At 72.2% G+C, this 49,655-nt stretch carries 48 protein-coding genes; 14 read left to right on the top strand and 34 right to left on the bottom strand.

Annotation, left to right across the window (positions count from 1 at the left end; all coding sequences use genetic code 11):
• Positions 1 to 60 precede the first annotated feature (60 nt).
• From IF23_RS0127965 to IF23_RS0127955, 3 genes are all read right to left on the bottom strand, one after another.
• Positions 61 to 774 (bottom strand): glycoside hydrolase family 75 protein, encoded by a 714-nt coding sequence (locus tag IF23_RS0127965; RefSeq protein WP_030288535.1) that lies wholly within the window; start codon positions 772 to 774, stop codon positions 61 to 63.
• Between the two features lie 212 nt (positions 775 to 986).
• On the bottom strand, positions 987 to 1,676 hold the full coding sequence (locus tag IF23_RS0127960; RefSeq protein ID WP_030288533.1) for a response regulator: 690 nt from the start codon (positions 1,674 to 1,676) through the stop codon (positions 987 to 989).
• A gap of 165 nt (positions 1,677 to 1,841) precedes the next feature.
• Complete coding sequence (locus IF23_RS0127955) at positions 1,842 to 3,041, bottom strand: sensor histidine kinase (protein ID WP_030288532.1); 1,200 nt, start codon at positions 3,039 to 3,041, stop codon at positions 1,842 to 1,844.
• A gap of 196 nt (positions 3,042 to 3,237) precedes the next feature.
• Between IF23_RS0127955 and IF23_RS0127950 the strand changes: the two genes are divergently transcribed.
• Entirely contained in the window at positions 3,238 to 4,284 is a 1,047-nt protein-coding gene (locus tag IF23_RS0127950) for an SAM-dependent methyltransferase (RefSeq protein ID WP_030288530.1), read from the top strand.
• 64 nt (positions 4,285 to 4,348) lie between these two features.
• The gene (locus IF23_RS0127945; RefSeq protein ID WP_030288529.1) at positions 4,349 to 5,491 is read left to right on the top strand and encodes an NADH-quinone oxidoreductase subunit D; all 1,143 of its coding nucleotides are present in this window, start codon (positions 4,349 to 4,351) and stop codon (positions 5,489 to 5,491) included.
• A 112-nt stretch (positions 5,492 to 5,603) separates the two neighbouring features.
• On the opposite strand, the gene IF23_RS0127940 is transcribed toward IF23_RS0127945, so the two are convergent.
• From IF23_RS0127940 to IF23_RS0127925, 4 genes are all read right to left on the bottom strand, one after another.
• Entirely contained in the window at positions 5,604 to 7,022 is a 1,419-nt protein-coding gene (locus tag IF23_RS0127940; protein ID WP_030288527.1) for a hypothetical protein, read from the bottom strand.
• Between the two features lie 64 nt (positions 7,023 to 7,086).
• A complete protein-coding gene (locus tag IF23_RS0127935) occupies positions 7,087 to 8,055 on the bottom strand; it encodes an ABC transporter substrate-binding protein (protein WP_030288525.1) in 969 nt (322 codons plus the stop codon).
• Between the two features lie 141 nt (positions 8,056 to 8,196).
• Positions 8,197 to 8,946, bottom strand: coding sequence for an ABC transporter permease (locus IF23_RS0127930; protein ID WP_037679985.1), 750 nt, complete (start codon positions 8,944 to 8,946; stop codon positions 8,197 to 8,199).
• 2 nt (positions 8,947 to 8,948) lie between these two features.
• Positions 8,949 to 9,761, bottom strand: a complete 813-nt coding sequence (locus IF23_RS0127925; protein ID WP_078654309.1) for an ABC transporter permease — start codon at positions 9,759 to 9,761, stop codon at positions 8,949 to 8,951.
• A 154-nt stretch (positions 9,762 to 9,915) separates the two neighbouring features.
• On the opposite strand from IF23_RS0127925, the gene IF23_RS0127920 reads away from it, so the two are divergent.
• Positions 9,916 to 11,082, top strand: a complete 1,167-nt coding sequence (locus tag IF23_RS0127920; protein WP_030288520.1) for an ABC transporter ATP-binding protein — start codon at positions 9,916 to 9,918, stop codon at positions 11,080 to 11,082.
• A gap of 123 nt (positions 11,083 to 11,205) precedes the next feature.
• Here IF23_RS0127920 and IF23_RS0127915 read toward each other — a convergent pair whose 3' ends face one another.
• The 6 genes from IF23_RS0127915 to IF23_RS0127890 form a co-directional block, all read right to left on the bottom strand.
• Positions 11,206 to 11,700 (bottom strand): DUF3180 domain-containing protein, encoded by a 495-nt coding sequence (locus IF23_RS0127915; protein WP_030288519.1) that lies wholly within the window; start codon positions 11,698 to 11,700, stop codon positions 11,206 to 11,208.
• Between the two features lie 170 nt (positions 11,701 to 11,870).
• A complete protein-coding gene (gene folK / locus IF23_RS0127910) occupies positions 11,871 to 12,467 on the bottom strand; it encodes a 2-amino-4-hydroxy-6-hydroxymethyldihydropteridine diphosphokinase (protein WP_030288517.1) in 597 nt (198 codons plus the stop codon).
• Positions 12,464 to 12,823: a dihydroneopterin aldolase gene (gene folB / locus IF23_RS0127905; protein ID WP_030288515.1), complete on the bottom strand. Its 360-nt coding sequence runs from the start codon at positions 12,821 to 12,823 to the stop codon at positions 12,464 to 12,466. The genes folK and folB overlap by 4 nt, the downstream gene beginning before the upstream one ends.
• 375 nt (positions 12,824 to 13,198) lie before the next feature.
• Complete coding sequence (locus IF23_RS0127900; RefSeq protein WP_030288513.1) at positions 13,199 to 13,675, bottom strand: nuclear transport factor 2 family protein; 477 nt, start codon at positions 13,673 to 13,675, stop codon at positions 13,199 to 13,201.
• A 5-nt stretch (positions 13,676 to 13,680) separates the two neighbouring features.
• Positions 13,681 to 14,580, bottom strand: a complete 900-nt coding sequence (folP, locus tag IF23_RS0127895) for a dihydropteroate synthase (RefSeq protein WP_037679977.1) — start codon at positions 14,578 to 14,580, stop codon at positions 13,681 to 13,683.
• Positions 14,581 to 14,678: 98 nt separating this feature from the next.
• Complete coding sequence (locus tag IF23_RS0127890) at positions 14,679 to 16,526, bottom strand: phosphatidylglycerol lysyltransferase domain-containing protein (RefSeq protein WP_030288502.1); 1,848 nt, start codon at positions 16,524 to 16,526, stop codon at positions 14,679 to 14,681.
• A gap of 139 nt (positions 16,527 to 16,665) precedes the next feature.
• On the opposite strand from IF23_RS0127890, the gene IF23_RS0127885 reads away from it, so the two are divergent.
• Positions 16,666 to 17,781, top strand: a complete 1,116-nt coding sequence (locus tag IF23_RS0127885; protein WP_030288500.1) for an alpha/beta hydrolase — start codon at positions 16,666 to 16,668, stop codon at positions 17,779 to 17,781.
• An 85-nt stretch (positions 17,782 to 17,866) separates the two neighbouring features.
• Here the strand turns inward: IF23_RS0127885 and folE are convergent, their stop codons facing one another.
• The 6 genes from folE to dacB form a co-directional block, all read right to left on the bottom strand.
• On the bottom strand, positions 17,867 to 18,472 hold the full coding sequence (folE, locus tag IF23_RS0127880) for a GTP cyclohydrolase I FolE (RefSeq protein WP_030288498.1): 606 nt from the start codon (positions 18,470 to 18,472) through the stop codon (positions 17,867 to 17,869).
• Positions 18,473 to 18,578: 106 nt separating this feature from the next.
• Positions 18,579 to 20,594 carry an ATP-dependent zinc metalloprotease FtsH gene (gene ftsH, locus IF23_RS0127875; RefSeq protein ID WP_030288497.1) on the bottom strand — a complete coding sequence of 672 codons (2,016 nt, stop codon included), beginning with the start codon at positions 20,592 to 20,594 and terminating at the stop codon, positions 18,579 to 18,581.
• 291 nt (positions 20,595 to 20,885) lie between these two features.
• Positions 20,886 to 21,425: a hypoxanthine phosphoribosyltransferase gene (hpt, locus tag IF23_RS0127870; RefSeq protein WP_030288495.1), complete on the bottom strand. Its 540-nt coding sequence runs from the start codon at positions 21,423 to 21,425 to the stop codon at positions 20,886 to 20,888.
• An 87-nt stretch (positions 21,426 to 21,512) separates the two neighbouring features.
• A complete protein-coding gene (tilS, locus tag IF23_RS0127865) occupies positions 21,513 to 22,520 on the bottom strand; it encodes a tRNA lysidine(34) synthetase TilS (RefSeq protein WP_030288494.1) in 1,008 nt (335 codons plus the stop codon).
• Between the two features lie 192 nt (positions 22,521 to 22,712).
• Complete coding sequence (locus IF23_RS0127860; protein WP_037679971.1) at positions 22,713 to 23,882, bottom strand: zinc-dependent metalloprotease; 1,170 nt, start codon at positions 23,880 to 23,882, stop codon at positions 22,713 to 22,715.
• A gap of 85 nt (positions 23,883 to 23,967) precedes the next feature.
• Positions 23,968 to 25,698 (bottom strand): D-alanyl-D-alanine carboxypeptidase/D-alanyl-D-alanine endopeptidase, encoded by a 1,731-nt coding sequence (gene dacB, locus IF23_RS0127855; protein ID WP_030288490.1) that lies wholly within the window; start codon positions 25,696 to 25,698, stop codon positions 23,968 to 23,970.
• 86 nt (positions 25,699 to 25,784) lie between these two features.
• Between dacB and IF23_RS0127850 the strand changes: the two genes are divergently transcribed.
• A complete protein-coding gene (locus IF23_RS0127850) occupies positions 25,785 to 26,279 on the top strand; it encodes an inorganic diphosphatase (protein WP_003968257.1) in 495 nt (164 codons plus the stop codon).
• Between the two features lie 127 nt (positions 26,280 to 26,406).
• Here the strand turns inward: IF23_RS0127850 and IF23_RS0127845 are convergent, their stop codons facing one another.
• A complete protein-coding gene (locus tag IF23_RS0127845) occupies positions 26,407 to 28,161 on the bottom strand; it encodes a threonine/serine exporter family protein (RefSeq protein WP_030288489.1) in 1,755 nt (584 codons plus the stop codon).
• Positions 28,162 to 28,503: 342 nt separating this feature from the next.
• Positions 28,504 to 29,208 (bottom strand): DedA family protein, encoded by a 705-nt coding sequence (locus IF23_RS0127840; protein WP_030288487.1) that lies wholly within the window; start codon positions 29,206 to 29,208, stop codon positions 28,504 to 28,506.
• Between the two features lie 312 nt (positions 29,209 to 29,520).
• On the opposite strand from IF23_RS0127840, the gene IF23_RS0127835 reads away from it, so the two are divergent.
• From IF23_RS0127835 to gad, 3 genes are all read left to right on the top strand, one after another.
• The gene (locus IF23_RS0127835) at positions 29,521 to 29,889 is read left to right on the top strand and encodes a YbjQ family protein (protein WP_030288486.1); all 369 of its coding nucleotides are present in this window, start codon (positions 29,521 to 29,523) and stop codon (positions 29,887 to 29,889) included.
• 233 nt (positions 29,890 to 30,122) lie between these two features.
• Positions 30,123 to 30,842, top strand: a complete 720-nt coding sequence (gene leuE, locus IF23_RS0127830) for a leucine efflux protein LeuE (RefSeq protein WP_030288483.1) — start codon at positions 30,123 to 30,125, stop codon at positions 30,840 to 30,842.
• 147 nt (positions 30,843 to 30,989) lie between these two features.
• A complete protein-coding gene (gene gad / locus IF23_RS0127825; protein ID WP_030288482.1) occupies positions 30,990 to 32,384 on the top strand; it encodes a glutamate decarboxylase in 1,395 nt (464 codons plus the stop codon).
• Between the two features lie 31 nt (positions 32,385 to 32,415).
• On the opposite strand, the gene IF23_RS0127820 is transcribed toward gad, so the two are convergent.
• The 3 genes from IF23_RS0127820 to IF23_RS0127810 all read right to left on the bottom strand — a co-directional run bounded on the left by IF23_RS0127820 (position 32,416) and on the right by IF23_RS0127810 (position 35,567).
• The gene (locus tag IF23_RS0127820) at positions 32,416 to 33,057 is read right to left on the bottom strand and encodes a PadR family transcriptional regulator (protein ID WP_030288480.1); all 642 of its coding nucleotides are present in this window, start codon (positions 33,055 to 33,057) and stop codon (positions 32,416 to 32,418) included.
• A gap of 104 nt (positions 33,058 to 33,161) precedes the next feature.
• A complete protein-coding gene (locus IF23_RS0127815) occupies positions 33,162 to 34,619 on the bottom strand; it encodes an aldehyde dehydrogenase family protein (protein ID WP_030288478.1) in 1,458 nt (485 codons plus the stop codon).
• An 84-nt stretch (positions 34,620 to 34,703) separates the two neighbouring features.
• Complete coding sequence (locus IF23_RS0127810; RefSeq protein WP_030288476.1) at positions 34,704 to 35,567, bottom strand: helix-turn-helix domain-containing protein; 864 nt, start codon at positions 35,565 to 35,567, stop codon at positions 34,704 to 34,706.
• A 313-nt stretch (positions 35,568 to 35,880) separates the two neighbouring features.
• Between IF23_RS0127810 and IF23_RS0127805 the strand changes: the two genes are divergently transcribed.
• Positions 35,881 to 36,363, top strand: coding sequence for an ATP-binding protein (locus tag IF23_RS0127805; RefSeq protein ID WP_030288469.1), 483 nt, complete (start codon positions 35,881 to 35,883; stop codon positions 36,361 to 36,363).
• A 303-nt stretch (positions 36,364 to 36,666) separates the two neighbouring features.
• On the opposite strand, the gene IF23_RS0127800 is transcribed toward IF23_RS0127805, so the two are convergent.
• Positions 36,667 to 36,906, bottom strand: coding sequence for a DUF397 domain-containing protein (locus IF23_RS0127800; protein WP_030288466.1), 240 nt, complete (start codon positions 36,904 to 36,906; stop codon positions 36,667 to 36,669).
• Between the two features lie 317 nt (positions 36,907 to 37,223).
• Between IF23_RS0127800 and IF23_RS34230 the strand changes: the two genes are divergently transcribed.
• Positions 37,224 to 37,367 (top strand): hypothetical protein, encoded by a 144-nt coding sequence (locus IF23_RS34230; protein ID WP_157848091.1) that lies wholly within the window; start codon positions 37,224 to 37,226, stop codon positions 37,365 to 37,367.
• A gap of 127 nt (positions 37,368 to 37,494) precedes the next feature.
• Positions 37,495 to 37,701, top strand: a complete 207-nt coding sequence (tatA, locus tag IF23_RS0127795; protein WP_425423891.1) for a Sec-independent protein translocase subunit TatA — start codon at positions 37,495 to 37,497, stop codon at positions 37,699 to 37,701.
• A gap of 78 nt (positions 37,702 to 37,779) precedes the next feature.
• Here tatA and IF23_RS0127790 read toward each other — a convergent pair whose 3' ends face one another.
• The gene (locus IF23_RS0127790; protein WP_030288462.1) at positions 37,780 to 38,625 is read right to left on the bottom strand and encodes a nitrilase-related carbon-nitrogen hydrolase; all 846 of its coding nucleotides are present in this window, start codon (positions 38,623 to 38,625) and stop codon (positions 37,780 to 37,782) included.
• A 575-nt stretch (positions 38,626 to 39,200) separates the two neighbouring features.
• On the bottom strand, positions 39,201 to 39,611 hold the full coding sequence (locus IF23_RS0127785) for a rodlin (protein ID WP_030288460.1): 411 nt from the start codon (positions 39,609 to 39,611) through the stop codon (positions 39,201 to 39,203).
• A gap of 330 nt (positions 39,612 to 39,941) precedes the next feature.
• Between IF23_RS0127785 and IF23_RS34225 the strand changes: the two genes are divergently transcribed.
• Entirely contained in the window at positions 39,942 to 40,517 is a 576-nt protein-coding gene (locus tag IF23_RS34225; RefSeq protein ID WP_030288454.1) for a hypothetical protein, read from the top strand.
• A 427-nt stretch (positions 40,518 to 40,944) separates the two neighbouring features.
• Here IF23_RS34225 and IF23_RS0127775 read toward each other — a convergent pair whose 3' ends face one another.
• From IF23_RS0127775 to IF23_RS0127755, 5 genes are all read right to left on the bottom strand, one after another.
• Positions 40,945 to 41,355 carry a rodlin gene (locus IF23_RS0127775; RefSeq protein ID WP_030288452.1) on the bottom strand — a complete coding sequence of 137 codons (411 nt, stop codon included), beginning with the start codon at positions 41,353 to 41,355 and terminating at the stop codon, positions 40,945 to 40,947.
• Positions 41,356 to 41,586: 231 nt separating this feature from the next.
• On the bottom strand, positions 41,587 to 41,778 hold the full coding sequence (locus IF23_RS0127770; protein WP_342667939.1) for a hypothetical protein: 192 nt from the start codon (positions 41,776 to 41,778) through the stop codon (positions 41,587 to 41,589).
• A gap of 371 nt (positions 41,779 to 42,149) precedes the next feature.
• Positions 42,150 to 42,383, bottom strand: a complete 234-nt coding sequence (locus IF23_RS0127765) for a chaplin (RefSeq protein WP_030288448.1) — start codon at positions 42,381 to 42,383, stop codon at positions 42,150 to 42,152.
• A gap of 363 nt (positions 42,384 to 42,746) precedes the next feature.
• Positions 42,747 to 43,154, bottom strand: coding sequence for a rodlin (locus IF23_RS0127760; protein WP_030288446.1), 408 nt, complete (start codon positions 43,152 to 43,154; stop codon positions 42,747 to 42,749).
• A 243-nt stretch (positions 43,155 to 43,397) separates the two neighbouring features.
• Positions 43,398 to 43,640, bottom strand: coding sequence for a chaplin (locus tag IF23_RS0127755; RefSeq protein WP_030288444.1), 243 nt, complete (start codon positions 43,638 to 43,640; stop codon positions 43,398 to 43,400).
• A gap of 343 nt (positions 43,641 to 43,983) precedes the next feature.
• Between IF23_RS0127755 and IF23_RS0127750 the strand changes: the two genes are divergently transcribed.
• Together IF23_RS0127750 and IF23_RS0127745 are read left to right on the top strand one after the other, a co-directional pair.
• Positions 43,984 to 45,660: a bifunctional 3'-5' exonuclease/DNA polymerase gene (locus IF23_RS0127750; protein WP_030288443.1), complete on the top strand. Its 1,677-nt coding sequence runs from the start codon at positions 43,984 to 43,986 to the stop codon at positions 45,658 to 45,660.
• A 182-nt stretch (positions 45,661 to 45,842) separates the two neighbouring features.
• Positions 45,843 to 47,024, top strand: a complete 1,182-nt coding sequence (locus IF23_RS0127745; protein ID WP_245655140.1) for a DeoR family transcriptional regulator — start codon at positions 45,843 to 45,845, stop codon at positions 47,022 to 47,024.
• A gap of 83 nt (positions 47,025 to 47,107) precedes the next feature.
• Here IF23_RS0127745 and IF23_RS0127740 read toward each other — a convergent pair whose 3' ends face one another.
• Both IF23_RS0127740 and IF23_RS0127735 read right to left on the bottom strand, forming a co-directional pair.
• Complete coding sequence (locus IF23_RS0127740) at positions 47,108 to 48,283, bottom strand: acyltransferase family protein (RefSeq protein ID WP_030288440.1); 1,176 nt, start codon at positions 48,281 to 48,283, stop codon at positions 47,108 to 47,110.
• Between the two features lie 212 nt (positions 48,284 to 48,495).
• Positions 48,496 to 49,407: a glycerophosphodiester phosphodiesterase gene (locus IF23_RS0127735; RefSeq protein WP_051739938.1), complete on the bottom strand. Its 912-nt coding sequence runs from the start codon at positions 49,405 to 49,407 to the stop codon at positions 48,496 to 48,498.
• Positions 49,408 to 49,655 lie beyond the last annotated feature (248 nt).

The following is a 49,655-nucleotide window of genomic DNA, read 5'->3' as shown; positions in this document are numbered from 1 at the left end:
GGGAGGGAGGGGTGGGGGTGAGGGGGGGGTGGGGGCCCCACCCCCGCCCCCACCCACCCCTCAGTTCTCCTGCAAGAACTTCTTCGCCAGCTCATCCCCCCGGCTGACCGCGGCGTCGTGGCTTTCGATGGGTGACGCCTTGGAGTTCTTGAAGAGGATGTAGGTGACGCCGGAGTCGGCGCCGCCGGTCTCCGGGTCGGGGTCTATGCCCAGGCTCTTGGCGGTGGCGTAGGACGCCTCGCCGATGATCTTGTCGGGGCCGGTGTCCCCGACGACGGCGTATTCGACCTGGTTGTTGTAGATGACGGCGACGACGCCGCCGCCGTCGATGCCGTCCTTGGTGTAGTCCCAGATGCTGCTGGAGCTGGGGACGACGACGAACGGCAGCTCGGCGGCGCTGAGCGGTTTGCCGTCCGACTGGTGGAAGCGGGTGTCGTCCTGGAACCAGGGGTCGGTCTGTTCGTTGCACTGGTCGGTGATCTGGCCGTCGCAGTCGATGTCCATGTCGGCTTTCCAGAAGACCGCGCCGTTCTTGCCGCAGACGGGGACCGTGGCGGAGGTCTCCGCGTCGGTGCGGTACTTGCCGTTGGAGATCTGGTCGCAGTTCTTGAGCTTGGCCAGCAGGTCGGCGGCGCTGACGCTGCCTTCCTGGACGGGGTGGGCCCGGGCCGCGGTGGGGGACGCGGTGGTGGCCTGGGCGGAGGCCGGCAGGGCGGCTGCGGTGAGCAGCGCGGCGCCGGCGACGGTGGCGAGGGCAAGGTTTCTTGTCCGCACTGGGGAACCCTTCGATTAGGAAAGTTTCCTTACCGAGCGGGCCCAATCTGCTCCCGTTTACGTGTCCCCGTCAAGGAGTCGCACGGGGCGCCGTCGGCCGACCCGCCAGGATCGCCCGCCCGGAGCACGGACCGGCGCCCGCCCGGAGCACGGCCCGCGCCCCGCCCGGCGGACGGGCCCCGCACGCCCCCGCGCCCCGGCTCCCGCGCACCTCAGCCCGCGGTGGAGCCGCCCCCCGCCCGCACCAGCCCCGACTCGTACGCGAGGACCACGGCCTGGACGCGGTCGCGCAGGCTCAGCTTGGTGAGGATGCGGCCGACATGGGTCTTGACCGTGGCCTCGGAGAGCACCAGCCGCGCCGCGATCTCCCCGTTCGACAGGCCCTGCGCGACCAGCAGCAGGACCTCGCGCTCCCGCTCCGTCAGACGGCCCAGTTCGGGGCGGGTCGGCTCGGCGTGGGCGGCCGGCAACATCGGCGTGAACCGGTCCAGCAACCGCCGGGTGGTCGACGGCGCAACGACCGCGTCGCCGCTGTGCACGGCGCGGATCGCGGTGAGCAGTTCGCCCGGCGGCACATCCTTGAGCATGAAGCCGCTGGCCCCGGCCTTGAGCGCGGAGAACGCGTACTCGTCGAGGTCGAAGGTGGTCAGGATCAGCACCTTCGGCGCGTCCGCGGCACGGCCCTCGCCGCAGATCCGCCGTGTCGCCTCGACGCCGTCCAGGTGCGGCATCCGGACGTCCATGAGGATCACGTCGACCTTGGTGGCCCGCAGCGCCTCCAGCGCCTCCACGCCGTTGCCCGCCTCGGCGACGACCTCCATGTCGGGCTGGGCCGCCAGCACCATCCGGAATCCGGTGCGCAAGAGCGCCTGGTCGTCGACGAGCATCACACGGATGGTCATGGCAGGGGGTTCCCTTCGGATGCGGAACGGCGGTACGGCGGACGGAAGTCGGCGGGGCACGGATACGGGACGGGACGGACGCATGGAACCACGCCCCGGACGACGGCCGCGGCGGACCCCCGCGGCCCACCGGCGGAACTCACCACCGGCGTCCGGACCGCGGCCTCACCGTTCGGGCCGCAGCGGCAGCACCGCGTCGATCCGGAAGCCGCCGCCGTCGCGCGGGCCCGCCTCCAGGCTGCCGCCGACCATGCCGACCCGCTCGCGCATCCCGATGAGGCCGTGGCCGAGGCCGTCCGCCCCGCCCTCCTCGTACAGCTCGCTCTGCGCGCCGCGGCCGTCGTCCTCGATGAGGAGTTCCAGTTCGGCGTCCCCGTAGGTGACGCGGACCGTGGCGCCCGCGTCCGGTCCGCCGTGCTTACGGGTGTTGGTGAGGGCTTCCTGCACGATGCGGTACGCGGTGAGGGCGACGCCGCTGGGCAGCGGGCGGGAGGCGCCGTCGACGCGGAAGTCGACCGGCAGTCCGGCGCCGCGCACCTGCTCGACGAGGTCGCTGAGCTGCTCCACGCCGGGCTGCGGTACGTACTCGCCGCCCTCGGGCTGTTCGCCGGTGCGCAGCACGCCGAGCAGCCGCCGCATCTCGGCCAGGGCCTGCCGTCCGGTGCCGGAGATGGTCTCCAGCGCCTGTCGGGCCTGGTCGGGCGCGCTGTCGAGGACGTAGGCGGCGCCGTCGGCCTGGACGACCATGACGGAGACGTTGTGGGCGACGACGTCGTGGAGTTCGCGGGCGATGCGGGCGCGTTCGGCGGCGACGGCGATACGGGACTGGGCCTCGCGCTCCTTCTCCAGCCGGTCCGCCTTCTCCTGGAGCTGCGCCCAGTACGCCCGCCGGGTGCGGACGGAGTCGCCGAGCACCCAGGCGAGGACGAACGGGGCGGTGAACAGCACCGTGACGAACGCCGCCTCCCAGACGGGCCGTGGGGGTGCCGGTTCGCCGAAGCGCATCAGGAAGAGGCTCGGTGCGAGGCAGGCGCCGACCAGCGCCAGCCGGGACGCCCAGCGGGTGGTGCCGGAGGCGACGGTGTAGACGATGACGAGCAGCGCGAAGTCGGCCGGGTTGCCGCCCGCGTGGAAGATCAGCTGGACGAGGCCGACGAGGACGGCGAGCAGCAGCATCCGCTCGGGCCATTTGCGGCGCAGCGCGAGGACGGTGCAGAGGCCGAGGGTGACGAGGACGGCGGTGATGTCCGACGTCCCGTCGTGCGGCGAGACGATCCACAGGCTGTTGAACGCCAGGAGGAGGACAGCCCAGAAGGTGTCCACCCCCGTGGGGTGCCGGCGGAAGAAGTCGTAGAGACGCTGCACGTCACCCAGCGTAGGCAGGGCGGGTGGGCGGCGGGGTCAACCGGAGGAGCGATCCTGCCGGACGGCCCTACTCCGGAAGGTGGAGACGGTACGCGGGCGGGGAGGAGGACGAACCGGCCGCGGGGCGCGCGGACCCCGTCGCACGCCCCGCCCGGCCCCGTCGGTGCGGGGTGCGGCGCCCCCGTACCGTGGCCCCGTGACGAGCGAGTGGTGCGGCTGGCGGGATGCGGCGGAGGCGGCCCTGTACGGGCCCGACGGTTTCTACACCCGGCCGGGCGGCCCCGGCCCCGCGGGGCATTTCCGCACGTCGGTGCATGCCTCACCGCTGTTCGCCGGGGCGGTCGCGCGGCTGCTGCGGGAGGTGGACGCGGCGCTCGGGCACCCGGAGGAGCTGACGTTCGTCGATGTCGGCGCGGGCCGCGGTGAGCTGCTGACCGGGGTGCTCGCCGCCCTGGACGCGGACCCCGGCCTGTTGGCGCGGCTCCGCCCGTACGCCGTGGAGCGCGCCGGGCGTCCGGCCGGTCTCGACGGGCGGATCCACTGGTCGGCGCGGTTGCCGGAGCCGGGTGCGGCGGTGGGGCTGCTCTTCGCGAACGAGTGGCTGGACAACGTCCCCGTCGATGTCGTGGCGGCGGACGCGGACGGGGTGGTGCGCCGGGTGCTGGTCCGGGCGGACGGCGCGGAGCGGCCGGGCGGGCCGGTCGAGGGGGCGGACGCGGACTGGCTCGCCCGGTGGTGGCCGGTGCTCGCCCCGGAGGCGCTGCGTCCGCCGGGGGCGGCGCCGCCCGCCCCGGGGACGCGCGGGGAGATCGGGCGACCCCGGGACGCGGCGTGGGCGCGGGCGGTCCGGTCGCTCCGCGCCGGGCTGGCGGTCGCCGCCGACTACGCGCACACCCGGGCCGACCGTCCGCCGTTCGGCACGCTCACCGGGTTCCGCGCGGGCCGTGAGGTGGCGCCGGTCCCGGACGGGTCGGTGGATGTGACCGCCCATGTGGCGCTCGACGCGTGCGCCGGGCCGACGGGCCGTCTCCTGTCCCAGCGGGCCGCCCTGCACACGCTGGGTGTGACGGGCCGCCGTCCGCCGCTCGCGCTCGCCTCGGCCGATCCCGCCGGGTACGTACGGGCGCTGTCGGCCGCGGGCGCCGCGGCGGAGCTGACCGATCCGGCGGGGCTGGGCGGCTTCGGCTGGCTCGTCGAGCCGGTCGGTCCGGAGTGTGCGGAACTGCTGCGTCCGCGGGGGTGAGCGGTTCGGGTCGGGCGTGGGGCCGCGTTTCCGGCCGTCCCGGGGCGTGCGCGAGACTGTTCCCATGACGGAGACGACGGTCGGCATCGGCGGCGCGGCGGAGAGCACCGACATGGTGTTGAACATCGGCCCGCAACACCCCTCCACGCACGGCGTGCTGCGGCTGCGTCTGGTGCTGGACGGCGAGCGGATCCAGCATGCGGAGCCGGTGATCGGCTATATGCACCGCGGCGCGGAGAAGCTGTTCGAGGCGCGGGACTACCGCCAGATCATCATGCTCGCCAACCGTCACGACTGGCTGTCGGCGTTCTCCAACGAGCTGGGGGTGGTCCTCGGCGTCGAGCGGATGCTCGGCATGGAGGTCCCCGAGCGCGCCGTGTGGACGCGGACGCTGCTGGCGGAGCTGAACCGCGTCCTCAACCATCTGATGTTCCTCGGCTCGTACCCGCTGGAGCTGGGCGGCATCACGCCGGTCTTCCACGCGTTCCGGGAGCGGGAAGAGTTGCAGACGGTCATGGAGGAGGTCTCCGGCGGCCGGATGCACTACATGTTCAACCGCGTCGGCGGTCTCAAGGAGGACCTGCCCGCGGGATGGCTGGGCCGCGCGCGGCACGCCGTGGCGCAGGTGCGGGCCCGGATGTCCGTCTTCGACGATCTGGTCCTGGGCAACGAGATCTTCCGTGGCCGGACCCGCGGCATCGGCGTCCTCTCCCGGGAGGCGGTGCACGCGTACGGGGTGTCGGGGCCGATCGCGCGGGCGTCCGGCGTCGACTTCGACCTGCGGCGCGACGAGCCGTACCTCGCCTACCGGGAGCTGGCGGAGACGCTGCAGGTCGTCACGCGGGAGGAGGGCGACTGCCTGGCCCGCTTCGAGTGCCTGCTGGAGCAGAGCCACAACTCCCTCGACCTCGCCGACGCCTGTCTGGACCGGCTGGCGGAGTTGCCGCCGGGCCCGATCAACCAGCGGCTGCCGAAGGTGCTGAAGGCCCCCGAGGGCGCGACGTACGCGTGGACGGAGAACCCGCTCGGCGTCAACGGCTACTACCTCGTCTCCAAGGGCGAGAAGACCCCGTACCGCCTGAAGCTGCGCTCCGCCTCGTTCAACAACATCCAGGCCCTGACGGAGCTGCTGCCGGGCACGCTCGTCGCGGACATGGTGGCGATCCTGGGGTCACTCTTCTTCGTCGTCGGCGACATCGACAAGTAGGCCCACCCGCCCCGCGCACCAACGGCACCGGCCCCTCCCCGGAGTTTCGGGGAGGGGCCGGTGTTTCTGCTGTACGGGACCGGGCCGCCGTGACGGGGCCGGGCCGCCCGGGCTACGAGATGGCGGTGCGGAGACCGGCCAGGTCGAGCTGTTCCGTGTCGTCGTGGGCGGTGAGGTCGATGACCTCGCCCACACCGTCCTTGCCGGGGGCGTCCTTGCCGGAGGCGTCCTCGCCCGTGGCGTCCGCGTCGGTGGCCTCCGTCTCGGCGGTGTCCTGCGCGGCGGTGTCCGCGTCGGAGCCGTCTTCGGGGGCCGTGGCGTCGGCGGCGGTCTCGGTGGCGGTGTCCTCCGGCGCCGGGCGCTGCGCCTCGGTGCCGTCCGTGGCCTCGGACGGCACCGCCTCGGGCGCCGTGTTCTGCGCGGCGGCCGGAGCCGGGGCCCCGGTCACCGGAGCGGTGGCTTCCGCCGTGGCCTCGGCCGCCGGTGCCTGCGGGCCGGTCGCGGAGGTCTCGGCCGGGGCGGGGGCGCGGTGGGCGCCGGTGCCGCCGGTCGTCTCCGACTCCGCCGGACGGAGCCGGGCGGCGGCGCGGACGGTCTGCTCGGCTATGGCCTCGTCGCCGACGACATCGGCCAGGTCCTCCTCCATGGGCGCGGGCAGCGCCGGGGCCGCCGCGTTGCCGAAGAAGTCGAAGCCGCCGATCTCACGGGAGGCGGTGGGCCGGGGCGCGGCGGGCGGCGCGACGGCCGCGGCGGCCGCCGGGACGGGCCGCAGCGACGGCCCGGCCGGTGCGCCCGCCTCGGGTCCGGCGGCGGCCGGGGCCGCGTGCTTGCCGCGCGGACGGTCGCCGGGGGGATCCGTACGGGCGGCGCGCTGCCGGGCGGCGTTGCGGCTCAGCTCGCGGAGTGCGCGGTCGGCCTGCGCGAACGTCGCCGGGGCGGGGCGCCCGGACACGGCCGCGACGCCGGATCGGGGCCGCACCGCCACGTCCTGACGGGGCGTACCGCCGGTGGCGCCCGGTGCGGTGCGCTCGGCCGCCGGGGCACCGGCGGGCGCGGGCAGCGCCGCGGCGGGCGCCGTCGCCTCTATGGCGAGCTGACGGCGGTGCTCCAGGGCACCGGCCCGCTCGGTCTCGGCGGTGGCGTAGCGGCGCAGCAGGTCCGCGTGTTCGGTGCGCAGTCTGGCCAGCTCGGCGCGCTTGGCGCGGAGCTTGGTGTCCAGGGCGGCGCGGATCTCGCGGGACTCCTCGGCGTCCGATTCGAGTTCGGCGATCCGCTCCTCGGTGCGCCACTCGTCGCGGACGCGGGCGCGGCCCAGTTCGGCGACGCGCTTGCCGGCCTTGCGGTCCCAGGCGCGCAGCAGCGCCGCGCCGGTGACCGCGGCACCCGCGGCCCCGGCGGCGAGCACCCGCTGCACCAGGTCGTCGCCGACGAACCAGGTCCCGGCGGCGCAGGCGATCGACGCGCCGGCGACCGAGGAGGGAGGAAGCAGCCGGTGGAGGGGTGGTGAATGGCGGTGGCGTCCTCGTGGCATGGCCAGAAACTTACCGTGCGCCCGAGGCCGATGGGGCGCCGCCCACCAATCCGTTTCCCGGTGGTTACTTCTTCAGCAGACCCTTGGCCTCCAGATAAGTCTGCGCGACCTCCTCGGGCTTGAGCCGCTCGGCGTCGACCTTACGGTTCAGGGTGATCAGATCTTTGGTGGTGAGGACGTCCGTGAGCTTGCCGAGCGCCGCCTCGATTCCCTTGTCACCTGCGCTTTTGGCATTCACGACGGGCAGCACATTGTCGGCGTTCTGCAGCTTCTTGTCGTCGGTGAGGAGGACCAGCCCGAAGTTGTCGAGGGTGGCGTCGGTGGTCGTCGTCAGAACCACCTGATCGGTACCGTCCTTGACGGCCTGTTTGGACGACGGGGAGCCGACGCCCTTCGGGTCGATACCGGCGACGGATATGCCGTACGTCCGCTCCAGCCCGGGCTTGCAGAAGGGCCTGGTCTCGCACTCCTCACCGGCGGCGAGGGTGACCTTCTGTCCGGAGGCGCCGAGGTCGGACAGGGTCTTCAGCTTGTGCTTCGCGGCGAATTCGGTGGTGACCGCGAAGGCGTTCTGATCGGCGGCGGCACCTGCCGGGAGGACCTTGAGTCCGCGCGGACCGGCGAGCTTCTTCAGTGCGGTGACGGTCTTGTCGATGTCACCGGAGGCAACGGGCTTCGCCTTCGCGCCGTTCGTCTTCGCGTTGAGGAATTCGGCGAGCGTGGAGGCGTATTCGGGGACGACGTCGATCTGGCCCTTCTCCAGGGCCGGTTCATACAGTTCGCGATTGTCGAGGGTCTGGATGCGGGCGTCGTATCCGGCGGCTCCCAGCAGCTTGGAATACATCTGCGCGAGCACCTTCGACTCGGTGAAAACGGCCGAGCCGACGACGATTTCGCCCTTGCCGCCGCCCTTTCCGTGCGCCGCTCCCTTGTCCTCCAGGCTCTGGCCCCCGCAGGCGGCCAGCGTCGCCGCCAGTGCGGCCACCGTGCCCGCGGCGAGCGCGGTACGCGCCCCACGCGACGTGCTGCTCATGGACTCATCCTTCGCTTCGTCGGTTCCCACTGCCGTGGTCGGATCTGTCCGGTACGGGTGCGGGGCCGGGCCCCGCGGGCGCCGCCGGGACCGGAGCGCCGGGCGGGCCGGTGCAGGCTACGCGGGCGGCGGCGCCGCGCATCAGGCCGCGCCGCCGATCGCTACCGCATCGTCATCCCGCGCCCCGCGCCGCTCCCCGGGCCCGCGGCCGATCCGGGCGGCGCGGCGGCGGCCGCGCATCGGGTCGCAGAGCCGGTCGACGGCGACCATCACGCCCTCGACGGCCAGCGCCAGCGCGGCCACCAGGACGGCTCCGGCGACGACCTGCGCGGTGTCGTAGTTGCCGAACCCCGCGGTGATGACGCGGCCCAGTCCGCCGCCACCGGCCATCGCGGCGAGTGTGGCCGTCGCGACGATCTGGACGGCCGCGGAGCGCAGTCCGGTCATCAGCAGCGGATAGGCGAGGGGAAGTTCGACGCGGAGCAGGAGCTGCGGGCCGGACATACCCATACCGCGGGCCGCCTCGACGGCGTCCCGGTCGGCCTCGCGTATCCCGAGGTAGGCGTTGGTCAGCAGCGGCGGTATCGCGAACAGCACCAGCGCGATGACCGTGGGCCACTCCCCCTGGCTGCCGAGCGGGCCGAGCGTCAGCAGCACCAGCACCGCGAATGTGGGGACCGCCCGCCCGATGTTGGAGAGGTTGACCGCCAGCGCCCCGCCCTTGCCGATATGGCCCAGCCAGAGCGCCACCGGCAGTGCGATCAGGCAGGACAGCACCAGGCAGACCGCGCTGATCTGCACATGCTCGGCCAGCCGGTGCCAGACGCCCTTGTCGCCCGCCCAGTTGGCGGCCGTCGTCAGCCACTGCCAGGCACCTGTGAGCGCGTCCATCGTCAGGCCACCGCCTTCGTCGCCCGGGTGCGCCGACCGCCGGACCGGGAACCGGCGCGCGGCCGGGTCCACGGCGTCAGCATCCGCTGCACCGCCATCAGCAGCAGATCCGCCGCGACGGCCAGCAGGACGCAGAGCACGGAGGCGGTCAGCACCTCGGCCTTGAAGAAGCCCTGCAGCCCGCTGGCGATGAGGTTGCCCAGCCCGCCGAAGCCGACGACGGAGCCGATCGTCGTCATCGCGACCGTGGAGACCGTGGCGATACGTATCCCGGCGACCACCGCCGGGAGCGCCAGCGGGAGTTCCACCCCGAACAGCATCCGGGCCGGGCCGTACCCCATGCCGCGGGCCGCCTCGCGGACCTCGGCGGGCACCGCGTCGAGCCCGGCGAGGATGTTGCGGACCAGGATCGTCAGGGAGTAGAGCACCAGGCCGGTGATGACGACCGCGACGGAGACCCCGAAGACCGGGGTCAGCAGCGCGAACATGGCCAGCGACGGGATGGTGTAGAGCACCGTCGTCAGCCCCAGCACGGCGCCCGCGACCGCGCGGCGCCGCCGGGCGAGCAGCGCCAGCGGGAAGGCGATCAGCAGCCCGAGGGCCACCGACGCCGCGGTGATGCCGAGGTGCTGCACGGTGGCGGCCAGCAACTCATGGCTGCGGGTGCGCAGATAGGCGCCGCAGATCCAGTCGTTGGCCACCAGGCAGTCGGCGCCGCCCGGCGCCGCGGCCTGCGGCAGCCAGGGTCCGCCCGGATCCGCCGGCACCTGCCCGGACGGCCAGGCGGCCGCCGTAAGGCTCCACGGCACGCTCATCCGTCGTCACCTCCCCCGCCCTGTCGCTCACATTTTCGGTGACTGTCTGCGACCCTATCCCCCACCACTGACATCCGGCCGGGCCGCCATACGTCCGCCACACCGCGTTCACGCGCGGCTGCCCACAATGGGGACCGTCCACAACGGGGGAATGATGATCCGCTTCGAGCACGTCACCAAGCGCTACCCGGACGGGACGACCGCCGTCGACGACCTGTCCTTCGAGGTCGCGGAGGGCGAACTCGTCACCCTCGTCGGCCCGTCGGGCTGCGGCAAGACCACCACGATGAAGATGGTCAACCGCCTCATCGACCCCACCGGGGGCACCATCCACGTCGGCGGCGAGAACATCGCGGACACCGACCCGGTGGAGCTGCGCCGCCGGATCGGTTACGTCATCCAGCAGGTCGGGCTCTTCCCGCACAAGACCGTCCTGGACAACACCGCGACCGTGCCCCATCTGTTGGGCATCCCGCGGAAGAAGGGCCGGGAGCGGGCCGCCGAACTCCTCGACCTCGTCGGCCTCGACCCCACCGTCTACGGGCACCGCTACCCCGACCAGCTCTCCGGCGGCCAGCGCCAACGCGTCGGCGTCGCCCGCGCGCTCGCCGCCGACCCGCCGGTCCTCCTCATGGACGAGCCGTTCGGCGCCGTCGACCCCGTCGTCCGCGAGCACCTCCAGAACGAGTTCCGCCACCTCCAGCGCACCCTCGGCAAGACCGTCCTCTTCGTCACCCACGACATCGAGGAGGCGATCCGCCTCGGCGACCGCATCGCCGTCTACGGGCAGGGCCGCATCGAGCAGTTCGACACCCCGGCGGCCGTCCTCGGCGCGCCCGCGACCGGGTACGTCGCCGAGTTCGTCGGCGCGGACCGCGGTATCAAGCGGCTCTCGGTCACCCCCGTCGAACCGGGTGACCTGGAGGAACGCCCGGTCGTCCGGCTCGACGACCCGGCCGGTCGGGCCGCCGAGGCGCTCGCCGCCGACGACGCCTCCTGGGCGGTCGTCCTGGACGGCGAGGCCGCGCCGTACGGCTGGGTGCCCGCCGCCGCGCTCACCGGGGACGGCCCGGACGGCGCCACCGTCCGCGACCACGCCCGCCCGATGGACGCCACGCTGCCGGTGGGCGCGCCGCTGCGGGAGGCGTTCGGGGCGCTGCTGGGCCATGACGCCGGGTGGATAGCCGTCCTCGACGAGGGGCGCTACGCGGGCGTCCTCACCCCCGGCGGTCTGCACGCGGCGCTGCGCCGCGCGACCAGCGCCGACGCCTCCCGGACCACCCGCGAGGCGGTCACCCTGGAGACCGTCCCGGGCGCCTGACCACCGACACCCGGCCGGATCGTACGGGCGGGTCGTACGGGCCCGCTCATGCGGAAGGCCCGCGCGCCGGAAGGCCGCGGGCCCGAAACGGACCGGGAGCCGCCACCGCGGGCGGCCCGGTGCTCACACCGAGGTGGAACCCGGCCGCGGCCCGTCCACGTCGTCGTCCTCCGGCAGCTTGCAGACCCGCTCCAGGAAGAGGGCCGCGGCGACCACGGCGGCGCCCGCCAGGACCGAGAGTCCGGCGTAGATCGCCTGATCGCGGCGCGGCCCGGCGTCGAGGCCGGTGGTCAGCAGGAAGACGCCGACGCCGCCGTAGATCCCGGCGACCAGCGCCGCGACCAGGGCGCTGGCCTGCCCGAAGATCAGCACGCGGGCGGCGAGCAGCGGCTCCACGCCCTTGGCGTCCGCGCGCCGCTCACGCTGGGCCCGCAACCGCGCGCGGAACGAGAAGGCGGCCGAGCCCAGCAGCGCGGCGATCAGCGCCAGCACGATCGGCGCGGCCACCGGGACGCTCGGCAGGCTCCCGAAGCTGTCCCACAGCCGGGCGCCGGCCCACGCCAGCACCCCGGCCACCACGAACAGCCCGACCAGCACCTTGATACGTAGCTGCTTCACCGGGCATTCGCTCCTCGCACCGTCATGACGTACCGCTCGATCCGTCCCGCCGCACCGCGGCGCTCACGTCCTACGCAACCACGGCGGCGGCGGAATCGCCGTCCACGACGTACGCGACCGGCCGGAGCGTCGGCGTCCGCGCGGTCCGCGCGGACCCGCAAGCCTAACGATTACTCGGGCAGCCGCAGTTCCAGGTCGGTGCGGAGCGTGACGCCCTCGCTGCCGACCCCGGCCAGCAGTTCGGCGACCGGACCGCGCCCGGGGACCTCCGCGGACGGGTCGACGTCGTGCCACGGCACCAGCACGAAGGCCCGCTCATGGGCGCGCGGGTGCGGCAGCGTCAACCGCGGGTCGTCGGAGACCACGTCCTGGTACGCGAGGATGTCGACGTCGATGGTGCGCGGGGCCCACCGCTCGTCCCGCACCCGCTCGAAGGCTTCCTCGATGGCGTGGCCGCGCTCCAGCAGGGACTCCGGCGGCAGCGTCGTCTTGATCAGCACGACGGCGTTGAAGTACGAGGGCTGCGAGTCGGGCTCGACGCCCCACGGCTCGGTCTCGTAGACCGGCGAGACGGCCTTGACCCGCAGGCCGGGCGTGTCCTCCAGCGCGTCGATCGCGCCCTGGAGGGTCTCCAGGCGGTTGCCGAGATTGCTGCCGAGGGAGATGACGGCGCGCTTGGGGTTGGAGAGCGTCACATCGGCCGCGTCCACCTGCTCGACGACGGAGGTGGGCACCGGCTGGACGGTCGGGTCGCTGCTGGTCTTCATACTCGGCTCCGGGTGATGGTGATGGTCACGTCGTCGAAGGGGACGGTGATCGGGGCGTCCGGCTTGTGCACCACGACCTCCACCTCCTGCACCCCCTCGTGCTTCAGGCACTGGGTGGCGATCCGCTCCGCGAGGGTCTCGATGAGGTCGACCGGATCGCCCTCGACGATCGCCACCACCTCCTCGGCCACCACGCCGTAATGGACGGTCTTGGCGAGATCGTCGGTCGCCGCCGCCGGACGGGTGTCCAGACCCAGCACCAGATCGACGAGGAAGGTCTGGCCCTCCTCGCGTTCGCGGGGGAACACCCCGTGGTGCCCACGGGCCTTCAGCCCACGCAGCGCGACACGATCCACGCGAATCACTCCCACCGGTCTGGCACCTGCGGCGCCCCTGCTCGTCGGATTCCGGACCCGCGCCGAACGCCTCCGGCACATCGCCCGTTGTCGAATCTACCTGCGAGCACCGACAACGCTTGCCCATGGGGGCTATGGACAAGGGCCGTCGCTGCTGCTAAGAACCGGCCCTGCGAACGGGCCCGGGGCAGCCGTGCGACCGCCCGCGCGGCCTCTTACCCCTGACCGCACACCCCACCCCTACCCGCACCGCACTTGGCTCGAACGGGTGCCCGCCGTCTGCCCGGCTGACCCCGGCCGCTGACGCCGTCCCCCGGATGCCCTACCCCGGCCGCCGCTGCGGCACAGCTCCCCCGCGCCGGGCAACCGCCCAGGTCAGACGCCTCCCGCGACCTCGCCGGGACCGGCCGGACCGTCGTCGTCCTCGTCGTCCTCGCCGTCGGTCAACACCGGCGACCCGTGGTGCGACCACACCCGCCAGCCCTCCTCCGTACGCCGGAAGACATTGGTCGCCACGACCAGCTGGCCGATCAGCGGCCCCACCGAGCCGTCGTCCTCCGCGGGGCCGCCGCTGAGGATGTTCTCGGTACAGGTGACCAGCGCGGTGTCCCCCATCACATCGATCTCGACATCGGTGAGGAAGAACTGGATGTACTCGGTGTTCGCCATGATCAGCGCGTACGAACGGAGCACCTCGCCCCGGCCGCGCAGCACCGGCCAACCCGGGTGCACCACGCTGACCTGCCCGTCCAGCCAGAGCGCGGTCAGCGCCTCCTGGTCGCCGCGCTCCACGGCCTCGTACAGCTCCGTGTTCGCCTGCTCGACCAGTTCGATGTCGGTCCGTGGGCCCAACCCGCTCACACCGCTCCCGTCACGTCGTCCTGTGTGTCCTCTGTGGCATCCGCCGCGGTCTCCAGCGCGCGGGCCACCCGTACCGCGTCCGCGCTCGCCCGCACCTCGTGCACCCGCACCGCCCAGGCGCCCTCCCGCGCCACCAGCGCCGATACCGCGGCCGTCGCCGCGTCCCGCTCCCGGGCCGGCGGCGGGGCCGCGCCCTCGCCGCCCGCCAGCACCCTGCCCAGGAACCGTTTGCGGGATGCGGCCACCAGCAGCGGACGGCCCAGCGCCCGCAGCCGCGGCAGATGGGCGACGAGCGCCAGGTCGTGCGCCGCCTCCTTGGCGAAGCCCAGACCCGGGTCGATGACGAGGCGCTCGGGCGCCACACCACCGGCCACCGCGCGCTCCATGGCGCGGGACAGCTCGTCGACGACCTCGCCGACGACGTCCGCGTAGACCGCGCGGTTGTTCATGTCGATGGACTGACCGCGCCAGTGCATCACCACGAACGGCACATCGGCGGCGGCCACCGCGGAGATCATCGACGGGTCGGCGGCGCCCGCGGAGACGTCGTTGACCAGCCGCGCCCCGGCCGCCACCGCCTGCTCCGCGACGCGGGCGCGCATGGTGTCCACGGAGACCACCGCGCCCGCCGCGGCCAGCTCCCGGACCACGGGTATGACGCGGCGCAGCTCCTCCGCCTCGTCGACGCGCGCGGCGCCCGGCCGGGTCGACTCGCCGCCGACGTCGATCATGTCGGCCCCCTGCGCCACCAGGTCCAGACCGTGCTTGACGGCCAGCTCGGGGTCGAACCACGCACCGCCGTCGGAGAACGAGTCGGGGGTGACGTTGACCACGCCCATCACCGCGCAGCGATCCCACTCCGGCAGTCCGGCCACCCGGTCACGCAAGGTATTCATGTCCCCAGCGTAGGCGGTGTTCCGGCCACCCGAACGGCGGCCACCGGTGCCCGGAACACTCCCCTCCGCGCCGCGCCCGGCGCCGGTCCGCGCCCCGCTCAGGCGGCCCGCTCGACCGTGTCCCGGGCAGGCCGCGGCGTGGGCACATGCGCGCACGGCCGGGGTTCGGCGGGGGTGCGGCGGCGCAGTGCGCGCGGCAGTCCCAGCTCCAGATAGCCCTCGGCCTGGAGCGCGGCCAGCCCGATCCGCGGAATGTCACGGCTGTTGCGGAAGACGACGTAACGGGGCTCCCAGCGCGGCTGGAACTTGTCGTTGAACTTGTACAACGACTCGATCTGGTACCACCGCGACAGGAAGATCAGCATCCCGCGCCAGATCCGGATGACCGGCCCGGCGCCCAGCTTCTCGCCGCGCTCCAGCGACGAACGGAAGACCGCGAAGTTCAGCGACACCCGCGCGATCTTCAGCTCCGGCGCCGCCTGGAGCGCCGCGACGATCAGCAGCTCGTTCATCCCCGGGTCGGCCGCACGGTCGCGGCGCATCAGCTCCAGCGAGATACCGTCCCGGCCCCACGGCACGTAGTGCTGCATCGCCTTGAGATCGCCGAACGGACCGGGCTCCGCGCCCTCCTCCGGCGCCTGGTGCGCGGTGGCGATCACCGCATCGCCGTCGGCGACCGCGTCGATCCGGCCCAGCGCCATGGAGAAGCCGCGCTCGGTGTCGGTGTCCCGCCAGGCGTCGGCCGCCCGCTGGATCCGCGCCAGCTCCTCCGGCTCCAGGTCCCGCACCCGCCGCACCCGGGTCTCGTAGCCGTTGCGCTCGATGCGCTTGACCATCTGGCGGACGTTACGCATCGCCCGGCCGCTGAGCGTGAAGTCCGCCACGTCGACGATCGCCTCGTCGCCCAGCTCCAGCGCGTCCATCCCGGTCTCGCGGGTCCACACCTGACCGCCGGTCTCGCTGCACCCGGTCACCGCGGGCGTCCAGGAGTGCGCCCGGGCCACCTCCATGAACCGCTCGATGGCGCCCGGCCACGCCTCGACGTCGCCGATCGGGTCGCCGCTGGCCAGCATCACCCCGGAGATCACCCGGTAGCAGACGGCCGCCTTGCCGGTCGGCGAGAAGACGGCGCCCTTGTCCCGGCGGAGCGCGAAGTAGCCGAGCGAGTCCCGCCCGCCGTGCCGCTCCAGCAGCTCCCGCAGCCGCAGCTCGTCGTCCTCGGTGAGCCGCGCCGCCGGATGTTCGGGGCGGAACGCCAGGTAGGCGGTGGTCGCGGCGGTCACCAGCCCGAGCGCACCGAGCGAGTAGCCGACGGTGTAGTCGACGTGGTGGGTGTACGCGATGGGACCCTCGAAGCCGCACAGCCCCCACAGGACGTGCTGCACCCGCTCCCACCCGCCCGGCGAGCCGACGATACGGCCCGGGTGCGAGCTGACGATCACCATGCCGATGCCGAAGCTCGCACCGCCCAGCACCACCGCGTTGAGCAGCGCCTTCCAGCGGCTGCGCGGATCGGGCAGCGCCGCGAACTCCTTGCGGTGCCAGACCAGGAAGCCGAGCAGCAGCAGCGAGAGGACCGCGCCGAACACCGAATGGCGGTAGATCAACTGGGCGAGCGCACCGACCGGCAGCAGCGCCACCGCCGCCGTCCACGCCCGGCGCTTGCGCCGTTTGAGGCCGTGCGCCAGGAGGAGCAGCAGGATGCCGACGACGAGGGAGGCGGCGGCCGCCAGCGGGCTGACCGCGCCCGGCAGCACCTCGGCCAGATGGTGCATCCGGCTGTGCCGGAAACGCGGGAAGACGCCGGAGACGATGTCGAGGAGACCGACGACGACACCGGCGCTGCCGATGAGCGGCGGCACCGACGCGGGCCGCGGGCCCCGGAGCCAGCGTGGCCGACGCCACGCAACCGTCCCGGACTTTTCGCCATCTAGCCTGTCAGACATCACTTTCCCGTCGCCCCGGTCGAGAGAACGTGCGAACCTGGTCGCAGCTTCCGGACTTTTGCGCCCTGTATGACGGCGTTTCAGGGCTCGGGGTTCCAACAGCGGACCGGCGGGCCGGCCGCCCGGGAGAAAGCACCACATGGGTCTCACCAGCAAAAAGCTGCTGATACTGGCCATCGTCCTCGCCGTGGCATTCTTCGTGCTCACGGTCTGGCTGTGGCCGCGGCTGTCGGGACGCAGCTGGCGCCCGGTCCTCGGCCGGGTCGGCATCCTGCTCCTCACGCAGATATCGCTCTTCGCCGCCGTCGGACTCGCCGCCAACAACTCGTTCGGCTTCTACGCGTCCTGGGCCGACCTCTTCGGGCAGGAGCAGGAGCCCGGCGTCGTCACCAACTACAAGACCGGTCCGGACGGCACCCGGCTGACGAAGCTCGGCGCCGAGCGGTTCAACGTCGACGGCAGCTCCCGGCCGAAGGTCGCCGGGCGGATCGAGAAGGTGATGCTGCACGGCGAGAAGTCCGGCATCAGCAGCCCCGCCTTCGTCTATCTGCCGCCGCAGTACTTCCAGCGCGCCCACGCCGACAAGGTCTTCCCGGCGGCGCTGGTCCTCACCGGCTACCCCGGCACCGCCCAGGCGCTCTACAAGAAGCTGCACTTCCCGCAGACCCAGCACGCGCTGCACGGCAAGGGCAAGATGCAGCCGATGGTCCTGGTGATGATGCGGCCGACCGTCGCACCGCCCCGGGACACCGAGTGCGTGGACGTGCCCGGCGGCCCGCAGACCGAGACGTTCTTCACCCAGGACCTGCGCCGCGACATCGCCGGTCACTTCCGGGTCGGCAAGGACGCCAAGAGCTGGGGTGTGATCGGCGACTCCACCGGCGGCTACTGCGCGCTGAAGATGACGATGCGCCACCCGGAGTCGTTCTCCTCCGCGGTCGCCCTCTCCGGCAGCTACAAGGCGCCGCTGGACGCCACCACCGGCGACCTCTTCGGCGGCGACCCGCAGCTGGAGCGGGAGAACAACCTGCTCTGGCGCCAGCGCCACCTCCCCGCGCCGCCGGTGAACCTCCTGGTCACCAGCAGTAAGCAGGGCGAGGGCAACTTCAAGGAGACGCTGCGCTTCATCCGGCAGACGAAGTCGCCGTCCACGATCTCGTCGATCATCCTCGACAGCGGCGGCCACAACTTCAACACCTGGCGCCGCGAGATCCCCGCCGCCATGGAGTGGCTGGGCGGCCGGCTGAAGGTGTGAGGAAACGGCACGGCACACGGACGACACGAAGGGGCGGGCGCCCGAGAGCGCCCGCCCCTTCGTCGTACCGCTTCGCCGTACCGCCTTATCGCGCCAGTATCAGGCTCATCGCCTCGGCGCGGGTCGCCGCGTCGCGGAGCTGACCGCGGACCGCGGAGGTGGTGGTCTTCGCACCGGGCTTGCGGACCCCGCGCATCGTCATGCACATGTGCTCGCACTCGATGACGACGATGACGCCGCGCGGCTCCAGGATCTCCATCAGGGAGTCGGCGATCTGCGTCGTCAGCCGCTCCTGGACCTGCGGACGGCGGGCGAAGACGTCCACCAGCCGGGCCAGCTTCGACAGCCCGGTGATCTTCCCGTCGGCGGACGGTATGTATCCGACGTGCGCCACTCCGACGAACGGCACCAGGTGGTGCTCGCAGTGCGAGGTCACCTCGATGTCTTTGACCAGCACCATCTCGTCATGACCGATGTCGAACGTCGTGGTCAGGACGTCCTCGGGCTTCTGCCACAGCCCGGCGAAGATCTCCTTGTACGCGCGCGCCACCCGCGCCGGGGTCTCCAGCAGCCCCTCGCGGTCCGGGTCCTCACCGACCGCGATCAGCAACTCCCGCACGGCGTTCTCGGCACGTTTCTCGTCGAACTCGCCGATCGTGGCGTCGCCGTCCAGCGTCACAGGGTCGGTCATGTGGTGCCTCGTTCCTTCTGCGCCCGGCTCCGGATGCGGAAATGCCGCGCCTCCCAGGCTAGAACCTGGGAGGCGCGGCGGACATTCCGGGAGGGTGTGATCCCCGTCAGCTTTCGCGGGTGTCCTCCGGGGACTCCGTCACCGGCTTGTCCATCGAGACGGTGCCGTTGCCCGGGACCGTGCCGTTGGCCGGGGACAGCTCCCGCGGGGAGAGCACCGGCGGGCGGGACGACGGGGTGCGTCGCGAGGAGCCGGTCCACGCCGGGCGGGCCGGGCGCTTCACGATGTGCTTGAAGACCTCGGCGATCTCCTCCTTGCCCAGGGTCTCCTTCTCCAGGAGCTCCAGGACGAGGTTGTCGAGAACGTCGCGGTTCTCGACGAGGATCTCCCACGCCTCGTTGTGCGCGGTCTCGATGAGCTTCTTGACCTCCTCGTCGACCAGCGCGGCGACCTCCTCGGAGTAGTCGCGCTGGTGACCCATCTCGCGGCCCAGGAACGGCTCGGAGTTGTCGGTGCCGAACTTGATGGCACCGAGACGCTCGGTCATGCCGTACTGGGTGACCATCGCCCGGGCGGTGGCGGTGGCCTTCTCGATGTCGTTGGCCGCACCGGTCGTCGGGTCGTGGAAGACCAGCTCCTCCGCCGCGCGCCCGCCCAGCATGTACGCCAGCTGGTCGAGCATTTCGTTGCGGGTGGTGGAGTACTTGTCCTCGTCGGGCAGGACCATGGTGTAGCCCAGGGCCCGGCCGCGGGACAGGATCGTGATCTTGTGGACCGGGTCGGAGTTCGGGGAAGCCGCCGCGACCAGGGCGTGTCCGCCCTCGTGGTACGCGGTGATCTTCTTCTCCTTGTCCGACATGATCCGGGTCCGCTTCTGCGGACCGGCCACGACGCGGTCGATCGCCTCGTCCAGGAAGTGGTTGTCGATCAGCTTCTTGTCGCTCCGGGCCGTCAGCAGCGCGGCCTCGTTGAGGACGTTGGAGAGATCGGCACCGGTGAAGCCGGGGGTCCGCTTGGCGACGGCCGTGAGGTCGACGTCCGGCGCGACCGGCTTGCCCTTCTGGTGGACCTTCAGGATCTCCAGACGGCCCTGCATGTCCGGACGGTCGACGGCGATCTGCCGGTCGAAACGGCCCGGGCGCAGCAGCGCCGGGTCGAGGATGTCCGGGCGGTTGGTGGCGGCGATCAGGATGACGCCGCCCTTGACGTCGAAGCCGTCCATCTCGACGAGCAGCTGGTTGAGCGTCTGCTCGCGCTCGTCGTGACCGCCGCCGAGACCGGCGCCACGGTGGCGGCCCACCGCGTCGATCTCGTCGACGAAGACGATCGCCGGGGCGTTCGCCTTGGCCTGCTCGAAGAGGTCACGGACCCGGGAGGCACCGACACCCACGAACATCTCGACGAAGTCGGAGCCGGAGATCGAGTAGAACGGCACACCGGCCTCGCCCGCGACGGCGCGCGCCAGCAGCGTCTTGCCCGTTCCGGGCGGGCCGTACAGCAGGACGCCCTTGGGGATCTTGGCGCCGACGGCCTGGAACTTCGCCGGCTCCTGGAGGAACTCCTTGATCTCGTGGAGCTCCTCGACCGCCTCGTCCGACCCGGCGACGTCCGCGAAGGTCGTCTTGGGCGTGTCCTTGGTGATCAGCTTCGCCTTGGACTTCCCGAAGTTCATCACCCGGGAGCCACCGCCCTGCGCCTGGTTCATCAGGAACAGGAAGATGATCGGGATGAGGATGAAGGGAAGCAGCGTGATCAGCAGCCCGACGAACGGGTTCTGCTTCGACGGGGCGACCGTGTAGCCGTCCTTGATCTCGCCGGTCTGGTACTTGGCCTGCAGGTTCTTCGCGATGTCGACGCCCTGGTCGCCGATGTAGCTCGCCTGCAGCTTGTTGGAACCCTCGATCTTGTTGTCACCCGACAACTCGATCTTGATCTTGTTCTCGTCGCCGGTCGTCAGCTCGGCGGATTTCACCTTGTTGTCAGTGATCGCCTTGACGACCTGACCGGTGTCCACCGTCTTGTAGCCGCCGGATTCCCCGACGACCTGCATCAACACGACCACGGCGAGGACGGCCAGCACGATCCACATGACCGGCCCACGGAAGTATCGCTTCACGTCCATCCATACGGAGCCGTCAGGGCCCCGTCCCTCCTGCCACAGTGAGGCACAACAGCCCTGCGGAGGGCTGGTCGTGCGTACGGTGTATTACTGGCCCGAAAAATTGAGTGCCTTCGGACGGTACCCCAGCATTGTCACCCGTCGGCGACGCCGACAGCGAACAATGTGTACGCGGATTCCGTTCTCTGCTTCAACGGCGGGCGGCCCCGGCGGGTTCCCACCGCCGCGCGGCCGCCACGCCGTGGCCGTTCCGGGCCCTCGCCGATCCGTACGGACGGCGAGCGGGTGCCGTCCTCAGCCGCCGTACACGTGCGGTGCGAGGGTGCCGACGAACGGCAGGTTGCGGTATTTCTCGGCGAAGTCGAGGCCGTAGCCGACGACGAATTCATTGGGAATGTCGAAGCCGATCCACTTCACATCGATATCGACCTTGGCCGCCTCGGGCTTGCGCAGCAGCGTGCAGACCTCCAGCGAGGCGGGCTCGCGCGAACCGAGGTTGGACAGCAGCCACGACAGCGTCAGACCGGAGTCGATGATGTCCTCGACGATCAGGACGTCCCGGCCCTTGATGTCGGTGTCGAGGTCCTTGAGGATGCGCACCACGCCGGAGGACTTGGTGCCCACGCCGTACGAGGACACGGCCATCCAGTCCATCGTGACGGGGGTGGACAGCGCCCGCGCCAGGTCCGCCATCACCATCACGGCGCCCTTCAGGACGCCGACGATGAGCAGGTCCTTGCCCGCGTACTCCGCGTCGATCTTCGCGGCCAGCTCAGCCAGCTTCGCGTCGATCTCTTCTTTGCTGATGAGTACCGACTCAAGGTCGGAGCCCATGTCCTTGTCGTCCACCCGTGCCACTCTCGCTCGGTTCGGTGTCGTGTCCGTCGCCGGACTGATCAGGCGGGGCAGCGGTCCTGCGGCTCAGCCCTGCCGAATGACAAGTCTGCCACCCTGCCGTCGAACACCGACGCGCCCGGGGAGGTTGAGGGCGCCCTGACCACGCCAGGCGGTGATCAGCCGGTCCACTTCCTCGATGTGCCGGGCGAAGAGCGAACCGGCCGGTGCGCCCGCGTCGATGACCGCCCGGCGCAGCACCCGGCGGCGTACCGCGGGGGGCAGCGCGAAGAGTCCGGCGACGTCGAGCGTGCCCTCGGCGCCGCGGACCGTGCGTTCGGCGTCGGCGGCCCAGGAGTCGAGGGCGTCGGCGTCGTCCCGGGAGAGCTGTGCCGTACGGGCGAGGGCTTCGACGACGCCCTTGCCGAGCGCCTTCTCCAGGGCGGGCAGCCCTTCGTGGCGGAGTCGGGAGCGGGTGTAGGAGGGGTCGGTGTTGTGGGGGTCGTCCCAGACCGGGAGGGACTGGATGAGGCAGGCGGTGCGGGCGGTCTGACGGTCGACGCCGAGGAACGGGCGGCGGTATCGGCCCAGGTGGCCGGTGGTCGCGGCCATACCGGAGAGGGAGCGGGTGCCGGAGCCGCGGGCGAGGCCGAGGAGCACGGTCTCGGCCTGGTCGTCACGGGTGTGGCCGAGGAGGACGGCGGCGGCGCCGTGGCGTTCGGCGGCGGCGTCGAGGGCGGCGTACCGGGCGTCGCGGGCGGCGGCTTCGGGGCCGCCCGCCTTGCCGACGCGGACGGTGACCGCCTCGGCCGGGTCGAGGTGGAGGGAGCGCAGCCGCAGGACGACCTCGGCGGCGCGGAGGTCGGAACCGGCCTGGAGACCGTGGTCGACGGTGACGCCGCCCGCGCGCACGCCGAGCCGGGGGGCTTCGAAGGCGAGGGCGGAGGCGAGCGCCATGGAGTCGGCGCCGCCGGAGCAGGCGACCAGGACGAGCGGGGGCTCGGTCCTGGCCTGGGCGGAGTGCCGGTTGAGTACGTCGTGGAGTACGCGGCGGACCGCCACGCGTATCGCGGCGACCGCTGGATGGGGACCCATGTCCGTTTCCAATCGTTCAGCTGGGGAGCCTTGGTCTGCGGACGACACATTCGTCACACAGAGTGCCTAGATGGTGACAGAGGCGAGCAGTTCCCCGAGCATTGCACGCCTATCCCCTGGTAACGGTCCCTCAGAAGGGTGATTACGGGGGCGCACATCTGCCGTCCGGCGTGCGCGCGGCGCGTCTGTGTCCTACGGTGCTCCGTCCCCCGCACCCGATGCTCCGTCCCCTGCTCCCTTCACCCGTGCGATCCAGTCGGCGGGCGCGGCGATCTCCTGCTTGGTGGGGAGCGTGTTGGGGGAGGTCCAGACGCGGTTGAAGCCGTCCATGCCGAGGTCGTCGACGACCGCGCGGACGAAGCGTTCGCCGTCGCGGTACTGGCGCAGCTTGGCGTCGAGGCCGAGGAGCTTGCGCAGTGCGAGGTCGAGGCGCCCGGCGCCGCTGGCCCGGCGCTGCTGGAACTTCTCCCGGATCTCGGCGACGGAGGGCACCACCTCGGGCCCGACGCCGTCCATGACGTAGTCGGCGTGGCCCTCCAGCAGGGACATCACGGCGGTCAGCCGACCGAGGATCTCGCGCTGGGCGGGGGTCTGGACGAGGTCGACGAGGGAGCGGGACTCCTCCTCGCCGGATTCGCCCTCGGGCCGGGCGCCGGTGAGCGCCTGGGCGGCCTCGCGGAGCCGTTCCACCAGGGTGCCCGGGTCGATGTCGGTCTCGGCGAGGAACGCCTGGACCTCGCCCTCGATGTGGTCACGCAGCCAGGGCACGGCGGTGAACTGGGTGCGGTGGGTCTCCTCGTGCAGGCAGACCCAGAGGCGGAAGTCGTGCGGGTCGACCGCCAGCTCCCGTTCGACGTGGACGATGTTGGGCGCGACGAGCAGCAGCCGTCCGCCGCGGGCTCCGGCGGGCAGCTCCCGCGAGGCGGGGGCGAACGTCTCGTACTGGCCGAGGACGCGGGAGGCGAGGAACGACAGGAGCATGCCCAGCTCGACGCCGGTGACCTTGCCGCCGACGGCACCGAGGACCGCGCCGCCGGGACCGCCGGGACGGCGCTCGGCCATCTTCGCCAGCAGGGGTTTGAGCACCGCGCGGAACCCGGCGACGTTCGCCCTGATCCAGCCGGGGCGGTCCACGACGAGGACGGGCGTGTCGTGCGGCGCGTCGGCGCCCCCGGCCCCGGGCTGCGCCATACGGGTGAAGGCGCGGACGTGTTCCTCGGAGGACCGGGCGTGCGCGCGCAACTCGGCCACGATCGCCCGTGCCTCGTCGCGGCTGACCTCCGGACCGGGCCGCACGAACCGCGTCGCCGTCGCCGCCGCGAGGTTCCAGTCGACCATCTCGACTCCACCGATGCTCGTCATGCGTTTCACGGTACGTGGGCACCTCGCTCGGGGGTAGCCGAAGGTCGCGCCGCGGGGCGGCGGATGTCGACGGGTCTTCGTCGGATCAGCGGCAGCCGCAGTTGGCGACCGCCGAGGCGAGCGTGTCGAGGGCCTTCTGGGCGCCCTGGGCGTCGCTGGTGCCGTTGGTCATGAACGCGAAGACCAGCAGCCGTCCGTCGGCGTCGACGACGGTCCCGGCGAGGGTGTTCACACCGGTCAGGGTGCCGGTCTTGGCGCGGACCGCACCGGCGCCCGCGGTGTCGGCGTAGCGGCTGCCGAGGGTGCCGGTGAAGGCGGCGACGGGCAGTCCGGTGACGATCGGGCGGAGTTCCGGGTGGTCGGGCGCGGAGGCGTGCAGCAGGAGGCGGGCGAGGAGTTCGGCGCTGACCTTGTCGTCGCGGTCGAGCCCGCTGCCGTCGTCGAAGCGGGCGCCGGTGAGCGGCAGGTGCCGGTCGGCGAGGGCCTTGCGGACGGCCTCCCCGGCGCCGGAGAAGCTGACCGGGCGGTGGGCACCGAGGGCGGTCTGCCGGGCCAGGGCCTCGGCGATGTCGTTGTCGCTGTTGGTCAGCATCCGTTCGACGAGGGCGCCGAGCGGCTGGGAGCGGACGGTGGCCAGACGGGTGGCGTCCTTCGGGGCGCGGGCGGCCGACGGGTCGCCGTCGACGGTGATGCCGCGCTCCTCGAGCCGGGCGGCGAAGGTGCGGGCGGCGGCGTCCGCCGGGTCGTCGGAGCGGGGTGCCGGGCCGTTGTCGCTGTTGTCGAGGCGGCCCTCGTCGGCCATGAGCGGGGTGACGCGGGCGAGGTTCTCGTTGGGGCCGATGGGGTGCACGGCGGGGCCGGAGTAGAGCGAGGTGTCGTAGCCGAGAGAAACCTTCTTGCGGCCGCTGCGGGCGAGGGCACGGGCGGTGTCGTCGGCGAGGTCGCGCAGGCTGGCGGGCCCGTCGGCGCCCTCGCCCGCCCGCGCGGTGAGCGTCGGGTCCCCGCCGCCGACCAGCACGATCCGCGGCGTCGCGGGCTTGCCGCCCTTCGCGTCGTCCTTGGCGTCCTTGTCGTCCTTGGCGTCCTTGTCGTCCTTGGCGTCCCCGGAGTCCTTGCCGCCCTCGGGGTGCTTGCCCGGTGCGCCGTTCCTGCCGTCGTCCGCCGGGTCCGCCGCGGTCACCACCGTCGTCTCGATGCGGTGGTCGGCGCCCAGGGTGGAGAGGGCGGCGACCGCGGTGGCGAGCTTCACGGTGGAGGCGGGCACCGCCGCCGCGGTCGGCTTGGCGGCGAACACCTGGTGGCCGGTGGCGACGTCGATGACCGACGCGGTCCGCAGCGGGCCCAGTGCCTTGTCCTTGAGCAGCGGCGACAGCGCGTCGGCGAGCCCGGCGCCGGTCGGCTGCGGGGCCGCGCCGCGCCCGGTGGCGCCCGCCGCCGGAAGGCCGAGCGCCGGGAGGACCTGCGGGACCGCGGGGCCGCCGCCCGCGCCCCCCGGCGCGCCGCCGCGGCCGGGCGCCCCGCCGTGATGTACGCCACCCGTACCGGCCGCGGCCCCCGCGCGGGCCCGCTCGGCCGTACGCTGACCCGAGTCCCAGGGCCCGGCCACCGCGACCGCGGCCGTCGCGGTCGCCAGGCCCGCGGCGGTGGCCACCGCCGTCAGGCGCCAGGTGCTCCGTGTACGCGGCGGTGCGGCGCGCCAGGTCCGGCGGACCTCGTGGCCGGCCCGCTGTGCCGTACGGGCCGCGGTACGGGCGCACGCCCGGGCCGACCGTCGCGCCGTCTCCCATCCGACCTGCCACGATCCGGTCTCCGGCACCTTGGACCAGCCCCTTTCGCCAGCACCCACCTGCGTGGGGGACACTTAATCACCAGACCTATGTGTTGATCATGGAGGAGCCACCCGTGGAGTTCGACGTCACCATCGAGATCCCGAAGGGTTCGCGGAACAAGTACGAGGTGGACCACGAGACCGGTCGGATCCGCCTGGACCGTCGACTCTTCACCTCGACCAGCTACCCCGCGGACTACGGCTTCGTCGAGAACACCCTCGGCGAGGACGGCGACCCGCTGGACGCGCTGGTCATCCTGGACGAGCCGACCTTCCCCGGTTGCCTCATCAAGTGCCGCGCGATCGGCATGTTCCGGATGACCGACGAGGCCGGCGGCGACGACAAGCTGCTGTGCGTCCCGGCGTCCGACCCGCGCGTCGAGCACCTGCGGGACATCCACCACGTCTCGGAGTTCGACCGCCTGGAGATCCAGCACTTCTTCGAGGTCTACAAGGACCTGGAGCCGGGCAAGTCCGTCGAGGGCGCCGACTGGGTCGGCCGCGCCGAGGCCGAGGCCGAGATCGAGGCCTCGTACAAGCGCCTGGAGGCGCAGGGCGGCGCCCACTGACACCGGGCTCCCCGGGGGCCGTCGCAGGCCCCCGGACCCGGCGCACGGCGCGCTGATTTTCGTAACGGAACGGGCGGCACCCACTCGGGGTGCCGCCCGTTCGCGTACGGCGCAGTCCGGCCGATGGTCAAAAGCCGCGGGTGCGCTTGGCCGCGCGGCGGCCGGCGCCGGGCATCTCCGGCCCGGGGGCGCGCAGGAAGAGCCGGGCGACCTCGCTGCCGAGGTTCACGCCGACGGCGATGGCGAGCGCCAGCGACGCCGCCTTGATCAGCGAGGCGATGCCGTCGAGGAGGTTGCCCTGGGCGAAGTTGAGCAGCCCGAAGTACGTGGCGCTACCGGGCAGCAGCGGCCCGATGGCCGCGGTGACGTACGGCAGCGCCGAGGCGTAGCGGTAGCGGGACAGCAGCTGGCCGAAAAGGCCGACGAGACCGGCCGAGATGGCCGTGGACGGCACCGCGTTGAGCCCGGCGACGTTGGCGAGGGCGCCGTAGACGACCCAGGCCACCCCGCCGTTGATGGTCGCGAACGCCACCGTGTGCCGCTCCTGCTGGAGCAGGACGCAGAAGGCCAGCGCCAGCAGCATGGACGCGCCGGTCTGGACCAGCGGTTCGTTGTAGACGTGCAGCGCCTGTTCGGGGTTGAGCCGCTTGAGCCCGGGGTCGAGCTGGAGCCCGATGTAGAGGATGCCGAGCACGCCGACGACGATGCCGACGATGAGGTAGACGACCTCCAGGAGGCGGGCGGCGGCGGTGATGTAATAACCGGTCAGCCCGTCCTGGACGCCCGCGACGAGGGCCCGTCCCGGGATCAGCGCGAAGAGTCCACCGGTGATGACCGCGGACGCCTGGACGTTGGCGTGTGCCAGCCCGAAGGCGACGCCGATCGCCGCGGGCGGCATCGCGGCCACCACGAACTGGTAGAACTCCGGCAGCCCGCGCCCGGACGCCAGCCAGGCCAGCCGGTCGCCGAGCATCGAACCGACCGCGGCGGCCACGAACACCAGCAGGCCACCGCCGACCAGTATGGAGGCGCCGCCGGAGAGCAGTCCGGAGGCGAGCGTCAGCGCCCAGGTGGGGAACGGGTGGCGGTTACGGCGGATCTCGGCGAGCCCGCGGTACGCCTCCTCCAGGGTGATGCCCTCGGAGGTGATGTCGTCGACCAGCCGGAAGACCGCCGACAGCCGGGTGTAGTCGACGCCGCGCCGCCGCACGGTACGGCTGGCGGTGACCGGGTCGTCGACCAGCGACGGCTGGTACGAGATGGAGAGCAGGGTGAAGGTGACGGTCGGCTCGACGCGCTCCAGCCCGTAGGCGTGCGCGACGCCGAACATCGCCGCCTCGACGTCCTCGGCGCCCTCACCACCGGCGAGCAGGATCTCGCCGATACGCAGGGTGAGGTCGAGGACGCGGGGCACCGCGGGCCCGGTCTCGTCGTCGGGGCGCTCCGTCCGCTCCGGGGTGGGGCGCTCGTGGATCGGCATCCGCAGCATGGTCCGCATCCGGTCCTGCCACGGCGCCTCCTTGGTGAGGCTGAGCACCGGAATGCCGTGCGGCGGGGTGAAGGCGGGGAAGCCACCGGTGGGCGCGCCACCGGGCGGGGCGAAGGCTGAACCTTCCTGCTCCGCGGGGGCCTCCGGCCGCAGCCCCTCGGGCAGCGCGAATTCGGAGGTGGTGCTGGACTCGTCCTCGGGCAGCGGCGGCTGGGGGACGCCCAGCGGCGGGGTGAAGGCGCTGCGCACCTCGTCCGACGTCGGCTTTCTGTCCTCGTCGGGTGGTTCGGCCGGGGCGTTGCCGCCGTTGCTGTTCCGCCCGCGGTGGTAGCCGTTCTGGGGGTGTGGTGTGCCGTTGGTGGAGCGCTGGCCGCGCTGTGGGTCCGACGCCACGTTTCTTCGCTCCTCGTACGCCTCCTGCGACCGTCAAGGACACGATGCCTGATGACGCTTCCGGGCGCGCGGGGCGGGGGTTGACCGGTTCCGACAAAGGAGTCGGACAGGATGAACTGCACATTCCCGACGGTGCCGGGGGTCATGCCCCGAAGGGCGTGACCGAGGGGAGAGTACGGGAGTGCGGCGGGATGGTGCGGAGGCGCATCCCGTACCGGGGGCACGCCCGCGCGCCCCACGGCGAACCGCCCGCCCCCGGGCGTGGGGACGGGCGGTCAGGGGGCGTACGGAGCGGGCCCGCGGCGATGGAATCCATCGCTGCCCGGGCCGGGCCCGGAACCCTCAGCGCTTGGCGTGGCGGCCACGGCGGCCGTCGGCCGGGGCGCCACCGGCCATCGCCTGCTCGGCCACCGCCGCCTCCGCCTTCTTGGCCTTGCCGCGGGCCCGCAGGTACTCGATGGCGATCGGCACGACGGAGATCAGCACGATGAGGACCAGCATGGCCTCGATGTTCTTGTGCACGAACTCGACGTTGCCCAGCGCGGCGCCGAGCAGGGTGACCCCGGCGCCCCACAGGGAGCCGCCGATGACATTGAAGGTGAGGAACGAGCGGTAGTTCATCCGGCTCACGCCCGCGATGATCGGCGTGAACGTCCGCACGATCGGCACGAACCGGGCCAGGACCAGCGACTTCGGCCCGTACTTCTCGAAGAATTCGTGGGCCTTCTCGACGTTCTCCTGCTTGAAGAGCTTGGAGTCGGGCCGCTTGAAGAGCGACGGGCCGACCTTCCGGCCGAAGAGATATCCGGCCTGGTCACCGAGGACCGCGGCCAGCACCACCAGCGCGCACACCAGCCACAGCGGCTTGTCCATCTTGCCGGTGGTCACCAGCAGACCGGTGGTGAACAGCAGGGAGTCGCCCGGCAGGAAGAACCCGATCAGCAGGCCGGACTCCGCGAAGACGATGACCAGGACGCCGATCAGACCGAAGGTGCCGATCAGGAAATCCGGGTCCAGCCACTGGGGGCCGAGCGCGAGAGTGTTCACGGGGTGAAGGCTCCTGTGTCGAGGGCGCCGGATCTGCGGTGCGACGGGGGAAGCGGCGGGGATCGGGCGCGTGTGCGGGCCCAAAGCTATCAACGCCGACCGGCCGGACACGGTTCCCTCCACCCGCCCGCCCGGGGCCGACCGGGCCGCCGCACCCGGGGCACACCGCCCCGGACGGCCGGGAGGAGAAGCCCTCCGCCGCAGGTCGGAGGGGGCGTCGGCGGTCGCTCGTCCCGGCGGAGGATGCCCGGCCGCGGGAACCGGGCGATGCTTGCGTCACAGGCACCACACAGCGAAGGAAGTGCGAGACGTATGGGCATCGAGGAATTCGGCGGCGGACAGCAGGCCCAGTCCGACGTGCTGGTGGTGACGACGAACGACGTCCCCGGCTTCACCGTGCAGCAGGTCATCGGCGAGGTCTTCGGGCTGACCGTCCGCTCGCGCCATCTGGGCAGCCAGATCGGCGCCGGACTGAAGTCGATGATCGGCGGCGAGCTGAAGGGCCTGACCAAGACGCTGGTCGAGACCCGTAACCAGGCCATGGAGCGGCTGATCGAGCAGGCCCGCTCGCGCGGCGCCAACGCGGTGCTGATGTTCCGCTTCGACGTCACCGAGGCGGCGGACGTCGGCACCGAGGTCTGCGCCTACGGCACCGCCGTGGTCCTCGCCCCGAAGAGCTGACCCGCACGGACCGGGCCGCCCACCGCGCGGACCCGCCCCGACCTGCGCATCACCCGGTCGGGGCGCCCCCGTACGAGGGGCGCGCGGCGCACCGCCGCCCGCCCCCGGCCGGACGCCCCGCGCCCCGGCCGTCCCGCCGTCGGACCCCGCCCCGGACACCGCACTGTGTCCGGGGCGTCCGCATGCTGAAAAGACTTGTGGCGGGCCGGGTCCCGGGTGAGATTCTGCGCCTCATGTTCGGGATAACTGACCTCTCCACCTATTTGGCGGGCCTCGCCCTGATCATCCTGCTGCCGGGGCCGAATTCGCTCTACGTCGTCTCGGTCGCCGCCCGGCTCGGCCCCCGCGTCGCCTACCGCGCGGCCGCCGGGGTGGTCTGCGGGGACGCGGTGCTGATGGCCCTGTCGGCGGGCGGTGTCGCCTCGCTGCTCAAGGCCAGCCCGCTGCTGTTCGCGATCGTGAAGTTCGCCGGTGCCGGGTATCTGACCTGGCTGGCCGTCGGGATGCTGCGCGGCGCGGTGGCCCTGTGGCGCGGCCGGGCCGCCCGTACGTCCGACGGCGCGGCGACCGCCACCGGGCCGACGGCCGCGACCGCGGTGGCCGAGGCGGCCGCCGCCGAGGCACCGGCCGGGGACGGCAAGGAGCCGGTGGAGCGCCCGTACCGCCGGGCCCTGGTGGTGAGCCTGCTCAACCCGAAGGCGATCTTGTTCTTCATCTCCTTCTTCGTGCAGTTCGTCGACCCGTCCTACGCGCACCCGGTGCTGTCGTTCCTGGCCCTGGGCGCCTGGGCGCAGCTCTTCAGCCTCACCTACCTGTCGATCCTGATCTTCAGCGGTACGTATCTGGCCGCGACGTTCCGGCGCCGCCGGAAGCTGACCGCGGGCCTCTCCGCGGGCGCCGGAGCCGCCTTCCTGGGCTTCGCCGCCAAGCTCTCCCTCGCCGGGACGAGCTGACCGACCACCCCGCGGCGCCCGGGCCACCCGCCCGGGCGCACCCGACCGCGGGCCCCGCGCCCGCCCCGCGCCCCGGCCACACGCCCGGCCCCGCCCCGCGGGCCGCCCGCCGTCCGCCGCCCTAGGGTCGGCCGAGGAGGTGCGGCCATGACCCTGCACAAAGGCGCGTCCGCGCGGCCCGGCCACCCGGTGAACCCCTTCTACGGCGAGGCCGACCCGATCGGCGGCATGGACGAGACGCCGCCCCGCCACACGCTCCCCGACGGCCCGCTCGCCCCGCACACCGCCTACCAGTACGTGCACGACGAGCTGATGCTCGACGGCAACGCCCGGCTCAACCTCGCCACCTTCGTCACCACCTGGATGGAGCCGCAGGCCGGTGCGTTGATGGCGGAGTGCCGGGACAAGAACATGATCGACAAGGACGAGTACCCGCGCACCGCCGAGCTGGAGCGGCGCTGTGTGGCGATGCTCGCCGACCTCTGGCACGCCCCCGATCCGGCCGCCGCCGTCGGCTGCTCGACCACCGGCTCCAGCGAGGCGTGCATGCTCGCCGGGATGGCCTTCAAGCGGCGCTGGAGCCTGGCGAAGGACCGTAAGGGCGCCCGCCCCAACCTCGTGATGGGCGCCAACGTCCAGGTCTGCTGGGAGAAGTTCTGCACCTTCTGGGAGGTCGAGGCGCGCCAGGTCCCCATGGAGGGCGACCGCTTCCACCTCGACCCGCGGGCCGCCGCGGAGCTCTGCGACGAGAACACCATCGGCGTCGTCGCCATCCTCGGCTCCACCTTCGACGGCTCGTACGAACCGGTCGCCGAGGTCTGCGCGGCGCTCGACGCGCTCCAGGAACGCACCGGCTGGAACATCCCCGTCCATGTCGACGGCGCCTCCGGCGGGATGGTCGCGCCCTTCCTCGACCCGGACCTGGCCTGGGACTTCCGCCTCTCCCGGGTCGCCTCGATCAACACCTCGGGCCACAAGTACGGCCTGGTCTACCCCGGTGTCGGCTGGGCGCTGTGGCGCGATGCGGCGATGCTCCCCGAGGAGTTGGTGTTCCGCGTCAACTACCTCGGCGGCGACCTGCCGACCTTCGCGCTGAACTTCTCCCGGCCCGGCGCCCAGGTCGTGGCGCAGTACTACACGTTCCTGCGGCTGGGCCGGGAGGGCTACCGCGCCGTCCAGCAGGCCACCCGGGACGTCGCGATGTCACTGGCCTCCCGCATCGGCGCGCTCGGCGATTTCACCCTGCTCACCCACGGCGACGAACTCCCGGTCTTCGCCCTCACCACCGCCCCCGCCACCACCGCCTTCGACGTGTTCGACGTCTCCCGGCGGCTGAAGGAACGCGGCTGGCTGGTGCCCGCGTACACCTTCCCGCCGCACCGCGAGGACCTCTCCGTCCTCCGGGTGGTCTGCCGCAACGGCTTCTCCCAGGACCTCGCCGACCTCTTCCTCGGCGACCTGGAACAGCTCCTGCCGGAACTCCGCGCCCAACCCCGCCCTTTGCACCGTCCCGCCCGCAAAGCCACCGCATTCCACCACTGACGCCCCGGCCACGGCACCGGCCCGTCCGCCGCTACGCCTCGTCCCCGGGATGGACCTCACCCGTCGCGTACGGGTTCTCCGCGCCCTCCGCCAGCACGCCCACGAACGGCGCGCCCTCCCCCGCGAAGACATACGCCCCGCCCTCGATCCGCGCGATCAGCCCGCGGGTCCAGGCCGCACCGTGATCGGCGGCGTCCACCCACATCCGCATGATCTCGCCGATGTGTCCGAGCGCCGAGGGCCCCTCCGCGGGCGCGTACTCCTCGGTCGCGGTGGCCCGCCACTCCTCCAGGGCCCGCACCCGCTCCCGCAGCAACGCCACCGCCTCCGCCCGCCCCAGCTCCACCAGGAAACCGAGCCCGGCGCTGCGCACGTCGTTACGCTGCCCGGGCCGGGCCAGCGCGTCCCGCAGCAGCGTGAAGAACTCCGCCTCACCGGCGTCCGTCAGCTCGTACTCGGTACGCGGCGGACCGCCGTCCGGGCTCGGCGCGGTGTCATGGGCGCGCAGCAGTCCCTGCTTCGCCATCTGCTTGAGCGCGTGGTAGATCGAACCGGGCTTGGCCTGCGCCCACTCGTGCGCGCCCCAGTACTCCAGATCGCCCCGCACCTGATAGCCGTGGGCCCGCCCGTGCTGCCGGACGGCGCCCAGCACCAGCAACCGCATCGCCGACATCGCCCCTCCGTCCGCCGCACCCGGACCGCGCGGACCGGCGCGCCCGGTGGCACCAGCCTAGGCGGCGCCCCGGGAGCGTCGCCCCGGGGCGTACGGCGCCGCCGTCAGAACGGGAAGCGGGAGCGACCGTGCTGGATGGAGATCCACTTGGTGGTGGTGAACGCCTCGACCATCGCGTCGCCGTTGAGGCGGCCCACCCCGGAGCTCTTCTCGCCGCCGAACGGCACGATCGGCTCGTCGTGCACCGTGCCGTCGTTGATGTGGATCATGCCGGTCTCGATCCGCTTGGCGAACCGGACGCCCCGCTCGATGTCGGCGGTGTGCACCGCGCCGCTCAGCCCGTACGGCGTCGCGTTGGCCAGCCGCACCGCGTCGTCGTCGCCCTCGAACGGCACCAGCACCACCACCGGGCCGAAGATCTCCTGGCCCAGCAGCCACGAGTCCTCCGCCACCCCGCCGAGCACGCTGGGCCCGACGAGGGTGCCCTCGCTCTTGCCGTGCAGCAGCGCGGTGGCGCCCTCGCCGACCGCCCGCCCTACCAGCGAGGTGATCGCCTCTGCCTGGCCCTCGTTGATCAGCGGCCCGATGTGGGTGGCCGGATCCGCCGGGTCGCCCACCTTGAGGGAGGCGACCTTCGCCACGAACTTCTCGGTGAACTCCCGCTCCACCGACCGGTCGATCAGCACCCGGTTGGCCGCCATACAGACCTGACCCTGGTGGATGAAACGGCTGAAGACCGCGGCGTCGACCGCGTAGTCGAGGTCCGCGTCGTCCAGGACGACCAGCGCGCTGTTGCCGCCCAGCTCCAGCACGGTGTGCTTGAAGTGCCCGGCGGCGACCGTCGCGACATGGCGACCGACCTTCTCGGAGCCGGTGAACGAGATGACCTTGGGGACCGGGTGCGCGATCAGCGCGTCACCGATCTCGGCGATGTCGGTGACCACGACGTTCAGCAGCCCCGCCGGAAGCCCCGCCTCCTCGAAGATCCGCGCGACCAGCCCGCCGCCGCAGATCGGGGTGTTCTGGTGCGGCTTGAGGACGACGGCGTTGCCGAGCGCCAGCGCCGGGGCGACCGACTTCATCGACAGCAGCAACGGGAAGTTGAACGGGCTGATCACCCCGACGACGCCGACCGGCAGCCGGTAGAGGCGGTTCTCCTTGCCGTCGATCGGCGACGGCAGGATGCGGCCCTCGGCGCGCAGCGCCAGCTGCATCGCCTCGCGCAGGAACTCCCGGACCAGATGCAGCTCGAAGCCGACCTTGGCGTGGGTGCCGCCGACCTCCGCGGAGATCGCCGCGGCCAGCTCCGCCTCCCGGTCGTCGATGATCCGCAGCGCCCGCTCGAAGACCAGCCGCCGGGTGTACGGGTTGGTGTCGGCCCACTCCCGCTGCGCGCGCTCCGCGGCACGGTACGCCTCGTCGATCTCCGTCGCCGTGGCGACGGGTATGGAGGCCAGCTTCTCCCCGTTGTAGGGATTGAAATCGACGATGTCCCACGAGCCGCTGCCGGAGCGCCACTCGCCGTCGATGAACTGGTACGCCAAGTCGTCGAAGTAGGACATGCCATCCCGATCTGGAGAACTGGGCGCCCGGGGCGCCCAGTTGTGGGGTATTGCCTCCTGATGGCTGGTCATCCTACCCACGCGTTACATCAATTGGAGTAGACCACGCAAAAGGTCACGGCTCTCCGCCGGACTCGGCCCCTCCTCCTGCAACCGCCCCATCACCCGCGCGTACTGGGCGACCTCCTCGGGCTTGTCCACATAGAGCGCGCTGGTGAGCTGCTCCAGATAGACGATGTCCGGCAGCCCGTCCTCCTGGAAGCCCAGCATCGTGAAGGCGCCGCTCTCCCCGGAGTGCCCGCCCATCTGGAAGGGCATCACCTGAAGACGTACGTTCGGCCGTTCCGACACCTCTATGAGATGTCTCAACTGCTCGCGCATCACCTGTCTCTCCCCGTACGGGCGACGCAGCGCGGCCTCGTCGAGTACGCAGTGGAACTCCGTGGGGCGCTCGGCGACCAGCAGCTTCTGCCGCTCCAGCCGGAGCGCGACCCGGCGTTCGATCTCCTCCGGCGCGGCGTCCGGCATCCCGCGCCGCACCACCGCGTCCGCGTACTCCTCGGTCTGCAACAGGCCGTGGATGAACTGCACTTCATAGGTGCGCAGCAGCGAGGTGGCGCCCTCCAGGCCGATATATGTCTGGAACCAACCGGGGAGCACATCGGAGTAACTGTGCCACCAGCCCGCGACATTGGCCTCGCGCGCCAGTGACTGCAGCGCGGCGCGCTCCTGCTCGTCGCTCACGCCGTACAGCGCCAACAGGTCTTCCACATCGCGGGATTTGAAGCTGACCCTCCCCAGCTCCATGCGGCTGATCTTCGATTCGGAGGCGCGGATCGAGTAACCCGCCGCCTCCCGCGTAATGCCGCGCGACTCCCGCAGTCGGCGCAGCTGCGATCCCAGCAGGATCCTCCGCACCACCGACCCGTTCGACTCACTTGCCGACACCGTTTCGCCCCTCCCCTGGCCCCGACCCGCCCAACATAGCCCGGCAGTCTGCCACGTTCCTGCGTCGTTGAGTGCTCGGCCGGTTACTGATATGTGAGGTCCGCCCATGCTCTCCACACCCTGCACCGGAGAAGAATTCACCGCGAACCGGAATCCATCCTCGCAACCCTGGCACGTGCACGTGCATCTGCCCTTGCATCTGGCGTACGCATTCGGAACCATGGGCGTCGCACGCATGCACGCTCGTGAAAGATCCGCCAGATCCGCCAGACCGGCCGGGTCATGACGTCCGCGAACGCCAGGAGTGCCTCGCATGGGGACCAAGGTTTTGACCAGGCTCGATCCATTAGGGCAGAGCGTCTTTCCCGTCGACCCCTGGACAGTCTCCGGCTCCGCCTCCTGCTCGCTGCCACCGCGCTACGAATCGGTGGGCGGCGCACGGAAGTTCACCCGCGACACGCTGCGCGACTGGGGCCTGGAGGGCCTCTTCGACGGCGTCGAACTGGTCGTGTCCGAGCTGGTCACCAACGCCCTGCGCCATGCGGTCCTCGCCGCCCCGGAGCTGACGGACGACACCCCGCCGGCCCGGCTGCACCTGATGCACTGGTCCTCGCGGCTGGTGTGCGCGGTGCGCGACCCGAGCGACGACTCACCGGTCGCCGGTGAGGCGGACTTCGGCGCGGAGGGCGGTCGCGGGCTGTATCTCGTGGAGTCGTTCAGCGACAGCTGGGGCTGGCAGCCGCTCTCGGGCGCCCCGCACGGCAAGATCGTCTGGGCCCTCTTCCGGGTCCCGTAACCCCTTCCCCCGGGGCGCGCACCGCTCCCGGGCCGCACCGTCACGGCACAGCACCCGCCGGGGCCCTCACCGCCGAGGCCCCGGCACACCTGTGTCCGGACATCGGCGCGAGGCCCCGGCGAGGCCCGCGCGAGGACGTACGCACCTCGACGCCGGACGGGCACGCGCGCGACCACGCGGGGCGCCGACAGAGCCGCGACCCCGCACGTCAAGGCGCGGACCCCACTCGGTCCGCGCCTCGAAAAACAACCTCTGACCTGCGGCGATACGCCTCGGCCCGGCTCCTCGACGGTCAGTCGCGGATCAGTCGCGGATCAGGTGGTCGAACTCGCCGTCCTTGACGCCGAGCAGCATCGCCTCGACCTCGGCGGGTGTGTAGATCAGCGCGGGCCCCTCGGGGAAACGCGAGTTCCGTACCGCGATCTCCCCGCCGGGCAGCTTCGCGAACTCCACGCAGGAACCCTGCGAGTTGCTGTGGCGGCTCTTCTGCCAGGCGGCGCCGGGGAGATCGGTCGCGGCCATCCCGTTGTATGCGTGCGGCACAGGGGCTCCCCCGGATCATGACTGACGTTCAACTACTCGGCAGCATAACCAGGTTCACATGCAGATGCATGTACAGATGCACGTGCACGACGGGCGGTGCCGACGCCGTTACCGCACGTCAAACACGGAAAGCCCACCCGAGCCCCGTCACCCTCGCCCGCCCCATGCGTCCCACCGGTCGCCGCTGGGACGTACGCCGACGCCGACGGGTTCCCTCCGGCCCCGCGACACCCGCCCCCACCCCGATCGACACAATCCCCTCACCCCGCCGCGCCCACCCGTGAGCCCTCCGCGGCGCACCGGGCTACCATCGCTACATGATTACCGTTTTCAATAAGATTCCCGAGGTCGCCACCGCCGCCCGCTACGCCGTCCGCCGCGCGGCACACCGGGCCGTCACCCTCTCCGCGCACGCCCCGCGCGAGGAACGGCGCCCCGACGGCCGGGCGGCTCCCTGGTGAACGCCGAAGGGCACCCGTCCCCCGGATGCCCCCCTCCGCCGGACGCCGTGTCCGTTCCGGTCATACTGGGCAGAACGTCCGCAGGCACCCCCGACGAAAGCGAGCGCCCCCCATGCTCCGGAACGCCTTGGAACCCTGGCACCTGGTCCTGATCATCGTCGCCTGCGTCCTGCTCTTCGGCTCGAAGAAGCTGCCGGACATGGCCCGCGGTCTCGGCCGCTCGATGCGCATCCTGAAGTCGGAGGCGAAGGCGCTCAAGGACGACCGCGCCACCGACACCCCCGAGCAGCCCGCCGCCGCGCCGCGCACGGAGGCGACCACCGCCGGTCGCTGACCCGGCTCCGGCCGCCGGAGCGCCGCCCCACGGGCCGCAGCCCGGCAGGGGCCGTCCCGGCGGCCCCGCGCGGGCCGCTCAGTGGTCCCCGCCCTCGTCGATCAGCCGCCGCACCTCGCGGTCCACGAGCCCGAGCCGCGCCTCGGCGACCAGCGGCACCGCCCGGCGCTGCCGACGCGCCTCGGACGGGTCGACGTCGACGGTGACGAGCGCCGGCTCCCACTTCGGCTCCTGCGCCACCACCGCGCCCCGGGGATCCACCACCCGTGAGCCGCCCCAGAAGGTCGCGCCGTGCTCGCTGCCGACCCGGTTGACGAAGATCACCCAGCACTGGAGCATCTTCGCGGTGTACGACAGCAGCGTGTCCCAGTAGAGGCCGGTGTCCATCGCCTCCGGGTCCAGGCTCGCCGCACTGTTCGTCGGCACGAACAGCACCTCCGCGCCGTCCTGCACCGCCAGCCATGGCAGCACCGGCTGCCAGGCGTCGTTGCACACCAGCGTCGCCGCCCGCCCGCCGCCCGACGCGCTGCCCAGGTCGTACGCGCGCATCGACTGCCCGGGGCTGACGTGCTTGCGCTCCTCCCAGGCCAGATAGTTCGGCAGATAGAGCTTGCGGTGCGCATGGACCAGCTCGCCCGCCGCGTAGTACGCCGAGGTGTTGTACGCGCGCAGGCTGGTGTGCTCGTGGAACCCGATCACGACGTCCGGGCCGAGCGTGCTCAGCTCCAGCAGCCGCGGATCGCGCACCTCCACCGAGGTGTCCCGCTCCAGGGCGCCCAAGTGGTAGCCGTGCAGGCTCAGTTCGGGGAAGACCACCAGGTCCGAGCCCTCCGCCGCGGCCCGCTCGATCTGGTCCCGGGCGACGGCGAGGTTCCCCGCCAGATCCCCCAGCAGGCAGTCGGTCTGCGCCAGCGCTATTCGCATGCCACACTCCCCGTTTTCGTCGCTTCTGAGCGCTTTGTCCTGCCATTTTCGCAGAGGACGCCGCCTCCGGCCCCGGCGTACGCCACCGCCCGCCCCCGGCCCCGGCGCACACGGCGGAGAGCGGCGCACCCGGCCACTCCGTTCGAGCCGCTTCAAACCCCCTGGGTGCCTGGTCCCACCAATGAGGGAAAGAACGATCCTTCCCGTACCGGGGACGGCCCCTGGCGCGTTGATCCGCACAGCCGTCGTCCGCGCCGGGTGGCTTCCAGCCGCAGCGCCACCGGGCCCGCCGGACGGCGGCGCTGCGGTCGAGTCGTCCGGCGATGCCGACGGTCGTCTCGACCGGGCGGCCCAGGCCGAGCGGCCCGCCGGATCCGCTCGGCCGGCCGCCGAGCATTTCCCCCACCACGGGCCCACCGCCCACGGCGGACCCGCCCCCTTCCCCACCCACCCCGGGACCCGGAACGCGGCGACCTCACCACGCCACGCCCCGGGCCCGAGGCGAACGACGACCCGGCCCCGTATCCGTACGCCCCGGTGACCGGGGCGCACACGGCAGCCGGGCCGCCGGGCTCTCAGTGGTTGCCCGCGCCGTTCGCGGACAGCACCGGGATGTCGTCCAGGACGTGCGAGATCGGCTCGTCGCCCTTGGCCTGGGTGGAGTTCTCGGCGCACTGCTGGTTCTGCGGGTTGGACAGGACGTTGACGTCCTGGACCGCGACCGGCACCAGCAGGCCGACGAGCGAGCCGACGTTCGCCTTGACCGGCACGCCGAGGCACAGGTCGTTCAGCGAGCTCTGGACCAGACCGGCCGAGGGGCTGAGCTTGCCGTGCGTGGTGGAGTTGCCGTAGGCGGTCTGGGCGCCGTTGCCGTTGACGGTGGACGTGCCGTGGTCGTTACCGGTCGCCATCGCCTGCGGGACCGCCGCGGCGGAGAACCCGAGCACCGACGCCGCGACAGCGGCGCCCGCCATGATCTTCTTCATCGTGCAAACCCTTCGGTACACGGACTTCCGGTACAGAAGCCCTGTTTCAACAACCCGCCACACCGCGCCTGGTTCCGGTCCGTCACCCGAACAGATGGCGACCCGGCGGGCGTCCGGCCGTCACCCTTCGCTCACACGCGCCCCACGCCGCACCCGCCGCTCCCCCATTGGCCGCAACGCCCCGCACCGGCCATCAGCACCGGGAAGTACGAGGTCAGCGAGGTCCCGGCCGAGCACGTCGGCTCACTGTCGGTGGCGCCCGCCTTGCAGTGGGTGACGGGCGTTCGCAGGGTGGCGGGGAGCCCCTCCCCGCCCCGAAAGGAAGCTGCCATGCGTATGTCCCGGAGATCCGGTCTGCTCGTCTCGTCCGCGGTCTGCGGCACGCTGGTGCTCGGCGCCGCGGGCACCGCGGTCGCCTCCAGGATCACCGGCGACGCCCGGCAGACCGTCACCACCGCGCCCGTGGCGGCGCCGCTGCCGGACGCTTCGGCGCTGCTCAAGCAGGTCGCCGCGCTCAAGGGTCAGACCGCGGTCCTGGCGCCGGTGACGGACCTGCTGAACGCCGTCCTGGGCGCCGACGGCGGCAAGCTCCCCGCCGACCAGCTGACGCAGAAGAAGGAAGCCGTCGACCGGGCCATCGCCGCCGCACAGCAGTCCCGGCCCACGAAGTCCGCCACCCGGCCCGGCGACACCCGCGCCGCCGACCTCAAGGCCAGCGCGCTGGTCGACCTCAAGGCCAGGATCGACGCCCTGGTGAAGGCGGTCACCTCGGGCGACCCGGCGGCCATCGGCACCGCGCTCACCGGCGCCCTCACCGGCGCGGTCAACGTCGTCCTCGCCCTCACCCTGGACAGCGGTCTGCCCGCCCCCGATCTGCCCGGACTGCCGAGCCTGCCCAAGGGCTGACGGGCCCGGGAGCGCACGCGCCCCGGACACACACAAAGCCCGCGCCGCCGATTTCTCGGCGACGCGGGCCCTGTGCCGCTTCCGGTGGCATGCCCACGCGTCCGCAACCCCATCAATCCCGCGAACGCATGGGCATGCGTCCCTCCACACACCATGACCAACGAATGACCCGGGCCTGTAATGGTCACGTACCGGTAACGATGCCGGACATTCTGTCCCGGCATTTTCCGGCACCTATTCCGGCGCCCGGATTTCCCCCGCCCGCATTCATCACGTACGCAACTCCGTCATCCGTACGCGCACCCTTCCGATTTCCGTACGCATCACCACACCGGAACTCGTCCGAAGGGAAAACGGATGCGGGCAAAGGGAAACCCGGGCCGCCCGGAAGAAGGAGGGCCGGGCGGCCCGGGTCAGCGGGTGCCGGTCAGTGGTTACCGGCGCCGTTGCCCGAGAGCAGCGGGATGTCGTCCAGAATGTGCGACAGCGCCTCGTCACCCTTGGCCTGGGTGGAGTTCTCGGTGCACTGCTGGTTCTGCGGCGAGGACAGCACGTTGATGTCCTGGACCGAGACCGGCACGAGACCGACCAGCGAGCCGAGGTTCGCCTTGGCGGGCAGACCGATGCAGGGCTTGTTGAGCGAGCCCTGGATGAGACCGATCTGCGGGCTCATGGAGCCGTACGTCGAGGAGTTGCCGTACGCCTGCATGGCGCCGTTGCCGTTGACGGAACTCGTGCCGTGGTCGTTGCCGATCGCCATCGCCTGCGGGGCGGCAGCGGCGGCGATACCAACGATGGACGCAGCCGCGGCTGCGGTAGCCAGAGCCTTCTTGATCATTGATTGTCCTTCGTTTTCCGGGTTGCCCGGGGCCGGGCAACATGCCCAACTTCGGCCGTCCGGCCGAGTTGCGCTGATTCACTCAAATGAGCTGGCGTCCCCGACCTGTCAATTACCTGATCGGGAGCGTCTGGGAAGTGATCACAGGAACACGGGGCATCCGGCGCCGCGGACGGAGAATTCTCCGGTGCTGAGCTTTCCCGCACCCGTCGCCGCGCTCCGCGTACGGAATTACTTCCCGAGCGGCAGGCCGCCGAGCAGCTTTCCGTCCTGGGTCGCCCCCGTGGCGCCACCCAGGATCTTCTTCGGACCGGACTTCGCCGTCTTCGCCACGCCCGTGACGGTGTCGACCAGCGGCCGGATCTGGTGACCGTCGAGCTGCTCACTGTGGAGCGCGTCGTTGAGACCGCCGTTGAGGCTCATGCTCGGTGACGTCGGCTGCTCGTTCGCAAAAGCGGGAACAGCCGCGCCGAGAGCCATGACGGAACCGGCCAGAACGGCGGCTGACTTCGCGTACTTCACTGTGAACTGTCCCTTCTCGGGCGGTGTTCGACGGGGCGCGACATCCCGGCCACGTGAGCATTCACTTCGCTGCTCGGATCACCGCATTCCCTCTGCCCAACGAGTCCCTGCCCGCGGAGAAACCCCCGAACATGCGTGTTGCCCGGAACGGGTTCCGAATAGGCACGCGGATTTCCATGGGCACGGTGAATTCGGTGCGGGCACCGGTCGGCCCCGGTACACGGAATGTGCACCGGGGCCGATCGGGACAACGCAAATCCGAAAACTTCGGATCAGTCGGAGACGCAGGTGTTGCCGAAGGCCGGGTTGAGCAGGCCGATGATGTCGATGGTGTTGCCGCACAGGTTGATCGGCACGTGGACCGGCACCTGGATGTTGTCACCGGAGATGACACCGGGGTCGTTCGCGGTGACGCCGGAGGCGCCGGAGTCGGCGAACGCCGGGGCGGCGAAGCCGACGGCCATGAGGGCACCGGCGGCAACAGCGGCGATCTTGGTGTACTTCACTTTGAGCCCTTTCCTGCAGCGGATCGGTAGCGCACACGTCCTTCGTGCCGCACGGGCGCAAACCGCCGCCCGTCACTCCGCTGCCGATATTGGTAACGATGTCCCCTCGCCGACGAAACTCCCGCGGAGAAGTTTTCGGAAAAATCGTCCGAACGGCCTGGATCCGCCCGGCGATTGCCGTCGCAAAAATGCGACCGCACCGTTGAAATCACCGCGGGACACACGTACGAGGGATTCGCCGAATACGAATTCCTACCGAGAGGGGTGGTGCTGCCCCGCCCTGTATGTGCGGGGCGGGGGTGCCGCCGTCCGGTCCGCCCGGGAGGAGAGAACCGGGGGACCGGTCGGCGGCCGGTGGCGGAATCAGCCGTTGCCGACGCCGTTCCCGGACAGCGCCGAGATGTCGTCCAGGAGGTGCGACAGCGGCTCGTCGCCCTTGGCCTGGGTGGAGTTCTCGGTGCACTGCTGGTTCTGCGGGTTGGACAGGACGTTGACGTCCTGAACGGCAACCGGAACCAGACCGACGAGGGAGCCGACGTTCGCCTTGAGCGGCAGGCCGACGCAGAGCTTGTTCAGGGAACCCTGGACCAGCTCCAGCTGCGGGCTCATCTCGCCCTTGGTGGTGGAGTTGCCGAACGCGGTCTTGGCACCGTTGCCGTTGACCGTGGAGGTGCCGTTGTCGTTGCCGATCGCCATCGCCTGGGGGGCGACGGTCGCCGAGATGCCGACGAGGGACGCGGCTACGGCCGTCGTGGCCAGGACCTTCTTGATCACGATTTACCCTTTCGAAGCGGAGTGCCCGTATCCGGAGCGTCCTGGACAACTCGCTTCGCAGGGCACGGTTTCGCCGGTTCACCCGAATGACGCGAATCCGTAGGCAGATATCACCGCATCCGGGTGGCGTGGTATCGCGGGCCGTGTCCCGGGAACGGCGAAGGCCGGCCGGGGACCGTGGGTCCCGGGCCGGCCTTCGGGGCGGGCGTCCGTGGCGTACGGGTGTCCGCCGGGGAGGCGTCAGCCGTTGACGCAGGTGTTGCCGAACGCGGGGTTGAGCAGCCCGATGACGTTGATGGTGTTGCCGCACAGGTTGACGGGGACGTCGACCGGGACCTGGATGTTGTTGCCGGAGATGACGCCGGGGGAGTTGACGGCGGCACCCTCGGCACCGGCCCCGTGGGCGGAGGCGACACCGGCACCACCGATGACGGCGATACCCGCGGCGACGGACAGAACGGCGGCCTTGGAGACAAACTTCACGGCGAACCTCTTCACTGAAGCAGCTTTCGGGACTTGCGCGTACGCGTACGCGACGCACAGCCGCGCGGAGCGACAAGCTGTTCAACGCATGAACCGCCGACGGGTAGCGCCACTTTCGGGTGAATCCGGGGCAGGAGTGTTCGCACCGGCCCGCGGCGGATGACCCGCGCGGGCGTGCGGGGCGTGCGGGCCGGGCGTGTGGAACGGGATGCGCCGGGGCGGGTCGGACCGGGCCGGACGGACGCCGTGGACAGCGTACGGCGGAGCGGTCGGGCGACCGTGGACGGACACGGCGAAACCACTGGTCAGAGCGATTGTCAGACCCTGCTGCGAGACTCCTGGCATGAGATGGGCGGTGGCGGAGACGGGCGACGGGGGTGTGCGTCTCTGCCCGCTCACTCCGGACGGCGCACCGGCGGGGCCGGTGGTGCGGGAGCCCTCGCTCGCGGCGGCGGTGCGGGCCCGGCCCGAGGTCGAGCGGTGGGTGTGGCGCTCCACCGCCGAGCCGTACCGCGGGCTGCTGGCGGCGGGGCTGCGGGTGGAGCGGTGTTACGACGTCGAGGCGGCGGAGGCGCTGCTGATCGGGCACGAGGAGGGGCAGCGGGGGCAGCCGCGGTCGCTGGCGGCGGCGTGGGCGCGGCTGCGGGGGCTGCCGGTGCCGCCGGACGCGCCGGTGCGGGCGGCCGACACCCAGCCGTCGCTCTTCGCGCCGGGCCCGGTGCCGCTGCCGCCGGGGACGGACGAGCTGACCGCGCTGGTGGAGGTCTACGCGGGCCAGGTGGCGCGTACGGAGCGGGCGGAGCGGCCGGAGCGGTTGCGGTTGCTGCTGGCGTCGGAGTCGGCGGGGATGCTGGTCGCGGCGGAGATGACGTACGCCGGGGTGCCGTGGCGGGCCGATGTGCACCGGGCGTTGCTGGACGAGTTGCTGGGCGAGCGGTTCCCCGGCGGGCTGGAGCCGCGGCGGATGGCGGAGCTGGCCGAGGAGGTGTCGCGGGCGTTCGGTGGAGCGCGGGTGCGGCCGGATCTGGCGCAGGACATCGTCCGGGCGTTCGCGGGCGCGGGCATCACGCTCGGCTCGACGCGTAAGTGGGAGCTCCAGCGGATCGACCATCCGGCGGTGGCGCCGTTGCTGGCGTACAAGGCGCTGTACCGGCTGCACACCGCGCACGGCTGGTCGTGGTTGCAGCAGTGGGTGCACGACGGGCGGTTCCGTCCGGAGTATCTGCCGGGCGGGACGGTCTCCGGCCGCTGGACGACGAACGGCGGCGGGGCGCTCCAGGTGCCGAAGGTGGTGCGGCGGGCGGTGCGGGCCGATCCGGGGTGGCGGCTGGTGGTGGCGGACGCCGATCAGATGGAGCCGCGGGTGCTGGCGGCGGTCTCGCGGGACCGCGGGCTGATGGAGGTCGCGGGCACCGGACGGGATCTGTACGCGGACCTCGCGGCGCGGGCCTTCGGGGGCGACCGGGACCGCGCCAAGCTGGCGCTGTTGGGCGCGATCTACGGGCAGACGTCCGGGGACGGGCTGAAGCATCTGGCCGATCTGCGGCGGCGTTATCCGGTGGCGGTGGCGTATGTCGACGACGCGGCGCGGGCGGGTGAGGAGGGGCGGTTGGTGCGGACGTGGCTGGGGCGGACGTGCCCGCCCGCGTCGGTGGCGCCGCCGGAGGAGGCCGGGTTGCCGCAGGAGGAGGCGGCGGGTTCCGGGTTCGGCGGGGGTGCGGCGGCGCGGGCGCGCGGCCGGTTCACCCGGAACTTCGTGGTGCAGGGCAGCGCCGCCGACTGGGCGCTGCTGGTGCTGGCCGGGTTGCGGCGCACGCTGCACGAGGCGGGGTTGCGGGCGGAGTTGGTGTTCTTCCAGCACGACGAGGTGATCGTGCACTGTCCCGCCGAGGAGGCGGAGACGGTCGCGGCGGCCATCGCGTCGGCGGCGGACGCGGCGGGGCGTCTGACGTTCGGGCCGACCCCGGTGCGGTTCCCGTTCACGACGGCGGTGGTGGACTGCTACGGGGACGCGAAGTGAGGGGCGGGGCGGCGGGGGCGGCCGGGTGGTGGTTCGGGCGTCGGTCCACAGTCCGCACGCCGATTCGAGGGCACGACCTAAAATCCCGGGTAAGGGCTGTCCCGTCACCCCTGGTGGGTCAGTCCTTGGGAGGCCGGCCGTGCCGAGGGCGGCCGACATCCGATCCGCGAAGGGACGACGCGTTGACCGACAGCGAAGGCAATCGGGCCTCGGTCACGGACGGGGGACCGCACGGCCGGGCCCCGGAGGCCGAGCGATCGGGCCCGGCGGCAGGTCGGCGGAGCCCGGGGGCGGGCCGGTCGGCCCCGGAGCCGGAGCCCCCGGCCACGGCGGGCCCGCGCACCCCGGACGCGGACCGGCAGGCGCCCCGGCCTGCGGCCGACCGCCCGCAGCCCGCCGAGGAGCAGGCGGGCCCCGAACGGGCCGCCCCCGAGCGGACGGCCGAGGAGCACGCCGCCCCCGAGCAGACGGCCGAGGAGCACGCGCCCCCCGAGCAGACCGCCACGGAGCACACGGCCCCCGGCCACGCGGCCCCCGAGGAGGCGACCGCAGCGCATGCGGCCGTTGCCGAGGCGCCCGCCAAGCTGAGCCCGCGGGAGCGGCGTAAGCGGATCGCGGACCGGGTGCTGGCCGAGGGGCAGGTGACCATCGAGGAGCTGGTGCAGGAGCTGGGCGTCAGCCAGATGACCGTGCACCGGGATCTGGACACGCTGGAGCACCAGGGGTGGCTGCGGAAGGTGCGCGGCGGGGCGACCGCCGCGCCGAACGCGCTCTTCGAGTCCAACGCGCGGTGGCGGGGGAACGAACAGGTCGCGGCGAAGGAGGCGATCTGCGCGGCGGCGCTGGCCATCGCCGAGCCGGGCCAGGCGGTGATCATCGACGACTCCAGTACGGCGCTGCCGCTGGCCCGGGCGCTCTCCTCGCGCGGTGCGTACACCGTCATCACCAACTCCCTCCAGGTGATCAACGAGTTGGCGGAGGAGCCCGACATCCGGGTGATCGCGCTGGGCGGGGAGTACCACGCGGCGTTCAACGCCTTCCTCGGCATGTCCACCGCCGACAGCGCCCGCAGCTTCCGCGCCGATGTCGCGTTCCTGTCCACCTCGGCCGTCGACAACGGCCACTGCTACCACCAGGCGCAGGAAAACGTCCTGGTCAAGCGGGCGTTGATGGCGGCGGCGCGGCGGAAGGTGCTGCTCGTCGACCATTCGAAGTTCGGCCGTCAGGCGCTCTACGAGCTGGCGCCGCTCGCCGATTTCGACCTCGTCATCTCCGATACGCAGCTGCCGCAGGAGGAGCAGGAGGCGCTGCACTCGCTGGGTGTGCGCTACGAGTTGGTGTCCGAGGAGACGCACCGGGTGTGACGCCGACAGGGCCGTGACACACGGCAGGGCGCCCGCCTCCGGAGTGTTCCGGTGGCGGGCGCCCTGCCGTGTGGAGAGGCGGGTCAGCGGTGGCGGGCGGCGCTCACCGGGTCCTTCTTGAACGCCCAGTCCATCTTGGGCTCCATCGCGAAGCGGAAGACGCGTTGCACGGGTGGGGTGCAGAGCAGCGTGATGACGGTGCCCGCGATGAGGGTCAGCACGATCGCGCCCCACGGGGTGTGCACCCAGGAGGCGTCGTACCAGCCCCAGAAGCGGGAGCCCTTGGCGAGGAAGCCGTGCAGCAGATAGCCGTAGAGGGTCCCGGCGCCGAGGGCGGTGCACCACATCGTGCGGCCGGGGATCCAGGCGAGGAAGCAGGCGACGAGGACCAGCGAGCAGCCGAACATCGCGAGCGTCATGACGGCGCCGCTCCACCAGGGGGCGTGCAGTTCCTGCGCGGCGTCGCGGTGGTAGAACCACGCGGCGTTCATCCGGGGCGCGGCCCAGTACGCGAAGAGCAGCGCACCGGCCATGACCGGGACGGCGGCGATGCGGGCCCGGCGGTTGCGGACCAGCTTGAAGTGCTCGGCCTTGAGGTTCAGTCCGAGGACGAAGAACGGCAGGAACTGCAGGACGCGCTGGAGGTCGAGGTCGTCACCGATCTCCGGGGAGAGGGAGGCGGCGACGGCGACGGCGAGGGCCAGCGGGATCGGCCAGCGGACGACCTTCCACAGCGGGGTGGTCAGCCGCCAGATGAAGAGCGCGACCAGGAACCAGGTGAGGTACCAGGGGTCCAGGAGGCTGATGGGGTAGCCGGGGTCGTCGTCCGCCCACCGCTTGAAGAGGGTGTACGCCGTCTCGAAGAGGATGTACGGGACGGCGACGCCGGTGATCAGCCGCTGGAGGCGGTCCTTGCGCATGTCGAAACTGCGCGAGAAGTAGCCGGAGATGATGATGAACGCCGGCATGTGGAAGGCGTAGACGGTGATGTAGAGGGCGGCGGCGGCGCGGCTGCCGTCCCGGAGCGGTTCCCAGGCGTGACCCATCGCGACCAGCACGATGGCGAGGTACTTCGCGTTGTCGAAGAACGCGTCGCGCTGCTTCTTCGGGGCGGGCGCCGCGTCCTGGCGGGGGGCCGGGGACTGCCGCGGTACGGCCGCGGCGGCGGGCGGGGCGAGGACGGTGGTGGTGGCGCCCGCGGACGCCTGCGGGGGCATCGGGACGCGTCGGTCACCGTGGTCGGGTATGTCGTTCGTCAAGGGCCCTCCCGGTACGAACCCAGAGGAGGGGCGGGACGAGCAATCGCGCCGGGTGCCACGAAGGAACCCATCGGCCGGATTCTGCGTCTCCATACGTATGCGGGGGGCGTGGCGGCGTCGAACATCTCAGGCACCTTAGCTCTGCCGCGCGAATCCCGTAAATCCCTGCCCTGACCGGGCCGGACAAGGGCCGGATCCCGTCCCTGGGCACGTTATGCGACAACTCCGTCGATTCCTCGCGCCGCGGCGGCGCGGGCGTCCGGGGTCGCGCCGGGGCCCCATCCGTAGATGCGCAGCGGGTCGCCGTGCGGGCCGTGCAGCCGGTGGACGGCGGCGGCCCAGCGCGGGGTGAGGTGGTCCAGCGGTGGGTTGATGCCGTCGGTGAAGCGGGCGTAGCGGGTGGCGTCGCGGAGGGCGGGTGCGCCGAGGACGGCGGTGCGCAGCCGCGGGGCGAGGCGGTGGACGGTGCGGACGGCGCGGGCGTCGAAGCTCTGGACGACGAGGCGTCCGTGGTGGACGCGGTCGAGCCAGCCCTCGGCGCGCAGCAGGCGGAGGGCCTGCGCCTCGATGCCGGGGTAGCGGGCGGGGTTCTTCAACTCCAGCAGCAGCGACTGGTGGTGGTCGTCCAGGCGCCGCAGATAGCGGGTGAGGGTCGGTATCCGCTCCCCCGCGAAGCGGGTGGCGAACCAGCTCCCGGCGTCGAGCCGGGCGATCTCGGCGGCCGTGAGATCGGCCACCCGCCAGGGGGCGCGGCCGGGCAGGGTGTGCGCCGCGTCGGTGGTGCGGCGGAGCGTCGCGTCGTGGACGACGACGAGCTGTCCGTCCTTGGTGCGCTGGACGTCGTTCTCGACCCAGGTGAGCCCGGACCGGTGGGCCGCGTCGACGGCGGCGAGGGTGTTCTCCGGCGCTTGGCGGGCCGCGCCGCGGTGCGCGATGACCAGCGGGGCGGCGACGGCGGGGGCGGTCGGCGGGCGGAGGCCGTCCGGGAGGCCGCGGGGGTGGGCCGCCGGGGCGACCGCGGGCCGGGGGCCGGTCCGGGCGGCCGGGGCGGTGAGGGCGGTGACGGTGGCGAGGGCGGCGAGCAGGGTGACGGCGGCGGCGCGCCGTCGGGGTATGTGCGGCACGGTGCCTCCAGGTCGCTCGCCCACCGGCGGCGCCGCGGCGGCCCCGCCCCGTGCCGCGCCGCCGGGAGCCCGCACGGTCCCGGCGGACGGCACTCCTCGACGGTCGCCCGGCTCCGGACCGGCGGCGAATCGGGCGCGGCTGTCCGGGGGCGGGGGACCCGGGTGGGGAAATGTGGGGCGGGCGCGGGGCGGTCCAGGGCGACGGCGGGTGGGGGGCCCTTGTGTGGCTCGCCGGGCCGGGCGGCGTC

It is taken from the genome of Streptomyces catenulae, from assembly GCF_000718015.1.
GTDB classification, from domain to species: Bacteria; Actinomycetota; Actinomycetes; order Streptomycetales; family Streptomycetaceae; genus Streptomyces; species Streptomyces catenulae.
This window is presented reverse-complemented; position numbering and strand designations above follow the sequence as displayed.

Coding starts and splice junctions, on each gene's coding strand:
- IF23_RS0127960 (WP_030288533.1), bottom strand. CDS start 1,676: ATGACCATCCGTGTGATGCTCGTCGACGACCAGGCGCTCTTGCGCACC.
- IF23_RS0127945 (WP_030288529.1), top strand. CDS start 4,349: ATGACGGAGACGACGGTCGGCATCGGCGGCGCGGCGGAGAGCACCGAC.
- IF23_RS0127940 (WP_030288527.1), bottom strand. CDS start 7,022: ATGCCACGAGGACGCCACCGCCATTCACCACCCCTCCACCGGCTGCTT.
- IF23_RS0127935 (WP_030288525.1), bottom strand. CDS start 8,055: ATGAGCAGCACGTCGCGTGGGGCGCGTACCGCGCTCGCCGCGGGCACG.
- IF23_RS0127930 (WP_037679985.1), bottom strand. CDS start 8,946: ATGGACGCGCTCACAGGTGCCTGGCAGTGGCTGACGACGGCCGCCAAC.
- IF23_RS0127925 (WP_078654309.1), bottom strand. CDS start 9,761: ATGAGCGTGCCGTGGAGCCTTACGGCGGCCGCCTGGCCGTCCGGGCAG.
- IF23_RS0127920 (WP_030288520.1), top strand. CDS start 9,916: ATGATCCGCTTCGAGCACGTCACCAAGCGCTACCCGGACGGGACGACC.
- folK (WP_030288517.1), bottom strand. CDS start 12,467: ATGAAGACCAGCAGCGACCCGACCGTCCAGCCGGTGCCCACCTCCGTC.
- folP (WP_037679977.1), bottom strand. CDS start 14,580: ATGAATACCTTGCGTGACCGGGTGGCCGGACTGCCGGAGTGGGATCGC.
- IF23_RS0127890 (WP_030288502.1), bottom strand. CDS start 16,526: ATGTCTGACAGGCTAGATGGCGAAAAGTCCGGGACGGTTGCGTGGCGT.
- IF23_RS0127885 (WP_030288500.1), top strand. CDS start 16,666: ATGGGTCTCACCAGCAAAAAGCTGCTGATACTGGCCATCGTCCTCGCC.
- folE (WP_030288498.1), bottom strand. CDS start 18,472: ATGACCGACCCTGTGACGCTGGACGGCGACGCCACGATCGGCGAGTTC.
- ftsH (WP_030288497.1), bottom strand. CDS start 20,594: ATGGACGTGAAGCGATACTTCCGTGGGCCGGTCATGTGGATCGTGCTG.
- hpt (WP_030288495.1), bottom strand. CDS start 21,425: ATGGGCTCCGACCTTGAGTCGGTACTCATCAGCAAAGAAGAGATCGAC.
- tilS (WP_030288494.1), bottom strand. CDS start 22,520: ATGGGTCCCCATCCAGCGGTCGCCGCGATACGCGTGGCGGTCCGCCGC.
- IF23_RS0127860 (WP_037679971.1), bottom strand. CDS start 23,882: ATGACGAGCATCGGTGGAGTCGAGATGGTCGACTGGAACCTCGCGGCG.
- IF23_RS0127835 (WP_030288486.1), top strand. CDS start 29,521: ATGGGCATCGAGGAATTCGGCGGCGGACAGCAGGCCCAGTCCGACGTG.
- leuE (WP_030288483.1), top strand. CDS start 30,123: ATGTTCGGGATAACTGACCTCTCCACCTATTTGGCGGGCCTCGCCCTG.
- gad (WP_030288482.1), top strand. CDS start 30,990: ATGACCCTGCACAAAGGCGCGTCCGCGCGGCCCGGCCACCCGGTGAAC.
- IF23_RS0127820 (WP_030288480.1), bottom strand. CDS start 33,057: ATGTCGGCGATGCGGTTGCTGGTGCTGGGCGCCGTCCGGCAGCACGGG.
- IF23_RS0127815 (WP_030288478.1), bottom strand. CDS start 34,619: ATGTCCTACTTCGACGACTTGGCGTACCAGTTCATCGACGGCGAGTGG.
- IF23_RS0127805 (WP_030288469.1), top strand. CDS start 35,881: ATGGGGACCAAGGTTTTGACCAGGCTCGATCCATTAGGGCAGAGCGTC.
- IF23_RS34230 (WP_157848091.1), top strand. CDS start 37,224: ATGATTACCGTTTTCAATAAGATTCCCGAGGTCGCCACCGCCGCCCGC.
- IF23_RS0127790 (WP_030288462.1), bottom strand. CDS start 38,625: ATGCGAATAGCGCTGGCGCAGACCGACTGCCTGCTGGGGGATCTGGCG.
- IF23_RS0127785 (WP_030288460.1), bottom strand. CDS start 39,611: ATGAAGAAGATCATGGCGGGCGCCGCTGTCGCGGCGTCGGTGCTCGGG.
- IF23_RS34225 (WP_030288454.1), top strand. CDS start 39,942: ATGCGTATGTCCCGGAGATCCGGTCTGCTCGTCTCGTCCGCGGTCTGC.
- IF23_RS0127775 (WP_030288452.1), bottom strand. CDS start 41,355: ATGATCAAGAAGGCTCTGGCTACCGCAGCCGCGGCTGCGTCCATCGTT.
- IF23_RS0127770 (WP_342667939.1), bottom strand. CDS start 41,778: ATGAGCCTCAACGGCGGTCTCAACGACGCGCTCCACAGTGAGCAGCTC.
- IF23_RS0127750 (WP_030288443.1), top strand. CDS start 43,984: ATGAGATGGGCGGTGGCGGAGACGGGCGACGGGGGTGTGCGTCTCTGC.